Annotated in this window: 54 protein-coding genes and 3 pseudogenes (2 of these 57 running past the window's edge); 40 read left to right on the top strand and 17 right to left on the bottom strand. The window is 71.1% G+C overall.

Annotated features, from left to right (window positions below; translation table 11 throughout):
- A protein-coding gene (ftsH, locus tag ABT123_RS24820; protein ID WP_351318406.1) for an ATP-dependent zinc metalloprotease FtsH crosses the window boundary here: on the top strand, positions 1-1,398 show its 3' portion. 519 nt of this gene lie to the left of the window's left edge; only the last 1,398 of its 1,917 coding nucleotides appear in the window; the start codon falls outside the window, past its left edge; its stop codon occupies positions 1,396-1,398.
- Positions 1,399-1,420: 22 nt separating this feature from the next.
- Here ftsH and ABT123_RS24815 read toward each other — a convergent pair whose 3' ends face one another.
- Positions 1,421-2,095: a class I SAM-dependent methyltransferase gene (locus ABT123_RS24815; protein WP_351318404.1), complete on the bottom strand. Its 675-nt coding sequence runs from the start codon at positions 2,093-2,095 to the stop codon at positions 1,421-1,423.
- 141 nt (positions 2,096-2,236) lie between these two features.
- On the opposite strand from ABT123_RS24815, the gene proS reads away from it, so the two are divergent.
- The 18 genes and pseudogenes from proS (at position 2,237) to ABT123_RS24725 (ending at position 16,543) form a co-directional block, all read left to right on the top strand.
- Positions 2,237-3,649, top strand: coding sequence for a proline--tRNA ligase (gene proS / locus ABT123_RS24810; protein ID WP_351318402.1), 1,413 nt, complete (start codon positions 2,237-2,239; stop codon positions 3,647-3,649).
- A gap of 196 nt (positions 3,650-3,845) precedes the next feature.
- Positions 3,846-4,445 carry a hypothetical protein gene (locus tag ABT123_RS24805; protein WP_351318400.1) on the top strand — a complete coding sequence of 200 codons (600 nt, stop codon included), beginning with the start codon at positions 3,846-3,848 and terminating at the stop codon, positions 4,443-4,445.
- Positions 4,446-4,615: 170 nt separating this feature from the next.
- The gene (gene rpsP / locus ABT123_RS24800) at positions 4,616-5,053 is read left to right on the top strand and encodes a 30S ribosomal protein S16 (RefSeq protein ID WP_351318398.1); all 438 of its coding nucleotides are present in this window, start codon (positions 4,616-4,618) and stop codon (positions 5,051-5,053) included.
- A 2-nt stretch (positions 5,054-5,055) separates the two neighbouring features.
- Positions 5,056-5,295: an RNA-binding protein gene (locus ABT123_RS24795; protein ID WP_007266827.1), complete on the top strand. Its 240-nt coding sequence runs from the start codon at positions 5,056-5,058 to the stop codon at positions 5,293-5,295.
- Between the two features lie 84 nt (positions 5,296-5,379).
- Entirely contained in the window at positions 5,380-5,946 is a 567-nt protein-coding gene (gene rimM, locus ABT123_RS24790; protein WP_351318395.1) for a ribosome maturation factor RimM, read from the top strand.
- Positions 5,946-6,767, top strand: coding sequence for a tRNA (guanosine(37)-N1)-methyltransferase TrmD (trmD, locus tag ABT123_RS24785; protein WP_351318393.1), 822 nt, complete (start codon positions 5,946-5,948; stop codon positions 6,765-6,767). Before rimM ends, trmD begins: the two co-directional genes overlap by 1 nt.
- Positions 6,768-6,900: 133 nt before the next feature.
- Entirely contained in the window at positions 6,901-7,251 is a 351-nt protein-coding gene (gene rplS / locus ABT123_RS24780; RefSeq protein WP_351318391.1) for a 50S ribosomal protein L19, read from the top strand.
- 43 nt (positions 7,252-7,294) lie between these two features.
- Positions 7,295-8,047, top strand: a complete 753-nt coding sequence (gene lepB, locus ABT123_RS24775) for a signal peptidase I (RefSeq protein WP_351318389.1) — start codon at positions 7,295-7,297, stop codon at positions 8,045-8,047.
- Positions 8,040-9,034, top strand: a pseudogene (gene lepB, locus ABT123_RS24770) (signal peptidase I); the annotation flags it as partial. The gene lepB (ABT123_RS24775) and the pseudogene lepB (ABT123_RS24770), both read left to right, overlap by 8 nt.
- Positions 8,964-9,887: a signal peptidase I gene (gene lepB, locus ABT123_RS24765; protein ID WP_351318387.1), complete on the top strand. Its 924-nt coding sequence runs from the start codon at positions 8,964-8,966 to the stop codon at positions 9,885-9,887. The pseudogene lepB (ABT123_RS24770) and the gene lepB (ABT123_RS24765), both read left to right, overlap by 71 nt.
- Positions 9,888-9,933: 46 nt before the next feature.
- Complete coding sequence (gene lepB / locus ABT123_RS24760) at positions 9,934-10,704, top strand: signal peptidase I (protein WP_351318385.1); 771 nt, start codon at positions 9,934-9,936, stop codon at positions 10,702-10,704.
- Positions 10,694-11,212 (top strand): NUDIX hydrolase, encoded by a 519-nt coding sequence (locus tag ABT123_RS24755; RefSeq protein WP_351318383.1) that lies wholly within the window; start codon positions 10,694-10,696, stop codon positions 11,210-11,212. Before lepB (ABT123_RS24760) ends, ABT123_RS24755 begins: the two co-directional genes overlap by 11 nt.
- 55 nt (positions 11,213-11,267) lie before the next feature.
- Complete coding sequence (locus ABT123_RS24750) at positions 11,268-11,576, top strand: DUF2469 domain-containing protein (protein WP_005311352.1); 309 nt, start codon at positions 11,268-11,270, stop codon at positions 11,574-11,576.
- Positions 11,577-11,736: 160 nt separating this feature from the next.
- On the top strand, positions 11,737-12,093 hold the full coding sequence (locus ABT123_RS24745) for a YraN family protein (RefSeq protein ID WP_351318438.1): 357 nt from the start codon (positions 11,737-11,739) through the stop codon (positions 12,091-12,093).
- Entirely contained in the window at positions 12,093-13,709 is a 1,617-nt protein-coding gene (locus tag ABT123_RS24740) for a YifB family Mg chelatase-like AAA ATPase (protein ID WP_351318381.1), read from the top strand. Before ABT123_RS24745 ends, ABT123_RS24740 begins: the two co-directional genes overlap by 1 nt.
- Positions 13,706-14,887: a DNA-processing protein DprA gene (dprA, locus tag ABT123_RS24735; RefSeq protein WP_351318379.1), complete on the top strand. Its 1,182-nt coding sequence runs from the start codon at positions 13,706-13,708 to the stop codon at positions 14,885-14,887. Before ABT123_RS24740 ends, dprA begins: the two co-directional genes overlap by 4 nt.
- Before the next feature lie 209 nt (positions 14,888-15,096).
- The gene (gene whiG / locus ABT123_RS24730) at positions 15,097-15,933 is read left to right on the top strand and encodes an RNA polymerase sigma factor WhiG (RefSeq protein WP_351318377.1); all 837 of its coding nucleotides are present in this window, start codon (positions 15,097-15,099) and stop codon (positions 15,931-15,933) included.
- 70 nt (positions 15,934-16,003) lie between these two features.
- On the top strand, positions 16,004-16,543 hold the full coding sequence (locus ABT123_RS24725; RefSeq protein ID WP_351318436.1) for a TetR/AcrR family transcriptional regulator: 540 nt from the start codon (positions 16,004-16,006) through the stop codon (positions 16,541-16,543).
- A 141-nt stretch (positions 16,544-16,684) separates the two neighbouring features.
- Here the strand turns inward: ABT123_RS24725 and ABT123_RS24720 are convergent.
- Positions 16,685-17,032 (bottom strand): annotated as a pseudogene (locus ABT123_RS24720) (peptidoglycan DD-metalloendopeptidase family protein); the annotation flags it as partial.
- A 253-nt stretch (positions 17,033-17,285) separates the two neighbouring features.
- On the opposite strand from ABT123_RS24720, the gene rpsB reads away from it, so the two are divergent.
- The 9 genes from rpsB to ABT123_RS24675 all read left to right on the top strand — a co-directional run bounded on the left by rpsB (position 17,286) and on the right by ABT123_RS24675 (position 27,065).
- Entirely contained in the window at positions 17,286-18,167 is an 882-nt protein-coding gene (gene rpsB, locus ABT123_RS24715; RefSeq protein WP_351318375.1) for a 30S ribosomal protein S2, read from the top strand.
- 133 nt (positions 18,168-18,300) lie between these two features.
- A complete protein-coding gene (gene tsf / locus ABT123_RS24710; RefSeq protein ID WP_351318373.1) occupies positions 18,301-19,137 on the top strand; it encodes a translation elongation factor Ts in 837 nt (278 codons plus the stop codon).
- A 163-nt stretch (positions 19,138-19,300) separates the two neighbouring features.
- Positions 19,301-20,080 carry a UMP kinase gene (pyrH, locus tag ABT123_RS24705; protein ID WP_351318371.1) on the top strand — a complete coding sequence of 260 codons (780 nt, stop codon included), beginning with the start codon at positions 19,301-19,303 and terminating at the stop codon, positions 20,078-20,080.
- A gap of 66 nt (positions 20,081-20,146) precedes the next feature.
- Entirely contained in the window at positions 20,147-20,704 is a 558-nt protein-coding gene (frr, locus tag ABT123_RS24700; protein WP_351318434.1) for a ribosome recycling factor, read from the top strand.
- Entirely contained in the window at positions 20,704-21,684 is a 981-nt protein-coding gene (locus ABT123_RS24695) for a phosphatidate cytidylyltransferase (protein WP_351318369.1), read from the top strand. The genes frr and ABT123_RS24695 overlap by 1 nt, the downstream gene beginning before the upstream one ends.
- Positions 21,685-21,897: 213 nt before the next feature.
- Positions 21,898-23,013: a dual-specificity RNA methyltransferase RlmN gene (gene rlmN, locus ABT123_RS24690; protein ID WP_351318367.1), complete on the top strand. Its 1,116-nt coding sequence runs from the start codon at positions 21,898-21,900 to the stop codon at positions 23,011-23,013.
- A 217-nt stretch (positions 23,014-23,230) separates the two neighbouring features.
- The gene (locus ABT123_RS24685; protein ID WP_351318365.1) at positions 23,231-24,331 is read left to right on the top strand and encodes a thiamine ABC transporter substrate-binding protein; all 1,101 of its coding nucleotides are present in this window, start codon (positions 23,231-23,233) and stop codon (positions 24,329-24,331) included.
- A gap of 95 nt (positions 24,332-24,426) precedes the next feature.
- Positions 24,427-26,040 (top strand): ABC transporter permease, encoded by a 1,614-nt coding sequence (locus ABT123_RS24680; protein ID WP_351318432.1) that lies wholly within the window; start codon positions 24,427-24,429, stop codon positions 26,038-26,040.
- Positions 26,041-26,048: 8 nt separating this feature from the next.
- A complete protein-coding gene (locus tag ABT123_RS24675) occupies positions 26,049-27,065 on the top strand; it encodes an ABC transporter ATP-binding protein (protein ID WP_351318430.1) in 1,017 nt (338 codons plus the stop codon).
- A 19-nt stretch (positions 27,066-27,084) separates the two neighbouring features.
- Here ABT123_RS24675 and ABT123_RS24670 read toward each other — a convergent pair whose 3' ends face one another.
- The 6 genes from ABT123_RS24670 to ABT123_RS24645 all read right to left on the bottom strand — a co-directional run bounded on the left by ABT123_RS24670 (position 27,085) and on the right by ABT123_RS24645 (position 33,047).
- Positions 27,085-27,996, bottom strand: a complete 912-nt coding sequence (locus tag ABT123_RS24670; RefSeq protein WP_351318363.1) for a DMT family protein — start codon at positions 27,994-27,996, stop codon at positions 27,085-27,087.
- Between the two features lie 94 nt (positions 27,997-28,090).
- On the bottom strand, positions 28,091-29,182 hold the full coding sequence (locus tag ABT123_RS24665) for an LOG family protein (protein ID WP_351318361.1): 1,092 nt from the start codon (positions 29,180-29,182) through the stop codon (positions 28,091-28,093).
- Positions 29,183-29,208: 26 nt separating this feature from the next.
- Positions 29,209-30,279 carry a hypothetical protein gene (locus tag ABT123_RS24660; RefSeq protein ID WP_351318359.1) on the bottom strand — a complete coding sequence of 357 codons (1,071 nt, stop codon included), beginning with the start codon at positions 30,277-30,279 and terminating at the stop codon, positions 29,209-29,211.
- Entirely contained in the window at positions 30,261-31,007 is a 747-nt protein-coding gene (locus ABT123_RS24655) for an ABC transporter ATP-binding protein (protein ID WP_351318357.1), read from the bottom strand. The genes ABT123_RS24660 and ABT123_RS24655 overlap by 19 nt, the downstream gene beginning before the upstream one ends.
- A gap of 172 nt (positions 31,008-31,179) precedes the next feature.
- Positions 31,180-32,559, bottom strand: a complete 1,380-nt coding sequence (locus tag ABT123_RS24650) for an aspartate aminotransferase family protein (RefSeq protein ID WP_351318355.1) — start codon at positions 32,557-32,559, stop codon at positions 31,180-31,182.
- Positions 32,544-33,047, bottom strand: coding sequence for an Lrp/AsnC family transcriptional regulator (locus ABT123_RS24645; protein WP_351318353.1), 504 nt, complete (start codon positions 33,045-33,047; stop codon positions 32,544-32,546). Before ABT123_RS24645 ends, ABT123_RS24650 begins: the two co-directional genes overlap by 16 nt.
- 170 nt (positions 33,048-33,217) lie before the next feature.
- Between ABT123_RS24645 and ABT123_RS24640 the strand changes: the two genes are divergently transcribed.
- From ABT123_RS24640 to ABT123_RS24630, 3 genes are all read left to right on the top strand, one after another.
- Complete coding sequence (locus ABT123_RS24640; protein ID WP_351318351.1) at positions 33,218-34,657, top strand: gamma-aminobutyraldehyde dehydrogenase; 1,440 nt, start codon at positions 33,218-33,220, stop codon at positions 34,655-34,657.
- A gap of 96 nt (positions 34,658-34,753) precedes the next feature.
- Entirely contained in the window at positions 34,754-35,932 is a 1,179-nt protein-coding gene (locus ABT123_RS24635; RefSeq protein ID WP_351318349.1) for an ABC transporter substrate-binding protein, read from the top strand.
- Positions 35,933-36,001: 69 nt separating this feature from the next.
- On the top strand, positions 36,002-36,493 hold the full coding sequence (locus ABT123_RS24630; protein ID WP_351318347.1) for a hypothetical protein: 492 nt from the start codon (positions 36,002-36,004) through the stop codon (positions 36,491-36,493).
- Here the strand turns inward: ABT123_RS24630 and ABT123_RS24625 are convergent.
- The 5 genes from ABT123_RS24625 to ABT123_RS24605 all read right to left on the bottom strand — a co-directional run bounded on the left by ABT123_RS24625 (position 36,460) and on the right by ABT123_RS24605 (position 41,275).
- Entirely contained in the window at positions 36,460-37,674 is a 1,215-nt protein-coding gene (locus ABT123_RS24625) for a serine hydrolase domain-containing protein (RefSeq protein WP_351318345.1), read from the bottom strand. The genes ABT123_RS24630 and ABT123_RS24625 overlap by 34 nt on opposite strands.
- Positions 37,675-37,820: 146 nt before the next feature.
- Positions 37,821-38,501 (bottom strand): response regulator, encoded by a 681-nt coding sequence (locus tag ABT123_RS24620; RefSeq protein WP_351318343.1) that lies wholly within the window; start codon positions 38,499-38,501, stop codon positions 37,821-37,823.
- The gene (locus ABT123_RS24615) at positions 38,498-39,535 is read right to left on the bottom strand and encodes a sensor histidine kinase (RefSeq protein ID WP_351318341.1); all 1,038 of its coding nucleotides are present in this window, start codon (positions 39,533-39,535) and stop codon (positions 38,498-38,500) included. The genes ABT123_RS24620 and ABT123_RS24615 overlap by 4 nt, the downstream gene beginning before the upstream one ends.
- Positions 39,532-40,230, bottom strand: coding sequence for a glycerophosphodiester phosphodiesterase (locus ABT123_RS24610; RefSeq protein WP_502971033.1), 699 nt, complete (start codon positions 40,228-40,230; stop codon positions 39,532-39,534). Before ABT123_RS24610 ends, ABT123_RS24615 begins: the two co-directional genes overlap by 4 nt.
- Before the next feature lie 19 nt (positions 40,231-40,249).
- On the bottom strand, positions 40,250-41,275 hold the full coding sequence (locus tag ABT123_RS24605) for an adenosine deaminase (RefSeq protein WP_351318337.1): 1,026 nt from the start codon (positions 41,273-41,275) through the stop codon (positions 40,250-40,252).
- Between the two features lie 117 nt (positions 41,276-41,392).
- On the opposite strand from ABT123_RS24605, the gene ABT123_RS24600 reads away from it, so the two are divergent.
- Positions 41,393-42,025, top strand: a complete 633-nt coding sequence (locus tag ABT123_RS24600; protein ID WP_351318335.1) for a DUF4190 domain-containing protein — start codon at positions 41,393-41,395, stop codon at positions 42,023-42,025.
- Between the two features lie 69 nt (positions 42,026-42,094).
- Here the strand turns inward: ABT123_RS24600 and ABT123_RS24595 are convergent, their stop codons facing one another.
- Together ABT123_RS24595 and ybiA are read right to left on the bottom strand one after the other, a co-directional pair.
- The gene (locus ABT123_RS24595) at positions 42,095-43,687 is read right to left on the bottom strand and encodes a TROVE domain-containing protein (RefSeq protein ID WP_351318333.1); all 1,593 of its coding nucleotides are present in this window, start codon (positions 43,685-43,687) and stop codon (positions 42,095-42,097) included.
- Positions 43,688-44,070: 383 nt separating this feature from the next.
- On the bottom strand, positions 44,071-44,619 hold the full coding sequence (gene ybiA, locus ABT123_RS24590) for a riboflavin biosynthesis intermediates N-glycosidase (protein WP_351318331.1): 549 nt from the start codon (positions 44,617-44,619) through the stop codon (positions 44,071-44,073).
- 174 nt (positions 44,620-44,793) lie between these two features.
- Between ybiA and ABT123_RS24585 the strand changes: the two genes are divergently transcribed.
- From ABT123_RS24585 to ABT123_RS24555, 7 genes and pseudogenes are all read left to right on the top strand, one after another.
- Complete coding sequence (locus tag ABT123_RS24585; RefSeq protein WP_351318329.1) at positions 44,794-46,308, top strand: gamma-aminobutyraldehyde dehydrogenase; 1,515 nt, start codon at positions 44,794-44,796, stop codon at positions 46,306-46,308.
- A 50-nt stretch (positions 46,309-46,358) separates the two neighbouring features.
- Positions 46,359-47,609, top strand: coding sequence for a polyamine ABC transporter substrate-binding protein (locus tag ABT123_RS24580; protein WP_351318327.1), 1,251 nt, complete (start codon positions 46,359-46,361; stop codon positions 47,607-47,609).
- An 83-nt stretch (positions 47,610-47,692) separates the two neighbouring features.
- Positions 47,693-48,850 carry an ABC transporter ATP-binding protein gene (locus ABT123_RS24575; protein ID WP_351318325.1) on the top strand — a complete coding sequence of 386 codons (1,158 nt, stop codon included), beginning with the start codon at positions 47,693-47,695 and terminating at the stop codon, positions 48,848-48,850.
- Positions 48,847-49,776 carry an ABC transporter permease gene (locus ABT123_RS24570; RefSeq protein WP_351318323.1) on the top strand — a complete coding sequence of 310 codons (930 nt, stop codon included), beginning with the start codon at positions 48,847-48,849 and terminating at the stop codon, positions 49,774-49,776. The genes ABT123_RS24575 and ABT123_RS24570 overlap by 4 nt, the downstream gene beginning before the upstream one ends.
- The gene (locus ABT123_RS24565) at positions 49,776-50,582 is read left to right on the top strand and encodes an ABC transporter permease (RefSeq protein WP_351318321.1); all 807 of its coding nucleotides are present in this window, start codon (positions 49,776-49,778) and stop codon (positions 50,580-50,582) included. The genes ABT123_RS24570 and ABT123_RS24565 overlap by 1 nt, the downstream gene beginning before the upstream one ends.
- A gap of 62 nt (positions 50,583-50,644) precedes the next feature.
- Positions 50,645-52,060, top strand: a complete 1,416-nt coding sequence (locus tag ABT123_RS24560) for an NAD(P)/FAD-dependent oxidoreductase (protein ID WP_351318319.1) — start codon at positions 50,645-50,647, stop codon at positions 52,058-52,060.
- A gap of 8 nt (positions 52,061-52,068) precedes the next feature.
- A pseudogene (locus ABT123_RS24555) lies at positions 52,069-52,257 on the top strand (hypothetical protein); the annotation flags it as partial.
- Here ABT123_RS24555 and ABT123_RS24550 read toward each other — a convergent pair.
- Positions 52,214-52,747 carry a phosphatase PAP2 family protein gene (locus tag ABT123_RS24550; RefSeq protein ID WP_351318317.1) on the bottom strand — a complete coding sequence of 178 codons (534 nt, stop codon included), beginning with the start codon at positions 52,745-52,747 and terminating at the stop codon, positions 52,214-52,216. The pseudogene ABT123_RS24555 and the gene ABT123_RS24550 sit on opposite strands and share 44 nt — an antisense overlap.
- A 435-nt stretch (positions 52,748-53,182) precedes the next feature.
- Entirely contained in the window at positions 53,183-54,517 is a 1,335-nt protein-coding gene (gabT, locus tag ABT123_RS24545; protein WP_351318315.1) for a 4-aminobutyrate--2-oxoglutarate transaminase, read from the bottom strand.
- 233 nt (positions 54,518-54,750) lie between these two features.
- Here gabT and ABT123_RS24540 point away from each other — a divergent pair, with 233 nt between their 5' ends.
- Positions 54,751-56,937, top strand: the 5' portion of a protein-coding gene (locus ABT123_RS24540; RefSeq protein WP_502971032.1) for an ATP-binding protein. It continues 36 nt past the right edge of the window; 2,187 of the gene's 2,223 nt are visible here — the first part of the coding sequence; its start codon is at positions 54,751-54,753; its stop codon lies off the right edge, out of view.

Genomic DNA, 56,937 nt, shown 5'->3' with positions numbered 1-56,937 from the left:
GGAGCCGGCGGGTTCGGCCGGAAGGCCCCGCCCAAGCCGGTGGAGCTGGAAGGCGGCAAACGGACCACCTTCGACGACGTGGCGGGCATCGACGAGGTCGAGGAGGAGCTCAGCGAGGTCGTCGACTTCCTGAAGAACCCGCAGGCCTACCGGAGGATGGGCGCCCGGATGCCCGGCGGCGTCCTGCTCGCCGGTCCGCCCGGCACCGGCAAGACCCTGCTGGCCCGGGCGGTGGCCGGCGAGGCGGGGGTGCCGTTCTTCTCCGCCTCCGCCTCCGAGTTCATCGAGATGATCGTCGGCGTCGGCGCCTCACGGGTCCGCGAACTGTTCACCGAGGCCCGCAAGGTCGCCCCCGCGATCATCTTCATCGACGAGATCGACACCATCGGACGGGCCCGCGGGGGCGGCGGGGGCCTGGGCGGCCACGACGAACGCGAACAGACGCTCAACCAGATCCTGACCGAGATGGACGGGTTCTCCGGCTCGGAGGGCGTGGTCGTACTCGCCGCCACCAACCGCGCCAGCGTTCTCGACCCCGCACTGACCCGGCCCGGCCGGTTCGACCGTACGGTGGCCGTCTCCCCGCCCGACCGGGCCGGCCGGGAGGCCATCCTGCGCATCCACACCCGGGACATCCCGCTCGACCCGGCGGTGGACCTGGCCCAGGTGGCCCGCACCACCCCCGGCATGACCGGAGCCGAGCTCGCCAACCTCGCCAACGAGGCGGCGCTGCTGGCGGTCAAGCGCGAGCAGACCGCGGTCACCCGGGGCGACCTCTCCGACGCCCTGGAGAAGGTCCAGCTGGGGGCGAAACGGCCGCTGGTGATGCCCGAGGAGGAACGCCGCCGCACCGCCTACCACGAGAGCGGCCACGCCCTGCTGGGCATGCTCCACCCCGGCGCCGACCCCGTCCGGAAGATCACCATCGTGCCGCGCGGCCGGGCCCTCGGCGTCACCCTCTCCACCCCCGACGCCGACCGCTACGCCTACACCGAGGAGTACCTGCGCGGCCGGATCACCGGCGCGCTCGGCGGCATGGCCGCCGAGCACGTGGTCTACAACGTCATCACCACCGGTGCCGAGAACGACCTCGAACAGGTGACGAACCTGGCCCGCGGCATGGTCGGCCGCTGGGGCATGAGCGACCGGGTCGGCCGGCTCACCGCGATCCCGGCCGACGCCGAGGCGCCGTACGGCCTGACCGCCGCACCCGCCACCCTGGACGCGGTGGACCACGAGATGCGGCGGATCGTGGACGAGTGCTACGAGAACGCCTGCCGCCTGCTGCGCGAGCACCGGGAGCAGCTCGACGCGCTCGCCGAGGCCCTCCTCGCCAACGAGACCCTGGAGGAGGACGCGGCGTACGCGGCGGCGGGCATCACCCGCCCGGCCAAGTGACCCGTCACCGTCACCGTCGCCGTCACGGCATCCGGGCGACGACGTACCGGAAGATGTTCGGCAGCCACACCGTGCCGTCGGGCCGCTCGTACGGGTGCAGCTCCTCGGTCAGCTCCTTCTCGGCCTGACCGGGGTCCGACAGGTCGTACAGACCCGTCGACAGCAGTCCCCGCACCGCGCTGCCCAGGTCCGCGTAGCCGAACGGGCAGAACACCCGCCCCGAGCCCTCCGGTCTCAGTCCGGCCCGTTCCACCAGCCCGTCCAGGTCTGCCGGGCCCGCCGGGTCCGGCATCGCCGGCACCGTGCAGCGCTCCGGCGGACCCCAGCCCGCCAGCACCACGGCCCCGCCCCGGCGGACCCGCGGCAGGGCCGCGGCCAGCGCCGCCGGCGCGGGGGAGAAGGCGGTCAGCAGGTCGTACGGCCGTGCCGACGGCTCCGGGGGCCCGGCCAGCACCTCCAGCACCCGCTCGCGGGCCAGCGCCCGCAGGGCCGGCCGGGGCTCCACCCCGGTCACCCGGGCACCCCGGCCGGCCGCCAGCAGCAGGCTGAGCCCGGCCCCGCAGTCGAGGCCCAGCACCCGGTCCCCGGGCCCGACCTCCAGCCGGGCGTACACCGCTTCGTACAGCGGTACCAGCATCCGTTCCTGGATCTCCGCCCAGTCGCGGGCGACGTTCACGGCCGTCGGCGTAGGTGTCATCGAAAGAGCGCTCCTGATTCCTCTCGCCCCCTTGCCCCCGTTGCCAGGGAACTCCCGATTCGCCCCGGCGTCCAGAGGAACGCACGCCCCGATTCCGCCCCGATTCACGCTCGGCACGCGCGGCGCCGTACCATTCGCGCCATGGCAAAGGCTCCCGTTCTCACCCCCCAGGCGGAGGATTTCCCCCGCTGGTACCAGGATCTGATCAACAAGGCCGAGCTGGCCGACAACGGCCCAGTGCGCGGCACGATGGTCATCCGACCGTACGGCTACGGGCTCTGGGAGCGGATGCAGCAGGAGATGGACGCGCGCATCAAGGACGCGGGCGCCCAGAACGCGTACTTCCCGCTGTTCATCCCGCAGTCGTACCTGACGAGGGAAGCCGAGCACGTCGAGGGCTTCGCCCCCGAGCTCGCGGTCGTCACGCACGGCGGCGGCAAGGAGCTGGAAGAGCCGGTCGTGGTCCGGCCCACCTCCGAGACGATCATCAACGACTACTTCTCCAAGTGGGTCCAGAGCTACCGCGACCTGCCCCTGCTGATCAACCAGTGGGCGAACGTGGTCCGCTGGGAGATGCGCCCCCGGGTGTTCCTCCGTACGAGCGAGTTCCTGTGGCAGGAGGGCCACACGGCGCACGCCACCTACGAGGACGCCCGCGACTACGCCGCCCGGATCCACCGGGACGTCTACGGCGACTTCATGACCAACGTCCTCGGCATCGACGTGGTCCTGGGCCGCAAGACCGCCAAGGAGCGCTTCGCCGGCGCCATCAACACCCTCACCCTCGAGGGCATGATGGGCGACGGCAAGGCCCTGCAGATGGGCACCAGCCACGAGCTGGGCACCAACTTCGCCAAGGCCTTCAACACCCAGTACCTGTCGAAGGAGGGGCAGCAGGAGCTGGTCTGGCAGACCTCCTGGGGCGTCTCCACCCGCATGGTCGGCGGTCTGATCATGTCCCACGGCGACGACAACGGCCTCCGGGTCCCGCCGCGGCTCGCCCACGTCCAGGTCGTCGTCATGGCGATCAAGGGCGACGAGGCCGTCGCCAAGGTCCGCGAGCTGGGCGACCGGCTCAAGGCCGCGGGCATCCGCGTGCAGGTCGACGACCGGGTGGACACCCCGTTCGGCCGCCGCGCCGTGGACTGGGAGCTCAAGGGCGTACCGGTGCGCATCGAGATCGGCCCCCGCGACCTGGAGGCCGGCACCGCGATGCTGGCCCGCCGGATCCCCGGCGGCAAGACCCCGGTGCGGATCGACTCCCTTGTCGACCTGCTGCCCAAGGTGCTGGACGAGGACCAGGCGCAGCTGCTGCGCGAGTCCCGCGAGCGCCGCGAGTCCCGTACCTCGGACGTCTCGACCATCGGGGAGGCCGCCGAGGCCGCCGTCGCCGGTGGCTGGGCGCGGATCCCGTGGGCGGACCTGGGCCCGGAGGGCGAGGCCAAGCTGGCCGAGCAGGCCGTGTCCGTGCGCTGCCTGATCGCCGAGGACGGCTCGGTGCCGGAGGCGGACGACGCCCCGGGCACGGTGGCCATCGTGGCGCGCTCGTACTGATGTGACCTGAGGCAATCTCAGTTGTGCCAGGTGTGCCCCGGACGTAGTCCGGGGCACACCTGTACGTACCGACTCCTCCGGAGTTCTGCGCACCCGTCCTCCTCGGGACGCATGAGACTGAACTGACTGGTACGTGCAAAAAATTTGGAATGGCCCGGAATCGGAACACCGGGGCACCCCGGCTCGTTGTCACGACGTGAGCACGACACCACCTGTTCTCGCCGCAGAGCTGGCGCAGGCGTGGGCCGATATTCAGCGGTACCACCCCGAGCTGCCCGACCTTGCCGCCCCCGAGTCCCTGATCGGAGAGTCCTCGTCCGCCTGCGGCGCCGAGCTCTCCTTCGAGCGCCTGCTGCACGAGGCAGTCCACGGCATCGCTGCCGCCCGCGGCGTCCGGGACACGTCGCGGGCCGGCCGCTACCACAACCGCCGGTTCCTCGCGATCGCCGAGGAGATGGGCCTGGACCACTCCGACGAGCCGCACGCCAGCAGCGGCTTCTCGCTGGTCTCGCTCAACCCCGAGGCCAAGAAGCGCTACCGGCCCACCATGGAGCGGCTGCAGCGCGCTCTCAAAGCACACACCGTGGCCACCGCCGCCGACACCAAGCGCAGCTTCCGCGGACCGGCCGCCCGGCACGGCTCCTCGGGCGGCGGCGTCCGGGTCAAAGCGGTGTGCGACTGCGGGCGCAATGTGCGGGTGGTGCCCTCGGTGCTCGCCCAGGCCCCGATCGTGTGCGGCGGCTGCGGCAAGCCGTTCCGCATCCCGGAGGCCGCCATCGCGGCTGCCGCCTCCTGAGCCGGGCGGTCCGAGCGCCGCAGGCGTATGGCACAATGACTAGCTGTACTCGACAGTCGCACAGGACCCCTCTCTCCTCCGGCTGACGCGTCCATCGGGCACCCGAGTACCGCAACCCCACGTGGCATCTCATGTGCCCAACCACGTCAAGTTCAGGAGACACCACTCCAGTGGCAGTCAAGATCAAGCTCAAGCGCCTCGGCAAGATTCGCCAGCCGCACTACCGCATCGTCGTCGCCGACGCCCGCACCCGCCGGGACGGTCGCGCGATCGAAGAGATCGGTATCTACCACCCGACGTACAACCCGTCGCGCATCGAGGTCAACGCCGAGCGCGCGCAGTACTGGCTGTCCGTCGGCGCCCAGCCGACCGAGGCCGTGCTCGCGATCCTGAAGCTCACCGGTGACTGGCAGGCGCACAAGGGCCTCCCGGCCCCCGCGCCGCTGCTGCAGCCGGCGACGAAGGAAGACAAGCGTCGCTCCTTCGACGAGTTCGCCAAGGCTCTGGAGGGTGGCGACGCCAAGGGCGAGGCCATCACCCAGAAGGCGAAGAAGGCCGACAAGAAGGCGGACGAGGCTGAGGCCGCCGCCGAGTCGACCGAGGCCTGAGCATGCTCGAGGAGGCTCTTGAGCACCTCGTAAAGGGCATTGTCGACAACCCCGACGACGTGCAGGTCGCCTCGCGCAACCTGCGCCGCGGGCAGGTGCTCGAGGTCCGGGTGCACCCCGATGACCTCGGCAAGGTGATCGGCCGCAACGGCCGCACCGCACGTGCCCTGCGGACCGTCGTGGGCGCCATCGGCGGCCGGGGGATCCGCGTCGACCTCGTCGACGTGGACCAGGTCCGCTGAGCAGTTGAATCACCGGCACGGGCCGGGGAGGGCACACGTGCCCACCCCGGCCCGTCGTCGTCTGAACAGGAGAGGCAACAGACAGTGGAGCTGGTAGTCGCGCGGATCGGCCGCGCCCACGGCATCAAGGGTGAGGTCACCGTCGAGGTGCGCACGGACGAGCCGGAACTGCGGCTCAGCCCCGGCGCCGTGCTGCGCACCGAACCGGCTTCGGCGGGCCCGCTGACCATCGAGACGGGCCGGGTGCACAGTGGCCGGCTGATGCTGCGCTTCGCCGGCATCAAGGACCGCACCGCCGCGGAGGCGCTCCGCAACACCCTCCTCATCGCCGACGTGGACCCGGCGGAGCTGCCCGAGGAGGAGGACGAGTACTACGACCACCAGCTGATGGACCTGGACGTGGTGCTCGAGGACGGCACCGAGATCGGCCGGATCACCGAGATCTCCCACCTGCCCTCGCAGGACCTCTTCATCGTCGAGCGCCCCGACGGCACGGAGGTGATGATCCCCTTCGTCGAGGAGATCGTCGCCGAGATCGACCTGGAGGAGCAGCGCTGCGTCATCACCCCGCCGCCCGGGCTGATCGACGACCGCGCCGAGATCGTCTCCACCCGGGACGCCGAGGCCGCGAGCTCCGAGGGCGACGCCTGATGCGTCTCGACGTCGTCACGATCTTCCCCGAGTACCTGGCTCCGCTGAACGTCTCCCTGGTCGGCAAGGCCGCCGCCCGCGGCCGGCTCGACGTACACGTCCACGACCTGCGGGACTGGACGTACGACCGGCACAACACGGTCGACGACACCCCGTACGGCGGCGGCCCCGGCATGGTCATGAAGACCGAGCCGTGGGGCGACTGCCTGGACGACGCCCTGGCCGCCGGGTACGAGGCCGGGGCCCACGGCCCGGTCATGGTGGTCCCCACCCCCAGCGGCCGGCCGTTCACCCAGGAACTCGCCGTCGAGCTCTCCGAGAAGCCCTGGCTGATCTTCGCCCCGGCCCGGTACGAGGGCATCGACCGCCGGGTCATGGACGAGTACGCCACCCGTATGCCGGTCTACGAGGTCTCCATCGGGGACTACGTGCTGGCGGGCGGCGAGGCCGCCGTCCTGGTGATCACCGAGGCGGTGGCCCGGCTGCTCCCCGGCGTGCTCGGGAACGCCGAATCCCACCGGGACGACTCCTTCGCCCCCGGCGAGATGGCCAACCTGCTGGAAGGCCCGGTGTACACCAAGCCTCCGGAGTGGCGCGGGCGCGGGATCCCGGAGGTGCTGCTCAGCGGGCACCACGGGAAGATCGCGCGCTGGCGCCGGGACCAGGCCTTCGCCCGCACCGCGCAGCACCGGCCCGACCTGATCGAGCGCACCGAGGCCGCCGCCTTCGACAAGAAGGACCGCGAGACCCTGAGCATCCTGGGCTGGCAGCCGACCCCGGACGGCCGATTTTGGCGCAGGCCCGAGGCCGTGGAAGAATAGGCGGCTGCTGTACGCCCACGTGCGCCCCTGCCACAGGGGGACCGTCGCCCGCCGGGTGGCACAGCTCCCGAATTCTCTCCGATAAACCCGCTCGGCGGCCTGTGGCGTCGTGCGAAGAAAGCAGACGAAGAACATGTCTTCTCTTCTCGATGGCGTCAACGCCGCCTCCCTGCGCTCCGACGTCCCGGCTTTCCGCCCGGGTGACACCGTCAACGTGCACGTCCGCGTGATCGAGGGCAACCGCTCCCGTATCCAGCAGTTCAAGGGCGTCGTCATCCGCCGCCAGGGCTCCGGCATCTCCGAGACCTTCACCGTCCGCAAGGTCTCCTTCTCCGTCGGCGTGGAGCGCACCTTCCCGGTCAACTCCCCGATCTTCGAGAAGATCGAGCTCGTCACCCGCGGTGACGTGCGTCGCGCGAAGCTGTACTACCTCCGTGAGCTCCGTGGCAAGGCCGCGAAGATCAAGGAGAAGCGCGACAACTGAACTCGTCTCCGGGTCCCGGGGGCGGCCGGATAGGCTCCCTCCGATGGACACCGAAGCACGACTCACGCAACGCGACCACTCTTCCCCCGGTGAGGGGGCGGAGGGGTCGCGTTGTGCGTTGTCCGACCGCCCGGCCCGGCGGCTGCCCCGGCTGCCGCGACTGACGTGGGGCCGGGCGGGTCTGGCCGGCCTCGCGGGCGCGGTCGGGCTGCTGCTGTTCAGCAACTTCGTCCTGCAGCCCTTCCTCATTCCGAGCCGGTCGATGGAACCCACCCTCAAGGTCGGGGACCGGGTGCTGGTCAACAAGCTGGCGTACCGTTTCGGCGGACAGCCGCAGCGCGGCGACGTCGTGGTCTTCGACGGCACCGGATCCTTCGTACGGGAACGCCCCGCGGGCAACCCGGTCGGCGAGGCCCTGCACGGGGCCGCCGCCGCACTCGGCCTGGCCGAACCCGCCGACACGGACTTCGTGAAGCGGGTCGTGGGAGTGGGCGGCGACGACGTGGTGTGCTGCGACGACCGGGGACGGATCAAGGTGAACGGGGAGCCCCAGGCAGAGCCGTACTTGTACCCCGGGGACGCGGCCTCGAAGGTGCCGTTCAGAATCGTCGTCCCATTGGGCACCCTCTGGGTGATGGGTGACCACCGCTCCCAGTCCCGGGACTCCCGGGACCACCTCGGGGAGCCTGGCGGCGGGATGGTGCCGGTGGACAAGGTGATCGGGCGGGCCGACTTCATCGGCTGGCCGCTCTCGCGCTGGGGCAGATCCGGCGGACCCGGTGGTACGCATGGGTAGCCGCGGGCGGCCCCGCGCCGAGCGGGACCAGGAGCTGGCAGCCCTGGGCGGGCGGGCCGAACGGCGCCGGCTGGCGCGCAAGGTCCGGCGCCGGCGGCGCACCCGCCGGGTCGGCGAGCTGCCGCTGCTGGTGATCGTGGCGCTGTGCATCGCGCTGCTCCTCAAGACCTTCCTCGTCCAGGCCTTCTCCATCCCCTCCGGCTCCATGGAGCAGACCATCCGGATCGGCGACCGGGTGCTCGTCGACAAGCTGACCCCGTGGTTCGGCGCCAAGGCCGAGCGCGGGGACGTGGTGGTCTTCAAGGACCCCGGCGGCTGGCTGCACGGCGAGAGCGCCCGACCGCCGAAGGACCCGGTCGGCGTCAAACAGGTCAAGCAGGTGCTGACCTTCATCGGGCTGCTGCCCTCCGCCGACGAGCAGGACCTGATCAAGCGGGTCATCGGGGTGGGCGGCGACACCGTCAAGTGCTGTGACGCCAAGGGGCGGGTCAGCGTCAACGGCTACGCACTGGACGAGCCGTACGTGAAGCACGGCAACACACCCTCCGATATCCGGTTCGACGTGCGGGTGCCGGAGGGCCGGCTATTCGTCATGGGCGACCACCGCGCCAATTCGGCCGACTCCCGCTACCACCTCGAAGAAGCCTTCCAGGGCACCATCGACGAGAAGGGCGTGGTGGGACGCGCCTTCGTGATCGCCTGGCCCACCGACCACTGGCGCAGCCTGGACCGGCCCTCGGTGTTCGCCTCGGTGCCCGATCCCGCGCGGCGAGGGCGCCGTCGTCACAGGCCGGTCGCATAGTGTGTCCTCCGTCTCCCGAGCCTTAGGGAACTCCCGCTCGTTAGGGGAGTGGAGGGCTTGCGTCTGTTCCGGCGCGGGCGGGTGTTTTCGAGTTGAGGAGTGGATGTGGGGGATGTGGCAGTAGGCGCACGATCCGGACGCGACGAGCCCGAGGAGCGGCCGGACCGGCTCGAGCGGCCGGAGGATGCCGTCGACGGTGGTGCGGGGAACCCCGAACACACCGACGGCACCGACGACACGGTCGACGGCGATGGCGCCCCACCCCCGCAGCGTTCTTTCTGGAAGGAACTGCCGCTGCTCATCGGCATCGCCCTGCTGCTGGCGCTGCTGATCAAGACCTTCCTCGTGCAGGCGTTCTCCATCCCGTCCGACTCGATGCAGGACACCCTGCAGCGCGGTGACCGGGTGCTGGTCGACAAGCTGACCCCGTGGTTCGGCTCCGAGCCCGAGCGCGGCGAGGTCGTGGTCTTCCACGACCCGGCGCAGTGGCTGGCGGGCGAGCCCACCCCCGATCCCAATGTCTTCCAGAAGGTCCTCAGCTTCATCGGCCTGATGCCGTCCGCGGAGGAGAAGGACCTGATCAAGCGGGTCATCGCGGTCGGCGGGGACACCGTGGAGTGCCAGAAGGGCGGCCCGGTCAAGGTCAATGGGAAGGCGCTGCAGGAGGAGAGCTACATCTACCCCGGCAACACCCCCTGCGACGACAAGCCGTTCGGCCCGCTCAAGGTCCCGGCCGATCACATCTGGGTGATGGGCGACCACCGGCAGAACTCCTACGACTCCCGGTGGCACCAGGACGACGTGACCAAGGGCTTCGTGCCCAACGACAAGGTCGTCGGGCGGGCCGTGGTGGTGGCCTGGCCGGTCACCCGCTGGTCCACCCTGCCGATCCCGGACACCTTCGACCAGCCGGGCATCGGCAACCAGGCCGCGGCGGCGGCAGTCGGGCTCGCCCCGGCCGCGGCGGGCCTGGCCGGAGCGGTGCCGGTCGTCCTGTGGCGCAGGCGGAGGCTGACCGCCGGGCATACTGCCAGGTAGATTGCCGCCCAGGTCGACGATCTCCGGAGTGTGGGGGGGCGCTGGGATGGGCGGATCAGAACGAGTGACAGGTGGCCGCGGCCGCCTCGGCAACGTGTTGTCGGGGCTGGCCGTGGCCATCGGCTTTGCACTGTTCCTGGGCGGATTCGTATGGTGTGCGCTGGTCTACCGGCCGTACACGATCCCCACCGATTCGATGATGCCGACGGTGCAGCCGGGGGACCGGGTGCTGGCGGAGCGAATAAACGGCGGCGAGGTGCGCCGCGGCGACGTGGTGATTTTTACTGATTCCGTGTGGAGCAACGCGCCCATGGTGAAGCGGGTCGTCGGCATCGGCGGCGACACCGTGCGCTGCTGCGCCCAGGGCGGCCGGCTGACGGTGAACGGCAAGGAGCTGGACGAGCCGTACATCGACGACATCAAGGCCGACGGATCCGGCAAGGACTCCGGAATGGCCTCGGAGACGCCGTTCGAGGTGAAGGTCCCCGACGGCAAGCTCTTCCTGCTGGGCGACCGGCGGGCCGCCTCCCTGGACTCCCGGGCCCACCTGCAGGAAGCCGGCCAGGGCACGGTGGACCGCAGCGCGGTCACCGCCCGGGTGGACGCCCGAGCCTGGCCCTCGGCCGAGATGCTGGAGCGCCCGCGTACGTACGCCGGACTGCCCGGCGGAGTGTCCGCGCCGGGGCCGCTGCGGATCCAGCTGACGGCAGTGGTGGCGGGCGCCGTACTGGTGGTGGCCGGGGCGGCGTACGGGCCGCTCGCGAGGCGGTTCGGGCGGGCGGGGCGGTCTGGGCGGGAAGCGTCCCGTGCCGGCTGAGACGCCACCGGACGGGACGTCGGCGGGCCGGCCGCGCAAGGTCTCGCGGGTGATCCTGCTGGACCCGGCGGACCGGATCCTGCTGCTGCACGGCTTCGAGCCGGGCGATCCGGCGGACACCTGGTGGTTCACCCCGGGCGGCGGCGTGGAGGGCACCGAGACCCGGGAGCAGGCCGCCCTGCGTGAACTCGCGGAGGAGACGGGGATCACACGAGTGGATCTGGGGCCGGTGCTCTGGCACCGGTACTGCTCGTTCCCCTTCGACGGGCGCCGCTGGGAGCAGGACGAGTGGTACTTCCTGGCCCGTACCGACCGGACGGAGATCACCCAGGCCGGCCTCACCGAGCTGGAACGACGCAGTGTCGCCGGAGCCAGGTGGTGGACCTCCGAGGAACTTCTCTCGGCCCGTGAGACGGTGTACCCGACCAGACTCGCCGAGCTGTTCCGCACACTGCTCGACGACGGTCCTCCGGTTGTGCCGGTGGTCCTGGCCCCGGAAATCGTTTAGGGGCCCCCAGGGCTGGCGCACAATAGGGGGACGCACGGCTGAAGGGGAACATGCCATGAGCGCCGAGGACCTCGAGAAGTACGAGACCGAGATGGAGCTGAAGCTCTATCGCGAGTACCGCGACGTCGTCGGGCTGTTCAAGTACGTGATCGAGACGGAACGCCGTTTCTACCTCACCAACGACTACGAGATGCAGGTGCACTCGGTCCAGGGCGAGGTGTTCTTCGAGGTCTCGATGGCAGACGCCTGGGTCTGGGACATGTACCGGCCGGCCCGCTTCGTAAAGCAGGTACGGGTGCTGACCTTCAAGGACGTGAACATCGAGGAGCTCAACAAGAGCGACCTCGAGCTGCCGGGCAGCTGATTCCTCACTCGTGTGGGTGACGGGGTTGTCCACAACGCCCCGCTCATCCACCAAGATCCACTGAGTGGGCGGGGGTGCGGGACCGTCGGTACCGGAGGTGGTACCGATGGGATCACGACGGAACGCACGGCACAGCACACAGCAGAGCCCGCGGCAGAACATGGCCCTGGCCCTGGGCCGGTACGGCGAGGACCTGGCCGCGCGGCGGCTGGCCGAGGCCGGGATGACGGTGATCGCGCGGAACTGGCGGTCCGGCCGGAGCGGAGAGATCGACATCCTCGCCCGGGACGGGGACGCGCTGGTGGTCTGCGAGGTCAAGACCCGCCGGGCGGGTCCCTTCGAGCATCCGATGGCGGCGCTCCGGCCCGGCAAGGCCGACCGGCTGCGGCGGCTGGCCGAGTGCTGGCTCGCGGACCACGGGGGACCACCCCCGGGCGGGGTCCGCATCGACCTGGTCGGGGTCCTGCTCCCGCGCCGTGGCGCACCCGTGGTGGAACACGCCAGGGGGGTGGCGTGATGGGCTTCGCGCGGACCTGCTCGGTGGCCCTGACCGGGGTCGAAGGCGTGCTGGTCGAGGTCCAGGCCGACCTGGAACCGGGCCTGGCGGCGTTCACCCTGGTCGGCCTGCCCGACAAGACCCTGTTCGAGAGCCGGGACCGGGTCCGGGCGGCGGTGGTGAACTCGGGCGCCGACTGGCCGCAGAAGAAGCTGACGGTGGGCCTGAGCCCGGCGTCCGTGCCGAAGTCGGGGGCCGGGTTCGATCTGGCTGTTGCCGTAGTGATCCTGGCCGCCGCGGAGCGGATCGACCCCACGGCCATCGCCGACCTGGTCCTCATCGGCGAGCTCGGCCTGGACGGCCGTGCCCGCCCGGTCCGGGGCATCCTCCCGGCGGTCCTCGCCGCGGCAGAGGCTGGCTACCGCCAGGTCGTCGTCCCGGAGCAATGCGCCGGCGAGGCGGCGCTGGTCCCGGACGCCTCGGTGCTCGGAATCCGCAGCCTGCGCCAGCTGATCGCGATCCTCAACGACACCGAGGTCCCGGAGGAACCCCCGGCCGCTACGGGGCGGCCCGACCCAATGCTGGCGGGCCTGGTGATTCCGGGTACCACCGGCGCCGCGGGCATCGGGCTGACAGCGCGGACGGACATTCCGGACCTGGGCGACGTGGCGGGACAGCGGGCCGCCCGGCGGGCCCTGGAAGTGGCCGCCGCCGGGGGACACCACGTGCTTTTCACCGGACCACCCGGGGCGGGTAAAACCATGCTGGCGGAACGGCTCCCGGGGATCATGCCGGAGCTCACCCGGCAGGAGTCCCTGGAGGTCACAGCCGTCCATTCGGTCGCGGGGGTCCTGCCGCCGGGCGAACCACTGGTGCGGACCGTGCCCTACTGCGCGCCACACCACTCGGCGACCATGCAGTCCCTCGTCGGCGGCGGGAACGGGCTGCCCCGGCCCGGGGCCGTCTCGCTCGCGCACCGGGGGGTGCTCTTCCTGGACGAGGCGCCGGAGTTCAGTACCAAGGCACTGGACGCCCTGCGCCAGCCGCTGGAGTCCGGGCAGGTGGTCGTGGCCCGGGCGGCCGGTGTGGTGCGGCTGCCCGCCCGGTTTCTGATGGTGCTCGCCGCGAACCCCTGCCCCTGCGGCCGGCACACCCTGCACGGGATCGGCTGCGACTGCCCGCCCTCGGTGATCCGGCGCTATCAGGCGCGGCTGTCCGGGCCACTGCTCGACCGGGTCGACCTCCGGGTCGAGGTGCAGCCGGTCACCCGGGCCGATCTGCTCGGCCAGGGCGGGCGGGGCGAGTCCAGCGCGGTCGTGGCCGGGCGGGTGGCCGAGGCCAGGGCCCGGGCCGCGGCCCGACTGGCGGGCACGCCCTGGACCGTCAACAGCGAGGTCCCCGGGCACGAGCTGCGCACCCGCTGGCAGCCGGCCCCCGGAGCGCTTGCCCAGGCCGAGCGGGACCTGGAGCGGGGCCTGCTCACCGCGCGCGGGCTGGACCGGGTGCTGCGGGTCGCCTGGACGGTCGCCGACCTGGGCGGCAAAGGCTCCCCGGACGCCCTGGACGTGGCCGTCGCCCTGGAACTCCGTACCGGCATCGCCCGCGGCGTGCCCCTCGGCACCGGCGCCGCGTCATGAGCGCCGACCGCCAGGAGCTGCTGGCGCGCGCCGCGCTGACCCGGGTGCTGGAACCCGGCGAGGAGCTCGGCGGGCGGTGGCTGCGGCAGTGGGGGGCCGTGCGGCTGATACGGATGCTCACCGGGGACGGGGCAGCCGCCGCCGGGGCTGAGGTGCCGGAGGGTGCCGGGGCCGAGCGCCTGGCCGGGTACCGGAAGCGGGCGGTCGCCGCCGACCCGGAGCGGGACCTGGCGCAGATCGCCGAGGCCGGCGGGCGGTTCGTGGTGCCCGGCTCCGCGGAATGGCCCGGCCAGCTCGACGACCTCGGGGACGCCCGGCCGGTCGGGCTGTGGCTGTGCGGCAGTCCGCACCTGCGGATATGGGCGCTGCGTTCGGTGGCCGTGGTCGGCGCCCGCGCCTGCACCCCGTACGGGGCCCACATGGCGCAGACGCTGGCCGCCGGACTCGCCGAGCGCGGCTGGGTGGTGGTCTCCGGCGCGGCGTACGGGATCGACGGCGCCGCCCACCGTGGGGCCCTGGCCGCCGGCGGAGCCACCGCCGCGGTGCTGGCCTGCGGGGTCGACGTCCCGTACCCGCGGGGGCATGCCGGGCTGATCGGCCGCATCGGCCGGCAGGGGCTGCTCATCGGGGAGCTGCCGCCCGGCAGCCACCCCACGCCCAGCCGGTTCGTTCTGCGCAACCGGGTCATCGCCGGCCTCACCCGGGGCACGGTCGTGGTCGAGGCCGCCTACCGCAGCGGCTCGCTGGTCACCGCCCGGCGGGCCCGGGAGCTCGGCCGGTTCGTGATGGGCGTCCCCGGCCCGGCCACCAGCGGACTCTCCGCCGGTGTGCACGAACTGCTGCGCGGCGAGGCCGAGCTGGTCACCGATGCGGCCGAGGTCGTCGAACTGGTGGGCGGCATGGGGGAGCTGGCGCCGGTGCGGCGCGGGCCGGTGCTGCCCCGCGACCTGCTCGACCCGGCAGCCGCCCGGGTCCTGGAGGCGCTGCCGGCCGGCCGGACGGCAGCCGCGGCCGAGCTGGCCCTCGCCGCAGGCACCGGCACCGATGAAGTCATCGGCAGACTGTACGAACTTCACTCTCTGGGGTTCGTCGAACGGCAAGGCGACGGCTGGAAGTTGACGGCACGGACGGATGGCGCAGCCACCCAAACCGGAGTCACCCGGCGAGGCGGTCGTTGACCTGGGGCGTTCCGGTGAAAGAGTGAAGCCGATGAGAGACGCGGTCTTCCGGGTGGCAGCCGCCGGGACTGTGCGCGAGGCGCCGGTCCCGGGTCGCCCGCGCGGTGCAGGGAGCCTTTGCGCCCCCACGCGATCCCGTACTCTTCGCGCACCGCGACACTTCAGTCACGCTACGCTCACAAGGAATCCGGCCCCGACAAAGGCGAAGCATGCCCCAGCACACCTCAGGGTCTGACCGCGCCGCGGCACCCCCCGCTGCCCGCAGCAGCGTGCGGTCCACCGCGCCCTCGTCCCTGGACGCGCTGTGGCGCTCGTACAAGGACTCGGGGGACGAGAGACTGCGGGAGCAGCTGATCCTGCACTACTCGCCGCTGGTGAAGTACGTGGCCGGCCGGGTCAGCGTCGGTCTGCCGCCCAACGTCGAGCAGGCGGACTTCGTCTCCTCCGGGGTGTTCGGACTGATCGACGCCATCGAGAAGTTCGACATCGACCGGTCCATCAAGTTCGAGACCTACGCCATCACCCGGATCCGCGGCGCGATGATCGACGAACTGCGCGCCCTGGACTGGATCCCGCGGTCCGTGCGCCAGAAGGCCCGCGCCGTGGAGCGGGCCTACGCCACCCTGGAAGCCCAGCTGAGGCGTACCCCGACCGAGGCCGAGGTGGCCGCGGAGATGGGCGTCGGGGTGGAGGAACTCCACTCGGTCTTCAGCCAGTTGTGGCTGGCCAACGTGGTCGCCCTGGAAGACCTGCTGCACGTCGGCGGCGAGGGCGGCGACCGGCTCTCCCTGATGGACACCCTGGAGGACACCGCCGCCGACAATCCGGTGGAGGTGGCCGAGGACCGGGAACTGCGCCGGCTGCTGGCCCGGGCCATCAACACCCTGCCGGAACGCGAGAAGACCGTGGTCACCCTCTACTACTACGAGGGGCTCACGCTGGCCGAGATCGGCCATGTGCTGGGCGTCACCGAGAGCCGGGTCAGCCAGATCCACACCAAGTCGGTGCTGCAGCTGCGGGCCAAGCTGGCGGATGTCGGCCGCTGACCTTGCGCGACCTCCGTACAGTGGTGCTGTGCCCAGGATTCGAGCGGCCTCGGTGGCCGAGCACCGGACGATGCAGCGCGGCGCCCTGCTGGATGCCGCGCGATCCCTGCTGTCGGAGGGCGGGACGGAAGCGCTGACCTTCCCCGCCCTCGCCGAGCGGACCGGCCTCGCCCGGTCTTCGGTCTACGAATACTTCCGCTCCCGGGCGGCCGTGGTCGAAGAGCTCTGCGCCGTGGACTTCCCGGTGTGGGCGGCGGAGATCGAAGCCGCCATGCAGGCGGCCCCCACGCCCGAGGCCAAGATCGAGGCCTATGTGCGGCAGCAGCTGTCCCTGGTCGGGGACCGGCGGCACCGCGCGGTGGTGGCGATCTCCGCGAGCGAGCTGGACGCCGGCGCGCGGGAGAAGATCCGCGCGGCCCACGGCGGGTTGGTGGCGATGATCGTCGAGGCCCTGGGAGCCCTGGGCCACGCACAGCCCCGGCTCGCGGCGATGCTGCTGCAGGGCGTGGTCGACGCCGCCGTGCGCAGGATCGAGCTGGGCGCCGCCGAGAGCCCTGCCGAGGTCACCGAGGCCGCCGTCGCGATGGCCCTGCGGGGCGTCCGGGGCTGATCCCCCGGCCCCGGCACCGGCCTCTGACTCGGCCCCGGCGAACGGCAGCAGCCGCGGGGCCCAGCGGGGGAGCAGCCCCAGCGGGTTCAGATAGGTCTCACCGGCCAGCAGTCCCCAGTGCAGACAGGACGCGGGGCAGTGGCTGCCCGCGGTCAGCACGGCCACCGGCTGGCCGGCCCGCACTTCCTCGCCCACCGCGACCAGCGGCCGGACCGGCTCGTACGTGGTGCGCAGCCCACCCGGGAGGGTGAGGGAGAGCACCCCGCGGCCCGCCACCTGTCCGGCGTAATGCACCCGCCCCGGACCCACCGCCCGCACCCCGGCCCCCACCGGGGCCGCCAGGTCCACCCCGCGGTGCCCGGCCGCGTACGGCGTGGGCGGCGGATCCCACCAGCGCACCACGTCCAGCGGCGCGGGCAGCGGGCGCACGTACGACGGCGCGGGAGCCGGGAGCAGGGTCAGTAACAGGGCGAGCAGCAGTCCGGTCATGCACGCCAGGGTCCCGCGGGAACCGGCCGCCGTGTCCGGGCCTGTGGACAGCCGGGCCGCTGTGGACAGGGACGTCACCCGGCACGGCACCGGGTCCCGTACACTTCTTGTGGCGATCCGGGTCACCGGGTCGACTTCGCACGCCCCAGCACCGGCCGGAAACGGCACAGGTGACAGCGTCTCTCGGTCCCCTCCCGGGGGCAGGACGCGGCGGGGCGTCAGGATGCAACCGAGAATTCAAGGAGATACGGCCATGGCCGTCGTCACGATGCGGGAGCTGCTGGAAAGCGGCGTCCACTTCGGTCACCAGACCCGTCGCTGGAACCCGAAGATGAAGCGCTTCATCTTCACCGAGCGCAACGGCATCTACATCATCGACCTGCTCCAGTCGCTGTCGTACATCGACCGCGCCTACGAGTTCGTCAAGGAGACCGTCGCGCACGGCGGCTCCATCATGTTCGTCGGCACCAAGAAGCAGGCGCAGGAGGCGATCGCCGAGCAGGCGACCCGCGTCGGCATGCCCTACGTCAACCAGCGCTGGCTGGGCGGCATGCTCACCAACTTCTCCACCGTCTACAAGCGCCTTCAGCGTCTGAAGGAGCTTGAGGCGATCGACTTCGAGGATGTGGCCGCCTCTGGCCTCACCAAGAAGGAGCTCCTGGTCCTCTCCCGCGAGAAGGCCAAGCTGGAGAAGACCCTCGGTGGTATCCGCGAGATGTCGAAGGTTCCCAGCGCCGTCTGGATCGTCGACACCAAGAAGGAGCACATCGCCGTCGGTGAGGCGCGCAAGCTCCACATCCCGGTCGTCGCGATCCTCGACACCAACTGCGACCCCGACGAGGTCGACTACAAGATCCCGGGCAACGACGACGCGATCCGCTCCGTCACCCTGCTCACCCGCGTGATCGCCGACGCCGTCGCCGAGGGCCTCATCGCCCGCTCCGGCGCTGCGACCGGTGACTCGAAGCCGGGCGACAAGGCCGCCGCCGAGCCGCTCGCCGAGTGGGAGCGCGACCTGCTCGAGGGCGAGAAGAAGGCCGACGACGCCGAGGCTCCGGCCGAGGTTGCCGCTGAGGCCCCCGCCGCCGAGGCCGTCGAGGCCGAGGCTCCGGCCGCCGAGGCCGAGCAGGCCTGACCCACTGAGAGCGCCCTGAGTTCACTCCCAGGGCACTCACAGCACGGACGATGACGACGGGGGACGGTGCCAAAAGCACCGCCCCCCGCCGTTCACCCGTAGATCTACGACTTCGAGAGAGAATCACAGACTCATGGCGAACTACACCGCCGCTGACGTCAAGAAGCTCCGCGAGCTCACCGGCGTCGGCATGATGGACTGCAAGAAGGCGCTCGAGGAGGCCGACGGCGACGTCGAGAAGGCCCAGGAAGCGCTGCGCATCAAGGGTCAGAAGGGCGTCGCCAAGCGCGAGGGCCGTTCTGCCGAGAACGGTGCCGTCGTCTCCCTCATCGCCGACGACAACACCTCCGGTGTCCTGGTCGAGCTGAAGTGCGAGACGGACTTCGTCGCCAAGGGCCAGAAGTTCCAGGACGTCGCCGCCACGCTCGCCGAGCACGTCGCCAAGACCTCCCCGGCCGACCTCGAGGCGCTGCTCGCCTCCGAGATCGAGGCCGGCAAGACCGTGCAGGCGTTCGTCGACGAGGCCAACGCCCTCCTCGGCGAGAAGATCGTCCTGGACCGCTTCGCGCAGTACACCGACGGTTACGTCTCCGCGTACATGCACCGCACCATGCCCGACCTGCCCCCGCAGATCGGTGTTCTCGTCGAGTTCGACAAGGAGAACGCCGAGCTCGCCAAGGGCATCGCGCAGCACATCGCCGCCTTCGCGCCGAAGTACCTCACCCGTGAGGATGTCCCGGCCGAGGTCGTCGAGTCCGAGCGTCGCGTCGCCGAGGAGACCACCCGCGCCGAGGGCAAGCCCGAGGCCGCGCTCCCGAAGATCGTCGAGGGCCGCGTGAACGCGTTCTTCAAGGACGCCACCCTGCTGGGCCAGCCGTACGCGCTGGACCAGAAGAAGTCCGTCCAGCAGCTCCTGGACGAGGCCGGTGTCACCCTGAAGCGCTTCACCCGCATCAAGGTCGGCATCTGAGTCCGTCCGTACCGCGACGGACACCGGACCCCGGTAGGGTCTGAGGCAGTCGTCCGCGCTCGCGCAGGACGACCGCAGATCTGACGAGGAGGCCATTGCCGCAGAGGGAACCGCAAGGACCCAACGGCAATGGCCTTCTTCGTATGTGCACGAGGAGATCTCCATGAATCAGGGCGTGGACCCCCACACCGCTTCCGACGACAAGAGCGACCACGACAAGAAGGGCCGCCGCTTCATGCTGAAGCTGTCGGGCGAGGCCTTCTCCGGCGGCGGCGGGCTCGGTGTCGATCCCGACGTCGTCCACGCCATCGCGCGCGAGATCGCCGCGGTGGTCCGCGACGGCGCGGAGATCGCGATCGTCATCGGCGGCGGCAACTTCTTCCGCGGCGCCGAGCTGCAGCAGCGCGGCATGGACCGGGCCCGCTCCGACTACATGGGCATGCTCGGCACCGTTATGAACTGCCTCGCCCTCCAGGACTTCCTGGAGAAGGAAGGCATCGACTCCCGCGTCCAGACCGCCATCACCATGGGCCAGGTCGCGGAGCCGTACATCCCGCTGCGGGCCGTACGGCACCTGGAGAAGGGCCGCGTCGTGATCTTCGGCGCCGGCATGGGCATGCCCTACTTCTCCACCGACACCACCGCCGCTCAGCGTGCGCTGGAAATCGACGCCGAGGCCCTGCTCATGGGCAAGAACGGCGTGGACGGGGTCTACGACTCCGACCCGAAGACCAACCCGGACGCCGTCAAGTTCGACGCGCTCGAGTACGGCGAGGTGCTCTCCCGCGACCTCAAGGTCGCCGACGCCACCGCGATCACGCTGTGCCGTGACAACAAGCTGCCGATCCTCGTGTTCGAGCTCCTGACCGAGGGCAATATCGCCCGCGCCGTCAAGGGTGAGAAGATCGGGACGCTCGTGAGCGACCAGGGCACCCGGGCCTGAGCGCTCTGCCGGCCGGCAGCCGGCCGCCCGCCTGAACCATCCATATCTGACATGCAGGAGCACGTGGTGATCGAAGAAATCCTCCTCGAGGCCGAGGAGAAGATGGAGAAGGCCGTCGTGGTCGCCAAAGAGGACTTCGCCGCGATCCGCACCGGCCGTGCGCACCCGGCGATGTTCAACAAGATCGTGGCGGACTACTACGGTGCCATCACCCCCATCAACCAGCTCGCCTCGTTCTCGGTGCCCGAGCCGCGCATGGCCATCGTGACCCCGTTCGACAAGAGCGCGCTGCGCAACATCGAGCAGGCCATCCGCGACTCCGACCTGGGTGTCAACCCCAGCAACGACGGCAACATCATCCGGGTGACCTTCCCGGAGCTGACGCAGGACCGCCGCAAGGAATACATCAAGGTCGCGCGCACCAAGGCCGAGGACTCCAAGGTCTCCATCCGTTCCGTCCGCCGCAAGGCGAAGGACTCCCTCGACAAGCTCGTCAAGGACAAGGAGTCCGGCGAGGACGAGGTGCGCCGCGCGGAGAAGGAGCTCGACGACACCACCGCGAAGTACGTCGCACAGGTGGACGAGCTGCTCAAGCACAAGGAAGCCGAGCTCCTCGAGGTCTGATGAACGACTCTCCCTGGGAGGCGGAGCCGGTTCCGGCAGGTCCCGCATATGATCGGGGGGCCGTCCTTCCGGACGGCCCCCCGTTCCGCGCCGACATGCCGCCGCAGGAGCCCATGGCCACGCCACCCCCACAGGCCCCGCAGGAGCCCCCGCCGCCGCCCAAGAAGCGCGCCGGGCGCGACCTGCGTGCCGCCATAGGGGTCGGTGTCGGCCTCGGAGCGGTCATCTTCGCCTCGCTGCTGATCGTCAAGGCGGTCTTCGTCGGCGTCGTCGTCGTCGCCGTGGTCGTCGGCCTCTGGGAGCTGACCACCCGGCTGCAGGAACGCAAGGGCATCAAGGCACCGCTGGTCCCGCTCGCCGTCGGCGGCGCCGCCATGGTCATCGCCGGGTACGTCCGGGGCGCCGAGGGCGCCTGGATCGCCATGGCGCTGACCTCGCTGGCGGTGCTGGTGTGGCGGATGACAGAACCGCCCGAGGACTACCTCAAGGACGTCACGGCCGGCGTCTTCGCGGCGTTCTACGTGCCCTTCCTGGCCACCTTCGTCGCCATGCTCCTCGCAGCCGACGACGGCGCGCAGCGGGTGATCACCTTCCTGGTACTCACCGTGGTCAGCGACACCGGGGCCTACGCGGTCGGCTGGCGCTTCGGCAAGCACAAGCTCGCCCCGCGGATCAGCCCCGGCAAGACCCGCGAGGGCCTGTTCGGCGCGATCGCCTTCGCCATGGTGGCGGGCGCGCTGTGCATGCAGTTCCTGATCGACGGCGGAAGCTGGTGGCAGGGCCTGGTCCTGGGCCTGCTGGTCGCGGTCAGCGCCACCCTGGGCGACCTGGGCGAGTCGATGATCAAGCGGGACCTGGGCATCAAGGACATGGGCACGCTCCTGCCCGGCCATGGCGGCATCATGGACCGGCTGGACTCGCTCCTGCCGACCGCCCCGGTGGTCTGGCTGCTGCTCGCGGTCTTCGTCGGCACCGGCTGAGCCGCACGGCACCGGCTGATCCGGCGCGCGCGGCACGGCCGCGCGGCGGACGCGTATCCTGAAAGGCGCGCCACTTTCGAGTGGCGCGCCTTTTCCGTTCCGAACCTTCGGGGACGGACCCCCGTGAGGTCTCCTGGCTCCGGTCGAGCCACCAGTCCGCTCCGCCCCCGGCGGAGACGCGCCCAGGCCTCGTCGTACTGAGGAGAACATCTCATGGCCCCCCGTCCCGTTCCCGGTGAGCTCACCTTCGTCGCACCCCGCGGGGCGAAGAAGCCCCCGCGGCACCTGGCCGACCTCACCCCCGCCGAGCGGCGCGAGGCGGTCGCCGCGATCGGGGAGAAGCCGTTCCGCGCCAAGCAGCTCTCCCAGCACTACTTCGCCCGGTACGCGCACGACCCGGCGGAGTGGACCGACATCCCGGCCGCGTCCCGCGAGAAGCTCCGCGAGGAGCTGCTCCCCGACCTGATGTCCGTGATCCGGCACATCTCCTGCGACGACGACACCACCCGCAAGACCCTGTGGAAGCTCCACGACGGCACCCTGGTGGAGTCCGTCCTGATGCGCTACCCGGACCGGGTCACCATGTGCATCTCCTCGCAGGCCGGCTGCGGCATGAACTGCCCGTTCTGTGCCACCGGCCAGGCCGGCCTGGACCGCAACCTGTCCACCGCGGAGATCGTCCACCAGATCGTCGACGGCATGCGCGCCCTGCGCGACGGCGAGGTTCCCGGCGGCCCGGCCCGCCTCTCCAACATCGTCTTCATGGGCATGGGCGAGCCGCTCGCCAACTACAAGCGGGTGGTCGGCGCCATCCGCCGGCTCACCGACCCCGAGCCCGACGGCCTCGGCCTCTCCCAGCGCGGCATCACCGTCTCCACCGTCGGCCTGGTCCCGGCCATGCTCCGGTTCGCCGACGAGGGCTTCAAGTGCCGTCTCGCCGTCTCGCTGCACGCGCCCGACGACGAGCTGCGCGACACCCTGGTGCCGGTGAACACCCGCTGGAAGGTCCGCGAGGTGCTGGACGCGGCCTGGGAGTACGCCGAGAAGTCCGGCCGCCGCATCTCCATCGAGTACGCCCTGATCCGCGACATCAACGACCAGGCCTGGCGTGGCGACCTGCTGGGCCGGCTGCTCAAGGGCAAGCGCGTACACGTCAACCTGATTCCGCTGAACCCGACCCCGGGCTCCAAGTGGACCGCCTCCCGCCCCGAGGACGAGCGCGCCTTTGTCCAGGCCATCGCCAACCACGGGGTGCCGGTGACCGTTCGTGACACCCGTGGCCAGGAGATCGACGGTGCCTGCGGCCAGCTCGCCGCGAGCGAGCGGTAGGCTGCCCCCGTACATCTGCATATTCCGACAGGGGAGCGCCACAGCGCTGAGAGTGCGGTCCGTCAACCGCAGACCCTCAGAACCTCGCCCAGGTCATTCTGGGTAGGAAGTTCGGTCACCACCTCAAGCTGTTGCGCCCTGCCCCGGGCCTCCCGCTCCTTGCGAGCGCCCGGGGCAGGGCCGCGTCTTCTCCTGGTCACTCCAGGAGGAATGTTCCGTGAGCACCACCAAGAAGATCGCGGGCACCGCGCTCGCCGTCGCGCTCGGCGTCGGCACGCTGGCCGCCTGTGGCAACGGCGACACCAAGGACAAGGGCGCCGCCGCGAGCGGTGAGCCGAAGTCGAAGACCGTCACCCTCGTCGGCCACGACTCCTTCAACGCCTCCGACGCGATCCTGAAGGAGTTCGAGAAGCAGACCGGCTACACGGTCAAGGTGGTCAAGAGCGGGGACGCGGGTGCCGCCCTCAACCAGGAGATCCTCACCAAGGGCAAGCCCCGCGGCGACGTCTTCTTCGGCGTCGACAACACCCTGCTGTCCCGCGCCCTCGACAACGGGATCTTCACCCCGTACGAGGCCAAGGGCCTGGCCGGGGTCGGTGCGGCCTACCAGCTCGACAAGGAGCACCGGGTCACCCCGATCGACACCGCCGACATCTGCATCAACTACGACAAGAAATACTTCGCGGACAAGAAGCTCGCCCCGCCGCAGACGCTGGACGACCTGATCAAGCCCGAGTACAAGAACCTCCTGGTCGCGGAGAACGCCGCGACCTCCTCCCCGGGCCTCGGCTTCCTGCTCGCCACCGTCGGCAAGTACGGCGAGCAGGGCTGGGAGGACTACTGGAGCAAGCTCAAGGCCAACGGGGTAGAGGTCGTTGACGGCTGGGAGCAGGCCTACAACGAGCGGTTCTCCGGCTCCGCGGGCGGCAAGAAGGCCAAGGGGGACCGGCCGCTGGTCGTCTCCTACGCCTCCAGCCCGCCGGTCGAGGTGCTGTACGCCGAGCCGCAGCCGGCCGAGGCCCCGACGGGCGTCGCCACCGGCACCTGCTTCCGCCAGGTCGAGTTCGCGGGCCTGCTCAAGGGCGCCAAGAACGAAGCGGGCGGCAAGGCCCTGCTGGACTTCCTGATCACCAAGGGGTTCCAGGAGGACATGCCGCTGAACATGTTCGTGAACCCGGTGGTCAAGGACGCGAAGCTGCCGGAGATCTTCACCAAGCACGGCGTGGTCATCGAGAAGCCGGAGACGGTCGCTCCGGACACGATCGCCAAGAACCGTGAGCAGTGGGTCAAGTCGTGGACCTCGCTCGTCGTGAAGTAGACAGCGAGAAGCGCGAGAACCGCGTGAGCCGCGAGGGCCGCGTGAGTCACCGGCAGCAGCTCCGGCGCAACGGCACGGCCGTCAGGCTCGCCCTGATGGCCGTGCCCCTCGCGTTCTTCGCGCTGTTCTTCGGCTGGCCCGTCGCCTCCATCGTGGGCCGCGGGCTCAAGACCGACAGCGGCTGGCAGTTCGGGCAGATCGCCGAGGTGCTCAGCCGGCCCGACATCGCGGGCGTGCTCTGGTTCACCACCTGGCAGGCCTGTGCCTCCACCGCGCTCACCCTGCTGCTCGCGCTCCCCGCCGCGTACGTGTTCGCGCGCTTCGAGTTCCCCGGGAAGCAGCTGCTGCGCGCGGTGGTCACCGTGCCCTTTGTGCTGCCCACCGTGGTCGTCGGCACCGCCTTCCTGGCCCTGGTCGGGCGGGGCGGGCTGACCGACGAGCTGTGGGGGGTGCGGCTGGACACCACCGTCTGGGCGATCCTGCTGGCGCACGTCTTCTTCAACTACGCCGTGGTCGTCCGCACCGTCGGCGGGCTGTGGGCCCAGCTGGACCCGCGCCAGGAGGAGGCCGCCCGGGTGCTCGGGGCCGGCCGGTTCGCGGCCTGGCGGCGGGTGACCCTGCCCGCGCTCGCCCCGGCCGTGGGGGCCGCCGCGCTGATGGTGTTCCTGTTCACCTTCAGCTCCTTCGGCGTCGTACAGATCCTCGGCGGGCCGTCGTACGCCACCCTGGAGGTGGAGGTCTACCGGCAGACCGCGCAGCTGCTGGACCTCTCGACGGCGGCCGTGCTGACCCTGGTGCAGTTCGCCGCGATCGGCATGATCCTCGGCATCCACGCCTGGACCGTACGCCGCCGGGAGACCGCGCTGCGGCTGGTCGACCCCTCCGGTACGGCGCACCGGCCGCGCGGGCTCGCCCAGCGGGCGCTGCTCGGCGGGGTGCTGCTGACGATCGCGCTGCTGATCGTGCTGCCGCTGGGGGTCCTGGTGGAACGCTCCTTCGATGTGCCCGGCGGATACGGCCTCGGCTTCTACCGGGCCCTGCAGGACGCCGGCGCCACCGGGACCTTCCTGGTGCCCCCGCTGGACGCGATCTGGAACTCCCTCCAGTACGCGCTGGCCGCCACCGCCATCGCGCTGCTGATCGGCGGACTCGCCGCCGCCGCGCTCACCCGGCGGGCCGGGCCGTTCCTACGGGGCTTCGACGCGCTGCTGATGCTGCCGCTGGGCGTGTCCGCGGTCACCGTCGGCTTCGGCTTCCTGATCACCCTGGACGAGCCGCCGCTGGACCTGCGGACCTCGTGGATCCTGGTGCCGCTGGCCCAGGCCCTGGTCGGCGTCCCCTTCGTCGTACGGACCATGCTGCCGGTGCTGCGGGCGGTGGACGCGCGGCTGCGGGAGGCCGCGGCGGTGCTCGGCGCCTCGCCCTGGCGGGCCTGGCGGGAGGTGGACCTGCCGCTGGTGCGGCGGGCCCTGCTGATCGCCGCCGGGTTCGCCTTCGCCGTCTCGCTCGGCGAATTCGGGGCGACCGTCTTCATCGCCCGGCCCGACAACCCGACCCTGCCGGTGGCCGTGGCCCGGCTGCTCGGACGGGCGGGCGAGCTCAACTACGGCCAGGCGATGGCGCTGAGCACCATCCTGATGCTGGTGTGCGCGGCGTCCCTGCTCCTGCTGGAGCGGCTGCGGTCCGACAAGACCTCCGGAGAATTCTGATGCGCGGAATGCTGGAACTCGACGATGTTTCGGTCCGCTTCGGCGAGCGCGCCGTGGTCGACGCCGTGCACCTCGAGGTGGCCGAGCACGAGATCGTGTGTGTGCTCGGGCCGAGCGGCAGCGGCAAGTCCACCCTGCTGCGGGTGGTGGCCGGGCTGCAGCCGGTCTCCGCGGGCCGGGTCCGGCTCGCCGGGGCCGACCAGTTGGGGGTCCCGGTGCACCGGCGCGGGGTGGGCCTGATGTTCCAGGACCACCAGCTCTTCCCGCACCGGGACGTGGGCGGGAACGTCGCGTTCGGCCTGCGCATGCAGGGCACCGCGCGCAGCGCCCGCGAGGCCAGGGTCACCGAACTCCTGGACCTGGTCGGCCTGCCGGGCGCGGAACGGCGGGCGGTGGCCTCGCTGTCCGGAGGCGAACAGCAGCGGGTCGCGCTGGCCCGGGCGCTGGCGCCATCGCCCCGGCTGCTGATGCTGGACGAGCCGCTGGGCCAGCTGGACCGGGGGCTGCGGGAGCGGCTGGTGGTCGAACTGCGCTCGCTGTTCTCCCGGCTGGGCACCACCGTGCTGGCCGTCACCCACGACCAGGGCGAGGCCTTCGCCCTGGCCGACCGGGTGGTGGTGATGCGGGACGGCCGGATCGCGCAGGCCGGTTCCCCGCTGGAGGTCTGGCAGCGGCCTGCCTCCGAGTTCGTGGCCCGGTTCCTGGGCTTCGAGAACGTGGTCCCGGCCCGGGTGTCGGACGGGTCGGCGGACACTCCGTGGGGCCGGATCCCGGTGCCGGCCGGTGCGGCGGAGGGGGAGTGCCGGCTGCTGGTGCGGCCGGCGGGCGTGCGGCTGGGGGCGGTGGGGCTGCGCTGCACGGTGGAGTCCCGGACGTTCCGGGGCACCCATGTGGCGGTGACGCTGCGGCCGGAGTCCGGGCCGGAGCTGGAGGCGGAGTGCGAGCTGGCGGAGGCGCCGGAGGTGGGCGCGGCCGTCTCGGTGACCTTCGCCCCCTCGGACCTGGTCTTCCTCCCCGCGCCCTAGCCTCCGCTCCGATCGGCGGCTAGCCCACCGGGACCCGGGCCGGTTCGGGAGCCGGGGCCGGGTCCGGGGCGGGGTCGTGCTTGCCGAACCAGGCGACGGCCACCGCGCCCGTCACCGCCAGGGTGAAGCCCAGGACGGCCAGCCAGGCGAAGCCGGGCCGGGAGGCGTCGCCCAGCCAGAGGACGCCGATCGCGCCCGGGAGGACCGTCTCGCCGACCACCAGCGCGGCCGTCGCCCCGTTCACCGAGCCGATCTGCAGGGCCACCGTGTGCAGGTACATGCCGCCGGAGCCGGCGATCAGGATCGCGTACAGGGCCGGGTCGGCCAGCAGCGCGCCCAGGTCGAAGGGGTCGACCCCGTCGAGGATGCGGACGCCCACGCCCAGCGCACCGAAGCCCAGCCCGGAGAGCAGACCGGCGAGGATCGCGGCCCGCGCGCCGAGGAAGCGGACGGCGACCGTCCCGCCCACAATGATCAGCACGGTGACGGCCAGCAGCCACCAGTGGGTGGACCGCGGGCTGTGCCCGCTGCCCTCGTGGCCCGCGGCGGTGGCCAGCAGCACCAGCGCGGTGCAGACCACCCCGATGGAGGTCCACTCCTTGCGGGTCAGCCGGATCCCCAGCATCTTCACGCTCAGCACCGCCGTGATCACCAGGTTCGCGCTGATCACCGTCTGGGACAGGAACAGCGGCAGCAGCCGGGCCGCCAGCGCGCCCAGTCCGAAGCCCACGAAGTCCAGGATGGTCCCGACAATGAACTCCCAGGTCATCGCCGCCTTCGCGGTGGACGACAGGTTCGGTCCGCCGTGCGCGGTCACCCCCGCATCGGCCGGGTTCTCGCGGGCGGCCCGGCGGGAGCCCACGGCTTGCAGCACGGACCCCGTGCCGTAGCAGATGGACGCCGCAATGGCGGTGAGCAGGCCTATGAGCACTGAGCGCTCCGTTCACGTCTGGCAGGTTCTGCGGTAGCTAAACCACGTACCACTGCCAGACGTGCGAAAGGCCCCCGAAGTTGCCTGAGGCGGGTCAACTCATTGCGGCGAGCGCATCCGGCACCTCGGTCACCGACTCCACCAGCGCGATCCGCGACTCCATCGCACGGCCCGCGGCGAGCGCCTGCAGCAACGGCCAGGCGGGCAGCCGCTCGGTCCAGTGCGCCCGGTTGACCAGGACCATCGGGGTCGGCTCGCCGCGCGAGGAGTAGTAGTTGGGCGTGGCGTTGTCGAAGATCTCCTGCACCGTGCCGGCCGCGCCCGGCAGGAACACCACCCCCGCGTTCGAACGGGCCAGCAGCCCGTCCTCCCGGGTGGCGTTCGCGAAGTACTTGGCGATGTGGCCGGCGAACGCGTTCGGCGGCTCGTGCCCGTAGAACCAGGTGGGGATGCCCACCGAGTCCCCGCCGGCCGGCCAGCGCTCCCGTACCGCGAAGGCCGCCTGCGCCCACTCCGACACGGACGGTACGAACGAGGGAGCCTTGGCCAGTAGTTCCAGTGCCCCGGTGAGGGCTCCGTCCGGAGCCGGGGCGAGGTAGGCCCCGAGGTTCGCGGCCTCCATGGCGCCCGGCCCGCCGCCGGTGGCCACCGTCAGCCCGGTCCGGGCCAGGGCCCGGCCGAGCTCGGCCGCCCCCCGGTAGTCGGCGGCGCCGCGGGCCATGGCGTGGCCGCCCATCACGCCCACCACCCGGGCGCCCGCAAGGCGCTCGTCGAGGGCGTCGGAGATGGCGTCGTCGTGGATGGCCCGCAGCATCGACGCGAAGACGTCCCCGTCGGCCTTGGTCTCCTGGAACCAGGAGTACGCGCGGGCGTCCGCGGTGGACTCGTAGCCCGAGCGGAGCCCGGTGAACAGCTCCTCCGGGGTGTAGAGCAGCCCGCGGTACGGGTCGAAGGGCAGGTCCGGCACCGGCGGGAAGACCAGTGCCCCGTCCGCCCGGACCTTCGCCGCCGCGTCCGGCTCCATCGGGCAGCCCAGGAACACCGCCGAGGAGGTGTCGGCGGACAGCAGTGCGAAGGTACGTTCCAGCAGGTTGACCGACTGGATCCGGTACCCGCTCAGGGAGCCGCGGGCGACCACCTGGTCGAACTCGGTGAGCGTCTCGATCTCGATGTCTGCATGTGCCACCCGGCCCACCCTACGGTGAACCCCGTTCAGCGGGTCAGCGCGGCAGCCGTCAGCTGCGCCACACCCCAGCTGAGCGGCACACACACGGCCAGCAGGGTGGTGGCCCGCAGGGTCGCGGCGGTGCGCAGCACCCGGCCCGGGGTGCCGAGGCCGCGCAGGGTCTGCCGGGTCTCCGCCCGGGCCTGCCGGGCCTCGACGGCCGTGGTCAGCAGGGTGGCCGCGACGCAGGCGACCACCAGGGCGACGGCCGGGCCGGTGAGCGGGCCGAGCGAGACCGGGAGGCCGCCGCGGTCGCGCAGGGCCAGCACGGTGAACCCGCCGACGGCCACCGCACAGAGCAGGCCGAGCGGGCCGCCGACCCGGCAGGCCTCCTCCTGGAGCCCGCGGCCGGCGAGCAGCCGCAGGGCACCGGGGCGGGCCGACTGGACCAGTGCCCCGCAGGCGTAGGTGAGCGCGGGCCCGGCCAGGGCCAGTCCGAGGGCGGTCAGCGACCAGCCGGCGAGCACGCCCGCCGTGCCCCGGCCGGCGTACGCCTCGACGGCGAGACCGCAGGCGGTCAGCGCGACCCCCCAGGGCAGGCTCGCGTGCACAGGACGCGGTGCGCGCGGTCGCGCCAGTGCGACGGCGGCCGAACCGGTCAGCGGCACCACGGCCAGCAGGGTGAGCGAGGCCGCCACCGGCAGCGGCAGCTCCGCGTGCAACAGCCCGGCCCCGGCCCCGTCGAAGGGCAGCCCGGTGACATCGCCGCGCAGATGGAGGAAGACGGCGAGGGCGAGGACACTGCCCAGGGTGCAGGCCACGGCGGTGGAGACCGCCGCGACCAGAGTGAGCCGTACGGGTCCCAGCCCGGCCGCGGACAGCCCCTCCAGGGGCCGGGTCGCCGGGTCGGTCCGGGCCACCGCGACGGCGAGCCGCACGGTGACGGCGAGCGGCACCAGGGCCCACAGCAGCCGGGGGAACGATCCGGCAGGGTGTGCGGTGGCCTCCGCGAGGACGGCCAGCAGCAGGAAGCCGGTGCCGGCCGAGGCGGCGGCGACCAGCAGTCTGCGCAGCTGGACCAGCGGGCGGGAGCCGCGGGCTAGGCGGAGAGCGAGCACTCGGCGCGGCCCTCCGGGGTGTCGGAGCCGGGCGGGCCGGCGGCTGTGGTGGTTCCGGCGGTGCGGCCGTCGAGGAGTTCGAGGCTGCGGTCGGCGGCGGCCACGGTCTCCGGGTCCTGGGTGGCGATCAGCACGGTGATGGAGTGGGACCGGGCGGCGGTGGTCAGGGTGCGGAGCAGCCGGGCGCGTTCGGCCCGGTGCAGCGGTGCGGTCGGCTCGTCCGCGAAGATCACCTGGGGTTCGTGGACCAGGGCCCGGGCCAGGGCCGTGCGCTGGGACTCGGCCCGGGTCAGGGCCCGGGGCCGCTTGCGGGCGAAGGCGCCGATGTCGAGCCGGTCCAGCCATTCGAGGGCGGTGCGCTTGGCGGTGCGGTGCGGGGTGCCGGAGATCAGCAGCGGCAGGGCGGCGTTCTCCCACACGGTCAGCTCGGGCAGCAGCAGGGGTTCCGGCCCGATCCAGCCGAACCGGTCCCGGCGCAGCCGCTCCCGGGCCAGCGGGCCCATGGTGTGCACGGGCACGCTGTTGAACCACACCTCGCCCTGGTCGGGCACCAACTGCCCGGACAGGCAGCGGAGCAGGGTGGTCTTTCCGCTGCCCCGCGGGCCGGTGACGGCGAGGATCTCGCCCTCGCGGACACCGGCGGAAACACCGATGAGGCCCGGCGAGCCGCTGTGGGAGTAGTGCAGGGAACGTGCCCAGAGCACATCATTGTCCGGTGGAGCCACCATGGCGTACACCTCCGTCCGGGGGAACGAAGCGGAGCCCGTTCGGTCACTCGCGCCGTACAGAGATGTAAAGAGATGAACGTCTTGACTGCCGACAGCACACGGCCCGGACCCCCTCGTTCTCACTCGAACGGAGGATCCGGGCCGTGTGCGGGCGCCGGGAGCGGCGTGCTGACTAGAGCTTGGTCCACGCCTCGGTGAGCACCGAGCGCAGGATGCCTTCGATCTCGTCGAAGGTGCCCTGGTCGGCGATCAGCGGCGGGGCCAGCTGGATGACCGGGTCGCCACGGTCGTCGGCCCGGCAGTACAGGCCGTTCTCGAAGAGCGCCTTGGAGAGGAAGCCGTAGAGCACGCGCTCGGTCTCCTCGTCCGTGAAGGACTCCTTGGTGACCTTGTCCTTGACGAGCTCGATGCCGTAGAAGAAGCCGTTGCCGCGGACGTCGCCGACGATCGGCAGGTCGTGCAGCTTCTTCAGCGTGTTGAAGAAGTTGCCCTCCTGGTCCAGCACGTGCTGGTTCAGGCCTTCCTTGTCGAAGATGTCGAGGTTGGCGATCGCGACCGCCGAGGACACCGGGTGGCCACCGAAGGTGTAGCCGTGCAGGAAGGTGTTGTCGCCCTTGTAGAACGGCTCGGCGATGCGGTCCGAGACGATGCAGGCACCGATCGGGGAGTAGCCCGAGGTCATGCCCTTGGCGCAGGTGATCATGTCGGGCACGTAGCCGAACTTGTCACAGGCGAACATCGTGCCGAGGCGGCCGAAGGCGCAGATCGTCTCGTCCGAGACGAGCAGCACGTCGTACTGGTCGCAGATCTCGCGGACCCGCTGGAAGTACCCGGGCGGCGGCGGGAAGCAGCCGCCGGCGTTCTGCACCGGCTCCAGGAAGACGGCCGCGACGGTGTCGGGGCCCTCGAAGAGGATCTGCTGCTCGATCTGGTCGGCGGCCCAGCGGCCGAAGGCCTCCGGGTCGTCACCGTGGATCGGGGCGCGGTAGATGTTGGTGTTCGGCACCTTGTGGGCACCGGGGACCAGCGGCTCGAAGGGGGCCTTCAGGGCCGGCAGGCCGGTGATGGACAGGGCGCCCTGCGGGGTGCCGTGGTAGGCGACCGCACGCGAGATGACCTTGTACTTGGTGTGCTTGCCCTGCAGCTTGAAGTACTGCTTGGCGAGCTTCCAGGCGGTCTCGACGGCCTCGCCGCCACCGGTGGTGAAGAAGACCTTGTTCAGGTCGCCGGGGGCGTAGTCCGCCAGGCGCTCCGCGAGCTCCACAGCCTTGGGGTGCGCGTACGACCAGACGGGGAAGAACGCGAGTTCCTGGGCCTGCTTGTAGGCGACCTCGGCGAGCTCCTTGCGGCCGTGGCCGGCGTTGACCACGAACAGTCCGGCGAGACCGTCCAGGTAGCGCTTGCCCTTGTCGTCGTAGATGTAGGTGCCCTCGCCCCGCACGATGGTGGGGACGGGGGAGTTCTCGTACGAGGACATGCGGGTGAAGTGCATCCACAGGTGGTCGTACGCGGTCTTGGACAGGTCCTGGGTCACGGTTATCGGGTTCCCCACATGTAGGTCTGCTTCTTCAGCTTCAGATAAACGAAGCTTTCGGTAGATCGCACGCCGGGGAGCGTGCGGATCTTCTTGTTGATCGTTTCCAGCAGGTGGTCGTCGTCCTCGCAGACGATCTCCACCATCAGGTCGAACGAGCCGGCGGTCATCACCACGTACTCGCACTCGGCCATGGCGGTCAGCGCGTCGGCAACCGGGTCGAGGTCGCCCTCGACATTGATGCCGACCATCGCCTGGCGCCGCAGCCCCACGGTGAGCGGGTCGGTGACGGCGACGATCTGCATGACGCCCTGGTCGAGCAGCTTCTGTACGCGCTGGCGTACGGCTGCCTCGGAGAGGCCCACGGCCTTGCCGATCGCTGCGTAGGGACGGCGACCGTCCTCCTGCAGTTGCTCGATGATCGCCAGGGACACAGCATCGACCGAAGGGGACGGTTGTCTGTTCCTGGAATCTGCGCTTCGACTGACCACGGCCTCACTGTGCACGAGGAGTCGTCTGTTCCGCAACCGGTAATCGATGAAATCCGTTGTCTTGAGTCCCGAACTTCACTGATTTCGTAGTTGGCCCCGCCTGGCTCTGTCGAAAGCGTCACCAAAGAGGCTAGGCTGGGGTAGTTGTCTCAATCATTGGACATGTGATCAGGAGTGTGGGTGTAGTGACCACCGAACTGCGTCGTCTGCGCAACTACATCGGCGGAGAGTTCAAGGACGCCGCCGACGGGCGGACCACCGAGGTGGTCAACCCCGCCACCGGCGAGGTGTACGCGACCGCCCCGCTGTCCGGCCAGGCCGATGTCGACGCCGCCATGGCCGCCGCTGCCGCGGCCTTCCCGGGCTGGCGCGACACCACCCCCGCCGAGCGCCAGAAGGCCCTGCTGAAGATCGCGGACGCCTTCGAGGCCCGCGCCGAGGAGCTCGTCGCCGCCGAGTCCGAGAACACGGGCAAGCCGCTGGGCCTCACGGCCAGCGAGGAACTGCCGCCCATGGTCGACCAGATCCGCTTCTTCGCGGGCGCGGCGCGCATGCTCGAAGGCCGCTCGGCCGGCGAGTACATGGACGGGATGACCTCGATCATCCGCCGCGAGCCGGTCGGCGTCTGCGCCCAGGTCGCGCCGTGGAACTACCCGATGATGATGGCCGTGTGGAAGTTCGCCCCGGCCATCGCCGCGGGCAACACCGTGGTGCTCAAGCCCTCGGACACCACCCCGGCCTCCACCGTGCTGATGGCCGAGATCATCGACTCGGTCCTGCCCAAGGGCGTCTTCAACGTCATCTGCGGCGACCGCGAGACCGGCAAGGCGATGGTCGAGCACTCCGTACCGGCGATGGCCTCCATCACCGGCTCGGTGCGGGCCGGCATGCAGGTCGCCGAGAGCGCCTCCAAGGACGTCAAGCGCGTCCACCTGGAGCTCGGCGGCAAGGCCCCCGTGGTGGTCTTCGAGGACGCCGACGTGGCCAAGGCCGTCGAGGACATCGCGGTGGCCGGCTACTTCAACGCCGGCCAGGACTGCACCGCCGCCACGCGCGTGCTGGTGCACGAGTCCATCCACGACGAGTTCGTGGCGGCGCTGGCCAAGGCCGCGGCCGACACCAAGACCGGCCAGCCGGACGACGAGGACGTGCTGTACGGCCCGCTGAACAACCCGAACCAGCTCAAGCAGGTCGCGGGCTTCATCGAGCGGCTCCCCGCCCACGCCAAGGTCGAGGCGGGCGGCCACCAGGTCGGCGAGAAGGGCTACTTCTACGCCCCCACCGTGGTCTCCGGCCTCAAGCAGGACGACGAGATCATCCAGAACGAGGTCTTCGGCCCGGTCATCACCGTGCAGTCCTTCACGGACGAGGCCCAGGCCCTGAGTTACGCGAACGACGTCGAGTACGCCCTCGCCTCCTCGGTGTGGACCAAGGACCACGGCCGCGCGATGCGGATGTCCAAGAACCTCGACTTCGGCTGCGTGTGGATCAACACCCACATCCCGCTGGTCGCCGAGATGCCGCACGGCGGCTACAAGAAGTCCGGCTACGGCAAGGACCTCTCCGCCTACGGCTTCGAGGACTACACGCGCATCAAGCACGTCATGACCTCGCTCGACGGCTGATCGATCATCGCCTCGGTCATCACCGGGTGCTGACGGGGCGGGCAGTAGACAGAATGTCTATTGCCCGCCCCTTTGCGTTCACGGAAGTCTTGCCCCATGCCTGAACTCGCCTTCTCCCGCCGCACCGTGCTGGGCGGCCTCGGTGCCGCGGGCCTGTCGGCAGCCCTCACCGGCTGTGGCGTCCCCGCCGCGTACATCCCGGAAGACCGGCGCGGCGGCCCGGACCGCTCCGGTGCGGACAAGAGCGTGGCCTTCGCCAACTGGCCGCTCTACATCGACACCGACGAAGAGGACGAGACGAAGCGGCCGACCCTGGCCGCCTTCTCCGAGCGGACCGGGATCTCCGTCCGCTACTCGGAGGAGATCAACGACAACGACGAGTTCTTCGGCAAGGTCAGCCCGGCCCTGATGAACCGCCAGGAGACCGGCCACGACCTGGTGGTGGTCAGCGACTGGATGGCGGCCCGCTTCGTCCACCTGGGCTGGGCCCAGAAGATGGACCGCTCCGCCCAGGCCAATGTGACCGGGCACCTGGACCCGCAGCTGCGCTCGCCCGCCTTCGACGAGGGCCGGCTGCACACCGTCCCCTGGCAGTCCGGGATCACCGGCATCGCCTACAACCGCAAGGCGCTCGGCCGCGAGATCAAGTCCACCAAGGACCTGTGGCACCCGGACCTGGCCGGCAAGGTCACGCTGTTCTCCGGACTGGACGAGTCCTTCGCCCTGCTGATGCAGGGCAACGGGGTGGACGTCACGCGGTGGACCGAGTCGGACTTCCACCGGATGTGCGACCAGGTGGAGGCGCTGGTGAAGAAGAAGCACATCCGGCGCTTCACCGGCAACGACTACACCTCCGACCTCAGCAAGGGCGATGTGCTCGCCTGTCAGGCGTACTCGGGCGATGCCATCCAGCTCCAGGCGGACAACCCCGACATCGAGTTCGTCGTCCCGGAGGAGGGGGCCGAGCTCTGGGCGGAGAGCCTGCTCATCCCCAACCTGGCCCGGCACAAGGCCAATGCGGAAGCGCTGATCGACCACTACTACGACCCGGAGGTCGCGGCCGAGCTCGCCGCCTCGGTCAACTACGTGTGCCCGGTCCCGGCCGCCCGCGAGGTCCTGGCCGGCTCCGACGACGAGGAGACCGCCGGACTGGCCGAGAACCCGCTGATCTTCCCCGACGGGGACATGCGCAAGCGGCTCGCGGTGGCCCGCGACATCTCGGCGGCCGAACGCCGGCCCTTCGCCAAGCGCTGGAACGGGATCGTCGGCCTCTGAGCCTCTGAATATTGAACGCGTTCGAGAACAGACTTGAACGCGTTCAGAAGATCGGCGTAGGGTGCTGCCATGAGCGAGAGCAGCGCCCTACTCCGGCGTATCCGTGCCTGGCTGGTCCTCTTCCTGGTCTGCCTGGTCCTCAGCGGAATCACCGCGTTCCCCCTGGTCACCGAGCTCCACCTGCTCAACTCCCTGGTGGACAACGACTGGGTCCGGCGGGTGACCGAGGGACTCGACCGGGCCGATGCCGACTACCCGTTCCTGCTCTACGGCACCGACTGGCTGGCCTTCGCGCACCTGGTCATCGCGGTCTTCTTCTACGGGGTGTACCGGGACCCGGTCCGCAACATCTGGATCGTCGAAGCCGGCATGATCGCCTGCGCCGGGGTGATCCCCCTGGCTCTGATCTGCGGGCCGATCCGAGGCATCCCCTTCTGGTGGAGCGTCATCGACATGTCCTTCGGGGTGTTCGGGGTGGTTCCGCTGCTGGTGCTGCGCCGCATGATCAAGCGCCTGGAGGCGCTCCCTCAGCGCGCGAACGCGGCCTTGGCTATCCCATAGGTGACCGGGTTGGGCTGCTCGGACTTGGCGTTCTTCGAGGTGACCGAGTAGACGACGATCCGCGAACCGTCCCGGACCCCGCCGATCCCCGTGCTGTAGCCCGGCCGGCCGCCCGTCTTCCCCCACAGCACCGGCCCGCCCTCGAACGCCATCCGCTCCAGGCCCGCCGTCCGCTGCGCGTCCTTCCCGCTGACGAAGTCCTTCACCAAGGGCACGGTGAACATCTCCTCCAACTGGGGGCGGGGCACCACCCTCCCGGCGAACAGCGCCCGCGTGAACCGCTCCAGATCCGCCGTGGTCGATATCAGGTCGCCCGCCGCCCAGCGGTCGGACTGGTTCCACACCGTCACATCCCGCAGCTCGACCGAACCGTCCGGTCGCGGCACCGCCTCGTACCCCCGGTGGTGCGGGCCCGGGATCCGGACCTGGCCCCGGCCCGGCAACGAGGTGTGCCGCAGCCCCAGCGGCTCGAATATGCGCCGCGCGACCGCCGTCTCGTACGCCGTCCCCGTCAGCCTCTCGATCAGCACACCCAACACGGTGTAGTTGATGTTCGTGTAGTGCTGGGCTGAGCCTGGCTCGAACTCCCGCTCCTTACCGACCGCGTCGGCTATCTGCGCCCGCGGATCGACCACATCGAACCGGTGCTCCCACTGGCTCGCGAAGGCATCGCCCGGCCCGTCGGCGGACGGCAGCCCGCTCGTGTAGTTCAGCAGCTGACGGACCGTTACCTTCTCGTACGCCGCCGGGATCGTCTCCGGCAGGTAGTGCCGCACCGGCCGGTCCAGCTCCACCCGGCCCTCGGCCGCCAACTGCAGCACCACCGCAGCCGTGAACGTCTTGGTCACCGAGCCCACCCGGAACCGGGCCTGCTCCACCGCCCTCCGCTCCGTCCGCACCTCGGCGACACCCGAACTGCCCCGCCAGCTGCCCGCCGAACCGCTCACCCGGACCAGCGCGGACGTGGCGTACGGGTGGTCCGCACCCAGCCCGGCGATCGCCTCCCGGAGCTTCGCTGCGTTCGGCGGGGTGGTGACGACCGGCCGAGGGACCGGCCCCCGGTCCACCGCCGTCCGGTCCGCCGCCGGCCGGTCCGGTGCCGCCTCGGCGGCAACCGCCGGCCCGGCCGCGATACCCAGCACCAGCGCGGCGGCGATCAGCGCGCGCGTACGAGCGTTCATGATCTGTGCTCCCCCTGTGAAGTCCCCGGGCCCGACTGCCCGATGACCTCAATGCTCCAGGTCACAGCCCCGTTGCGGATCACCACCAAGAGCCATCTTCACCGGTACGACAACTCACCGGAGCGAGCGAGGCAACACGCCGCACCTCACTCTCCGGAGGGAGTCCCGGCCGCGATCAGCCCCGTCTCGTACGCGCAGATCACGGCCTGGATCCTGTCCCGCAGCCCCAGCTTGGCCAGCAGGTTCCCCACATGCGTCTTCACGGTGTGCTCGCTCACCGTCAGCGCCGCCGCGATCTCCGCGTTCGACAGCCCCCGCGCGATGTGCAGCAGCGTCTCCCGCTCCCGCCCGGTCAGTACGGCCAGCCGCTCCGTGTCCCGCACCCCCACCGCGCCCGGCCGCGCCGTCACCGCCGTGTACTCCTCGATCACCCGCCGGGCCACCAACGGTGCCAGCAGCGAATCCCCGGCCGCCACCACCCGCACCGCGTGCACCAGATCGTCCCGCCGCACGTCCTTCAGCAGGAATCCGCTGGCCCCCGCGTGCAGCGCCTCGTACACGTACTCGTCTGCGTCGAAGGTGGTCAGCATGACCGTCCGGCAGGCACTCTCCGCCGCGATCGTCCGGCAGGCCTCGATCCCGTCGAGCACCGGCATCCGGATGTCCAGCAGAGCCACGTCCGGAGCCAGCGACCGCACTGCCGCCACCGCGGCGGCCCCGTCACCCACCTCGGCCACCACCTCGATGTCCTCCTGCACGTCCAGGATCATCGCGAAGCCGCTGCGCACCAGCTCCTGGTCGTCGGCCACCACCACACGGATCGTCAACCCGCCACCCCCTGCGCGGAGTCCAGCCGCACCGCCACCCGCCCCGCAGCCGCGTGCTTGACCACGTTGGTGACCGCTTCCTGCACCACCCGGTACACCGTCGCCTCCACCGGCCCCGGCAGCGCGCGCACCAGGCCCGACCGCTCGTACGCCACCTCCAGCCCGCCCTGCCGCACCCGGTCCAGCAGGGCGGGCAGCCCGTCCACCGCAGGCTGCGGAGTGCGGGGCGCAGCGTCCTCGGTGCGCAGCACGCCCAGCATGGCCCTCAGCTGGGCCATCGCCTCCCGCCCGGTCCCGGCGATCGCCTCGAACGCGGCCTCCGCCCGCTCCGGAGCCCGCCGCACCGCCACCGGCCCGGCCTCCGCCTGTACGACCATGATGCTGACGGCATGCGACAGGATGTCGTGCATCTCCCGGGCGATCCGCGCCCGCTCCCGTGCCGCCGCCTGCTCGGCCTCGATCCGGTTGGCCCGCTCCAGCTGGGCCGCCCGGTCCTCGATGGCCGTCAGATAGGCCTGCCGGGTGTGCTGGAGCCGGCCCAGCGTGTAGGCGGCGGCGAAGACGAAGAGCGAGAACAACAGCTCCATCGCCGTACGGGTGTTGAGGGCCACCGACACCAGGATCACCGCGGCGGTGACGCCACCGAAGGCCAGCCGGACCCGCCCCGGGCAGCTCAGGGCGACCGTGTAGAAGGCCACCAGCCCGGCGTACGGCAGTGGCTGCCCGGGTCCGTCGACGGTGAAGCGGTAGACCCCGCCGGCCGCGATCACCCCGACGGCGACCAGCACCGGCGCCCGCCGCCGCCACACCAGCGGCAGCGAGGAGAGCGAGGTCAGACCGTATGCCAGCCAGGTGGCCTTCGACTGGTCCGGCTCCCGGGGGACCACGAACGGAATGGTCACCGCCACCTGGACGAGCAGCGCCAGCAGGACGTCGGCCGCCCACGGGTCCGCCCCGCGCAGACGCCCGGCGAGCGACCGAACCCGCCCCCGGACGGCCGCCCGTACGGCCTTCGATATGCCCGTCCCGGTCACCGGCCGTACGCGGACCGGACCGCTGCCAGCGCGGCCACCCGGTTGGTGGTGATCGAGTCCACCCCGGCCTCGATCAGCTTCCGCATGGTCCACCGGGTGTCCGCCGTCCAGGCCGACACCAGCAGCCCGTCCCGGTGCAGTGCCTCCGTCAGCCCCCGGCTGACCAGCCCGAAGCGGTAGTTCAGCCAGCGCGGTGCCACCGCGTCGATCAGCACCCGGCGCGGCGGTTTCAGCGTGGTCCAGGTCAGCGCGATCTCCGCGCCCGGATCGGCGGCCCGTACCGCCAGCATGGTCCGGGAGCCCGCGCAATAGTACGTACGCTCCCGGGCCCCGCACTCGCGCACCTGGCCCACGACCGTGCGCACCGTCTCCTCCGTCGCCCCCGGCAGGTCGATCATGACCCGGCCGGCCCCGGTGACGGCCAGGGCCTCGCGCAGGGTCGGCACCCGGCCGTCCGTGAGCTCGCGCAGCTGCGCCGCGGTCATCGAGCCCAGCAGCACGTCCGCACGCCACAGCCGCTTCAGCGACTCGTCGTGCAGCAGGACCGGCACCCCGTCGCGGGTGGCCCGTACGTCGATCTCGACCGCGTCCGCTCCGCGCGCGAACGCGGAGCGGAGCGAATCGAGGGTGTTCTCGCGGATTCGGTAGGGATCACCGCGGTGGCCGACAGCAGTCAGGGTGCGCATGATCCCCATTCTCCTCAGCGGTCGGTCGTCAGCGGGCGAGCCAGGCGGCCGTGTACGCGTCGATCTCCGCCGCCAGTTTCGCCTTGCCGGCCGGGTCGAGGAAAGAGGCCTCGACGGCGTTCTTCGCGAGCTCGGCGAGACCGCGCTCGTCCAGCTCCAGCAGCCGGGCGGCGACCGCGTACTCGTTGTTCAGGTCGGAGCCGAACATCGGCGGGTCGTCGCTGTTGATGGTGACCAGCACGCCGGCCGCCACCATCTCCTTGATCGGGTGCTGGTCCAGGTCGGCGACGGCGCGGGTGGCGATGTTGGAGGTCGGGCAGACCTCCAGCGCGATCCGGTGGTCGGCCAGGTACTTCAGCAGGTCCGGGTCCTGGGTGGCGCTGGTGCCGTGGCCGATGCGCTCGGCGCCCAGGTCGTTGATGGCGTCCCAGATGGACTGCGGGCCGGTGGTCTCGCCGGAGTGCGGGACGCTGTGCAGACCGGCCGCGCGGGCCTGGTCGAAGTACGGCTTGAACTGCGGGCGCGGCACACCGATCTCGGGTCCGCCCAGGCCGAAGGAGACCAGGCCCTCGGGGCGCAGGTCGACCGCGAGCCGGGCGGTCTCGGCGGCGGCCTCCAGGCCGGCCTCGCCCGGGATGTCGAAGCACCAGCGGAGGATGACGCCCAGTTCGGCCTCGGCGGCCCGGCGGGCGTCCTCGATGGCCGCCATGAAGGCCTTCTCCTCGATGCCGCGGCGGGTGGAGGAGTAAGGGGTGATGGTCAGTTCCGCGTAGCGGATGTTCTGCCGCGCCATGTCGCGGGCCACCTCGAAGGTCAGCAGCCGGACGTCCTCCGGGGTGCGGACCAGGTCCACCACCGACAGGTACACCTCGATGAAGTGCCCGAAGTCGGTGAAGGTGAAGTAGTCGGCGAGCGCCTCGGGATCGGTGGGCACCTTGGAGTCGGGGTGCCGGGCGGCCAGTTCGGCCACGATGCGGGGGGAGGCGGAGCCGACGTGGTGGACGTGGAGCTCGGCCTTCGGCAGCCCTGCGATGAAGGGGTGCAGATCGGTCATGAGGGGCAGGCCTTTCGGGAGCCGGGTGCGACGGGTCGGGCAGGGGTTCATCGTAGGCAGGCCCGGGGAACTGTCGGTGGCAGCCCGTAGCATGACCGTACGAGAGGGGGGCGCCAGATGACCGACCAGAGCCCCGAGCCTGCCGATCCGTGGGCACTGCCGGACCGGCCGGCGGTGGACCGGGGCGGGCAGCAGAGCACGCCGGGGGTACCGGGTGCGCAGGGTGGCCGGCCGCCCTCCGTGCACGACCAGCCGACCATCACGGGCATGCCCGGCGCGGGCGTTCCGCAGCCGCAGCAGCCCCAGCCGCAGCAGCCGCAGGTGCACCAGACCCCGCCGGCCACGCCGGCGTACGGGTACCCCGCACAACCGGCCTATGGGTACGGCTACCCGGCCGGGTACCCGTCGTATGTCCCGATGCGCAACGGCTTCGGCGTCACCGCCCTGGTGCTCGGAATCATCTCGGCGGTGATGTTCTGCACCAGCTTCATCGCCGTGGCGATCGGCATCACCGCCGTGGTCTTCGGCATCCTCGGCCGCGGCCGGGTCACCCGGGGAGAGGCCGACAACGGCGGGGTGGCGCTGGCCGGCATCATCCTGGGCGCGGTGGGGATCGTGGTGGGCGCCCTGCTGGCGGTGGTGCTGATCGTCGACATCGTCAACAGGGCCGACACCGGCACCGACCGCGACAGCGGCGGCTCCGAGTACGACGCGCCCTACTCGAACTCCCAGGTGCTCCACCGCGGCTGACCCGGACACCCCGCGGGGGCGTCCGGGTCGTGAGCCGGATCCATCAACCGGATCCATCAACCGGATCCGTCAGCCGGCCCACGGCCAGTCGGCGGACCGGCCGCTCTCGATCAGCGACACCATCCGGAACGCGGCGTCGGTGAGCCCGCCGAAGGTGTGCCGGTTCGCGGAGCCGGAAGGCCCGTGGCCCACCCGGTAGCCGGCCAGGTTCCAGGTGTACACCGGCACCGTGTCCGGCACCTGCGCCGACGGGTCGCCGCCGTATCCATAGGCGGCGGCCTGCTCGTCGGTGACGATCAGCACCCGGTCGTGGTCCCGGTAGTGCTCCTTCACGGCGCGGGCCGTATCGGTGCCACCGAGGTTCCCGAACCGCTCCAGCACCTTCAGTACGGATTCGCCCCGGGTGTACGGGATCACACCACTGCTCGTGCCGAACTGCACCAGGTCGGCGCTCTCGGCCCGCAGCGCCAGCGCCGCGCCGAAGACGGCCGCCGCGTCCGCCCGGTTGAGCTCGGAGCGCGCCGACAGCCGGCACCACATCGACCCGGACCGGTCGACGAGGACCAGCGTCCGGCCGGGCAGCGCCGGTACGTTGGCCAGCGCATGCCCGAGGGCCCGTTCCAGCGGGTACGCCCAGCGCAGCGAGGGAGCGTGCTGGTAGGCGGCCAGGTAGCGGAAGGGGAGCTGCCGGGACCGGGCGACGACCTCCGGGTCGGAGATCTTCGCGGCGACCTGAGCCGCGACCGCGTCCGAGACCCCGGCCTGGTCGAAGTTGCGCAGGTTGCGCAGCAGCGCCATCGCGCCCATGGACGGGATGACCGCCTCCCAGGCAGCTGCGTCCATCGGCCCCTGCAGCCAGCCGGCGAGGGCCTCCCAGGTCATGCCCGCCGCCGCGAGGCGCTCCGCACCGTCCGGGGCGAGGACCACACCGCGCCGCTCGGAGACCGGCAGCTCCATCAGTGCCCGGTGGGCGGCGAGGATGCGGTTGCCGGCCGGGATCTCCGCGTTCTCCGGGTTGTGCCGGCGGTCGAGGGCGTGCCGGAACAGCTCGCCCTGCCAGGGCTTGGCCGGGTCGGGGGAGGCGTGCACGAGGTTGAGGACGTCACCGAAGCGGTAGCTCTTGGAGTCGGTGTCGTACTTCAGCAGGGAGGTGGCGGAGTAGAGCCGGCGCACGGCGTCGGCGATGCCGCGCTTGACGGGCTTGGGCACATTGCGCCCGTGCGTGGCCGTCCAGTAGGCCAGCAGCTCGGCGGGCTCGTCCGCGCGCTGCAGCACGGAGTCCACGACCTGGCGGTTCGAAGGCCCGTCGGTGGCGCCCGCGTCGAGCCGCGCCTTGACGTACTCGGCGGCGCCGACGAGCGAGGCGGTGCGCATGTTCGCGTCCCCGCGGAGCCAGCGCAGCAGACCGGCGGTCCATGCCGGGTCCTCGACCGCGAGCCGCCGCACGAGCGCGGCGAAGCGGTCGTCGCGGTCGGTCCCGCTCTCGTAGAAGGTCCGCTGCGTCACGAAGTTGGCGACGGCGAGCAGGAACAGCTCGGAGCGCGGGTCGCGTTCGTAGCCGGCGCCGCCCTGGTGGGTGCGGGCACGGCCGGTCGAGCGTACGGGCGAGGTGGGCGCGGCCGGAGCCTTGGACTTGGACGCGCGCAGGTTGAAGCGAGCCATGGTGAATCCCCCCGAATTCAAAGGAAAGCGGGGGAGGCGTGACGTGAGGGATGCCCGAGATCAAGGATCGGCGGCGGCGGACTTGTGCCCGGTGAGCTTCCGCGCTGCTCCACCGGCCCGTTCCCTTGCGGGTGACGGGCCGGGTGGGATTCGAACCCACGACCTCCGGGTTTGGAGAAGTAGCCGCCGCCTTCGCACCGGGCATCCCCCACGCGTGCCTCCCGAGATCTAGGTGGCTGCGGCCTGGGATTCTTTGCAAAAGAAGGAGCCGCTGCCTGCGCACCGGGAGGTGCGTGACGTAGGTGTCCAGGGACCGAAGCCGGTGACGCCTGGACAAGGATCACGTTAGGCGGCGGGCCGGGGCGCCGCCACGGAATTACCGGTCAGCCCTGGAGCAGCCGCTCGCGGGCCTCCATCAGGGCGAAGCCCAGCAGGTTCAGGCCACGCCAGCGGGCCGGGTCCAGGGCGCGGGCGTCGTCCGCCGGGAGGCCGATGCCCCAGATCCGGTCCAGCGGGCTCGCCTCCACCAGGACCCGCCGCCCCGTGCCCAGCAGATAGCCGAGCAGCTCGGGGGAGGAGCCGAACTTGTGGATGCTGCCCACCACCACGATCTGGTACCGCTCGCGCTCCCAGACCGCATTGTCGAAGCCGCGCACCAGCCGGCCCGTCTTCTTCGCCTCCGCCGGGGTCCGGGCGGACACGGCCGCCCGTTCCGCTTCGGCGTCCCCGAACAGGCGCGCCTTCTCGGCCATCATCCAGTGCTCGGCGGTTGCGTACTCAACATCACGGACGGTGAACGGAGACGGCCACCACTGGCTCAGGCAGCTCGGTCCGAGCGAGCCGTCGGGCCGCGGGCGGTGTCCCCAGAACGGCAGGTACTTGACCCGTTCACCCCGGTTGACCTGCTCGATCAGTTGGTTCATCTGCTCCATGCACGGCAGTCTGGCAGCCGCCACGGACACTTCGTACGGGATTTGCGGCCTGTCTCGACACATGGTCGACCGATTCCGTCGCGTAATCAAAAGGCAACAACGGAATCCCTTGGCTGGGGCGAAGGCCTCTGTCAGGATCGGCACTCAATTCGGGCTGGAGCTACGGAGAGCGCGATGGGCAACCGCTTCCAGATCAAAGAGCGCTTCGCAGAGGGCGCACAGTACATCGATGGGCGGCTTCGGTCCGGCACCTCGGGGCAGTCACACACCGTCGTCGACCCGGCCACCGGCGACGACATCCTCACCTACGAGCTCGCGAGCACGGCCGACGTCGACGAGGCCGTCGCCGCCGCCAAGCGGGCCTTCCCGGGCTGGTCGGGCAGCACCCCCGGCGAGCGTTCCGACGCACTGCACCGGCTGGCCGCGGTCCTCACCGCCCAGGCCGAGGACTTCGCGTACGCCGAGTCCCTCCAGTGCGGCAAGCCGGTGAAGCTCACCTCCGAGTTCGACGTACCGGGCACGATCGACAACACCGCCTTCTTCGCGGGCGCCGCCCGCCACCTCCAGGGCCAGGCCGCCGCCGAGTACTCCGGTGACCACACCTCCTACGTACGCCGCGAGGCGATCGGTGTCGTCGGCTCCATCGCTCCCTGGAACTATCCGCTCCAGATGGCCGCCTGGAAGATCCTCCCGGCCATCGCCGCGGGCAACACCATCGTCCTCAAGCCCGCCGAGCTCACCCCGCTGACCTCCCTGATGTTCGCCCAGGCGGCCCAGGAGGCGGGCCTCCCCGACGGCGTGATCAACATCGTCACCGGGGCGGGCCGGGTGGCGGGGGAGCACCTGGTCGGGCATCCGGACGTGGTCATGACCTCCTTCACGGGGTCCACCGCCGTCGGCAAGCGGGTCGCCGAGATCGCCACCGCCACCGTCAAGCGGCTCCACCTGGAGCTCGGCGGCAAGGCCCCCTTCGTGGTCTTCGACGACGCCGATCTCGAGGCCGCCGCGCACGGCGCCGTCGCCGGCTCCCTGATCAACACCGGTCAGGACTGCACCGCCGCCACCCGCGCCTATGTCCAGCGCCCCCTCCACGACGCCTTGGTGGCCCGGGTGGCCGAGCTGATGGAGACCGTCCGGCTCGGCGATCCCTTCGCCCCCACCACCGACCTCGGCCCGCTGGTCTCCCACGCCCAGCGCGACCGCGTCGCCGGCTTCGTCGAGCGGGCCCGGGACTACGCCACCGTCGTCACCGGCGGCGAGATCCCGCAGGACGAGCTCGCCGAGGGCGCCTACTACCGGCCGACGCTGATCAGCGGCGCCGCCCAGGACAGCGAGATCGTCCAGTCCGAGATCTTCGGCCCGGTCCTCGTCGTGCTGCCCTTCGACACCGACGACGAAGGCCTCGCACTGGCCAACGACACCCCGTACGGACTCGCCGCCTCCGCCTGGACCCGGGACGTCTACCGGGCCGGCCGGGCCACCCGCGAGATCAAGGCGGGCTGCGTCTGGGTCAACGACCACATTCCGATCATCAGCGAGATGCCCCACGGCGGCTACAAGGCCAGTGGTTTCGGCAAGGACATGTCCGCCTACTCCTTCGAGGAGTACACGCAGGTCAAGCATGTGATGTACGACAACACCGGGGTGCCGGCCAAGGACTGGCACCGCACGATCTTCGGGGACCGATAGCAGCGCTCCGCACGACCGGCGGACACACGACACCCGAAAGGGCATTGCGCATGGAGCACCACGAGCCCGACCGCCTCTCGGCGGCGCAACTCGCCGCAATGCGGCGCAGCCTCACCAGCGGGCGCGGCGCGCTGACCCGCCGCTCGCTGCTGCGGGCCTCCGGCGTCGGCGCGCTCACACTGGGCGGCCTGGCCGGTCTGACCGGCTGCGGGATCCCGCCCGCCAAGCGGGCGGACACGGCCGCGGTCCCCTCCGACGACCACTCGGACCGGGAGAAGGAGATCAACTTCTCCAACTGGACCGAGTACATGGACATCGCCGAGGACGAGAAGACCCGTCCGACCCTCGCCGAGTTCGGCAAGCGCACCGGCATCAAGGTCAAGTACACCGAGGACATCAACGACAACGTCGAGTTCTTCGGCAAGATCAGGCCGCAGCTCGCGGCCGGCCAGGACACCGGGCGCGACCTGATCGTGGTCACCGACTGGCTGGCCGCCCGCATGATCCGGCTCGGCTGGGCGCAGAAGCTCGACGCCGCCCGCCTGCCGCACGCCTTCGCGAACCTGTCCCCGCAGTTCCGCAACCCCGACTGGGACCCGGGCCGGGTCCACAGCTACCCCTGGACCGGCATCTCCACCGTCATCGCCTACAACACCAAGGCCACCGGCGGGCGGAAGGTCGACTCCGTCACCCAGCTCCTCGACGACCCCTCCCTCAAGGGCCGGGTCGGCTTCCTCACCGAGATGCGCGACACCGTCGGCATGACCCTGCTCGACCAGGGCAAGGACCCGGCGGACTTCACCACGGCCGACTACGACGCCGCCATCGGACGCCTCCAGAAGGGCGTGGACAAGAAGCAGATCCGCCGCTTCACCGGCAACGACTACACCTCCGACCTGGACAAGGGCGACCTGGCCGCCTGCCTCGCCTGGGCCGGCGACGTGATCCAGCTGCAGGCCGACAACCCCGACATCCAGTACGCCATCCCGGCCGCCGGCTACATCACCTCCAGCGACAACCTCCTGGTCCCCGCCAAGGCCCGGCACAAGGCCAACGCCGAGAAGCTCATCGACTACTACTACGAGCTCCCGGTCGCCGCCCAGCTGGCCGCGTACATCAGCTACGTCTGCCCGGTCGAGGGCGTCAAGGACGAGCTCGCGAAGATCGACCAGGCCCTCGCCGACAACACCCTGATCGTCCCGGACAAGGCGATGACCGCCAAGTCCCACGCCTTCCGCTCCCTCAGCTCGGAGGAAGAGACGGCGTACGAGGAGAAGTTCGCCAAGCTCATCGGCGCCTAGGTCCTGCCGCCCGGCGGTCCGGCCCCCCGCCGGTCTCCGCCGGCCCCCGACCCCCTTGACACCCCCAACCCCGGGATCCATCCATGACCGACAAGAACGCCGGCGGCGACGTCCGCCTCAGCGGGATCAGCAAGCACTACGGCTCCTTCACCGCCGTCCACCCGCTCGATCTGACCATCCCCCAGGGCTCCTTCTTCGCCCTGCTCGGCGCCTCCGGCTGCGGCAAGACCACCACCCTGCGCATGATCGCCGGCCTGGAGGAGCCCTCCACCGGCACGGTCAGCCTGGGCGACCGCGAGGTCACCCACCTCCCGCCGTACAAGCGCCCGGTGAACACGGTCTTCCAGAGCTACGCGCTCTTCCCGCACATGGACATCTTCGAGAACATCGCGTTCGGCCTGCGCCGCCGCGGCATCAAGTCGGTCGGGAAGCAGGTCGACGAGATGATCGACCTCGTCCAGCTCGGCGAGCACGCCCGCAAGAAGCCGCACCAGCTCTCCGGTGGCCAGCAGCAGCGCGTGGCCGTGGCCCGCGCGCTCATCAACCACCCCCAGGTGCTCCTCCTCGACGAGCCGCTCGGCGCCCTCGACCTCAAGCTGCGCCGCCAGATGCAGCTGGAGCTCAAGCGCATCCAGACCGAGGTCGGCATCACCTTCGTGCACGTCACCCACGACCAGGAGGAGGCCATGACCATGGCCGACACGGTCGCGGTGATGAACGGCGGCCTGGTGGAGCAGCTGGGCGCGCCCGCCGAGCTCTACGAGAACCCGCGCACCACCTTCGTCGCCAACTTCCTCGGCACCTCCAACCTCATCCAGGCCGCCGTCGAGTCCGCCGGGAGCTCCTCCGAGGACGTGGTCGTCTCGGCCGCCGGTACGAAGCTCCGGCTGCCCGCCGAGCGATGTTCCACCACCCCCCGCGCCGGCGGGCAGCTGCTGGTCGGCGTGCGCCCGGAGAAGATATCCCTGGTCCCGGCGGACGAGGAGCACACCGTCGCCGACGGCCGCAACAAGATCGCCGGCCGGATCGTCGACTCCTCCTTCATCGGCGTCTCCACCCAGTTCGTCATCGACAGCCCGGTCTGCGCCGAGCTGGAGGTGTACGTGCAGAACATCGAGCGGGACGCCCGCCTGGTGCCCGGCGCCGAGGTGATCCTGCACTGGAACCCGGCCCACACCTTCGGCCTGGACGCCGCCCAGGACATCGACGCCGGCATCGAGACGGTCGAGGAGGGCGCGTGACCGTCACCGAAGCGCCGCCCCAGGCGCCCGCCCCCGCCGGACCCCCGGTCCACAAGCCCTCCGTACGCAAGCGGCTGGTCCCGTACTGGCTGCTGCTGCCCGGCATCCTGTGGCTGCTGGTCTTCTTCGTCCTCCCGATGGTCTACCAGGCCTCGACCTCCGTGCAGACGGGCTCGCTGGAGGAGGGCTTCCAGGTCACCTGGCACTTCCAGACCTACTGGGACGCCTTCACCGAGTACTACCCGCAGTTCCTGCGCTCTCTGCTGTACGCCGGCACCGCGACCGTGCTGTGCCTGCTGCTCGGCTACCCGCTGGCCTACCTGATCGCCTTCAAGGCGGGCCGCTGGCGCAACCTGCTGCTGATCCTGGTCATCGCGCCGTTCTTCACCAGCTTCCTGATCCGCACCCTGGCCTGGAAGACGATCCTCGCCGACGGCGGCCCGGTGGTCGGCGCCCTGAACAGCCTGCACGTCCTGGACGTCACCAGCTGGCTCGGCATGACCGAGGGCGACCGGGTGCTGGCCACCCCGCTCGCGGTGGTCTGCGGTCTGACGTACAACTTCCTGCCGTTCATGATCCTGCCGCTGTACACCTCGCTGGAGCGCATCGACACCCGGCTCCACGAGGCGGCCGGCGACCTGTACGCACGGCCCGCCACGACCTTCCGGAAGGTCACCTTCCCGCTGTCCATGCCCGGTGTGGTCTCCGGAACCCTGCTGACCTTCATCCCGGCGAGCGGCGACTACGTCAACGCCGAACTGCTCGGCTCCACGGACACCCGGATGATCGGCAACGTCATCCAGTCGCAGTACCTGCGGATCCTCGACTACCCGACAGCAGCCGCGCTGTCCTTCATCCTCATGGCCATCGTGCTGATCATGGTCACCATCTACATCCGCCGAGCGGGGACGGAGGACCTGGTCTGATGCGCACTCCCGTCGCCTGGCTGCGCCGCAATCTCGTCGTCATCGCGGGGCTGTGCACGCTCGCGTACCTCATCCTGCCGAACCTCGTCGTGACGGTGTTCTCCTTCAACAACCCCGCCGGCCGGTTCAACTACTCCTGGCAGGAGTTCTCGCTCGACGCCTGGAAGGATCCCTGCGGGGTCGCCGACCTGTGCGGTTCCCTCGGGCTCTCGCTGCAGATCGCCCTCTGGGCGACCATCGGCGCGACCGCCCTCGGCACGGCCATCGCCTTCGCCCTGGTCCGGTACCGCTTCCGGGCCCGGGGCGCGGTCAACTCGCTGATCTTCCTGCCGATGGCGATGCCGGAGATCGTGATGGCGGCCTCGCTGCTCGCGCTCTTCCTCAACATGGGCATCGAGCTGGGCTTCTGGACCATCCTGATCGCCCACATCATGTTCTGCCTCAGCTTTGTCGTCGCCGCGGTCAAGGCGCGCGTGCTGTCGATGGACCCGCGGCTGGAGGAGGCCGCCCGCGATCTCTACGCGGGACCCGTGCAGACCTTCCTGCGGGTCACCCTGCCGATCGCGGCCCCCGGCATTGCCGCCGGTGCGCTGCTCTCCTTCGCGCTCTCCTTCGACGATTTCATCATCACCAACTTCAACTCGGGCAACACCGTCACCTTCCCCATGTTCGTGTGGGGCTCGGCCCAGCGCGGTACGCCCGTGCAGATCAACGTCATCGGTACGGCGATGTTCGTCATCGCGGTGCTGGTGGTCCTCGCCGGTCAGATGATCGGCAACCGCCGCAAAAAGGCACAAACCAAGTAATCTCGTACTTTCGTGATTGCGTAGTTCCGTAGTTCCGTAGTTCCCGTAGGGAGTTGGAAGCCATGGCCCCAGTCGCCATGCGAAGTGTCACACGATCCCTTTCCGATGCACTGCCGGTCTCGTACTGGCTGGACGACCCCGGCAAGCCCCCCGCTCAGCCCGCCCTCACCAGCGACGAGCACTGCGATCTCCTGGTGATCGGCGGCGGCTACAGCGGCCTGTGGACGGCGCTGCTCGCCAAGGAGCGGGACCCCGCCCGGGACGTTGTCCTGATCGAGAGCAAGGAGGCGGGCTGGGCCGCCTCCGGCCGGAACGGCGGCTTCTGCGCCGCCTCGCTCACCCACGGCTTCGCCAACGGGCTGGCCCGCTGGCCGAACGAACTCGCCAAGCTGGAGGAGCTGGGCGCCCGCAACCTCGACGGAATCGAGGCGGCGGTCGCCCGCTACGGCATCGACTGCGACTTCGAGCGCACCGGCGAGATCGATGTGGCCACCGAACCCCACCAGGTCGACGAGCTGCGCGAGATGCAGGAGGAGGCCGAGCGGCTCGGCTTCGGCGGCGCCGTCTTCCTCGACCGGGACGCGGTGCGCGCCGAGGTCGACTCGCCCACCTTCCTCGCCGGACTGTGGGACCGCGACGGGGTGGCCATGCTCAACCCGGCCAAGCTCGCCTGGGGCCTGAAGCAGGCCTGTCTCGGCCTCGGGGTGCGGATCTACGAGAACACCCGCGGGCTGAAGATGTCCGCCTCGGGCGCAGGGCTGGCCGTACGGACCCCGTACGGCCGGGTCTTCGCCCGCCGCGTCGCGCTCGGCACCAACATCTTCCCGTCCCTGGTCAAGCGCATCCGCCCGTACACCGTCCCGGTGTACGACTACGCGCTGATGACCGAGCCGCTGTCGGCCGACCAGCTGAAGGCCATCGGCTGGCAGAACCGGCAGGGCCTGGGGGACAGCGCCAACCAGTTCCACTACTTCCGCATCACCCCGGACCACCGCATCCTGTGGGGCGGCTACGACGCCATCTACCCCTACAAGGGGAAGCTCGACTCGGAGTACGACCACCGGCCCGAGACCTACCTGAAGCTGGCCCAGCACTTCTTCACCTGCTTCCCGCAGCTGGACGGCCTCCGCTTCAGCCACGCCTGGGGCGGGGCCATCGACACCTGCTCGCGCTTCTCCGCCTTCTTCGGCACCGCGCACGGGGGCAAGGTGGCCTACGCGGCCGGCTACACCGGGCTCGGGGTGGGGGCGACCCGCTTCGGCGCGGACGTGATGCTGGACCTGCTGGACGGGGCCCGGACCGAGCGCACCGAGCTGGAGATGGTCCGGTCGAAGCCGATGCCGTTCCCGCCGGAGCCGATCGCCTGGACCGGCATCGCGCTCACCAAGTGGTCCCTGGCCCGCGCGGACGCCCGCGGCGGTCGCCGGAACCTGTGGCTGAAGACCATGGACCGGCTGGGCCTGGGCTTCGACAGCTGAGGCATGTCATCGCGAGTGCGGAGGTCCGCGCCGCGCTGGACTGCCTGACGAAGAAACAGAACTGCGGCAGCTACCAGACCCACGGAACCTGGCCCGCCCTGCGCGGCCTGATGACCTGGTCGATCAACTGGGACCGGTTCGGCTCCTGGGAGTTCAGCCGGAACTTCGACGGATACTTCGCGGACGCAGCCGGCTGACGGCCACGCCCCACAGCAGGGGTACGCACAGCAGCAGGCTGGCCAGGACGTCCAGGGGCCAGTGGAAGCCGCGCAGGATCAGCCCGGTGGCCGTCGCTCCCGTCAGTACAAGGGCGGCGGCTACCGGCCACGGGCGGCGGGTGAAGGGCGAGAGCAGCAGGGCCGCACAGCCGTAGGCGACCATCGCGGTGGCCGTGTGGCCCGAGGGGAAATAGCCGGCGGCCCAGGGCTCCAGCGGGCCCGGGCGGGCGGTCCACTCCTTCAGCGGGATGACCAGGGCCGGCACCAGCGCCATGGCCGCCCCGGCGGCAAGCACGGCACGGCGCAGACCACGCAGGAAGGCGTACGCCATGGCGAGCAGCAGCACCGGCAGGGCGACGGGAATGTTGCCCAGGTCCGCCAGCGGTTCGGTGACGGAATCGGGGACCGAGCGCACCAGCGCCCGGCTCAGCCGCTCGTCCGGTGCGAGCAGGGGACCGGCGGCCAGCACCTGCCAGGTGATCAGGGCCAGTCCGAGCAGCGCGAGAACGCAGAAAGTGGCCGGCCGTCCCGGAACAGGGGGGATGGTTCCGGGACGGCCGCCCGGACCGGACCGGCGCGCGCCCCGGGGGGTTTGGGGCGGGCGGCCGTCCGATCGGTGAGGAGTGATGTGCGCGAACGCAGGTCCAGTACGGCGCTGGGGAAGCCCGGTACCGGGATCGCCCGTGGTCTCCCGCGGGCGGGGTGTCTCACTCATCTGCAGAAACCGTACGGCAGCGGAAAGGGGACCGACAGCAGGAACGCGCTCCCGCCATCGGCCCCCCACACCTTCTTCACAGTGCCCGCCCGTTACCGCTGGTATCGATCGAGCACCGTCTCGGACGTTCGCTCAGACGGTCGCCCAGAGCGTTGCTCAGAGGCCGCTCAGAGGTCGCTCCGAGGTTGCTCAGAGGCCCGCGAACGCGGACTCGATGATGTCCAGGCCCTCGTTCAGCAGGTCCTCGCCGATGACGATCGGCGGGAGGAAGCGCAGCACGTTGCCGTAGGTGCCACAGGTGAGGACGAGCAGGCCCTCGGCGTGGCAGGCCTTGGCGAGCGCGCCGGCCGCCTCCGGGAACGGGGTCTTGGAGACCGGGTCCTTGACCAGCTCGATCGCGATCATGGCGCCGCGACCGCGGATGTCGCCGATGATCTCGTACTTCTCCTGCATGGCCGTCAGGCGGGCCTTCATGAGGGACTCGATCTTCTTCGCCGCGGCGTTGAGGTCGAGCTCCTTCATGGTCTCGATGGAGCCCAGCGCACCGGCGCAGGCCACCGGGTTGCCGCCGTAGGTGCCGCCCAGGCCACCCGCGTGCGCGGCGTCCATGATCTCGGCGCGGCCGGTCACGGCGGCGAGCGGCAGACCGCCCGCGATGCCCTTGGCGGTGGTGATCAGGTCCGGGACGATGCCCTCGTCCTCGCACGCGAACCACTGGCCGGTGCGGCAGAAGCCGGACTGGATCTCGTCGGCCACGAACACGATGCCGTTGTCGTTGGCGAACTTCACGATGGCCGGCAGGAAGCCCTTGGCCGGCTCGATGAAGCCGCCCTCGCCGAGGACCGGCTCGATGATGATCGCGGCGACGTTGTCGGCGCCGATCTGCTTGGTGATCTGGTCGATCGCCTGGGCGGCGGCCTCGGGGCCGCAGTTCTCGGCGCCGGTGGGCCAGCGGTAGCCGTAGGCGACCGGGACGCGGTAGACCTCGGGGGCGAACGGGCCGAAGCCGTTCTTGTACGGCATGTTCTTCGAGGTCAGCGCCATCGTCAGGTTGGTACGGCCGTGGTAGCCGTGGTCGAAGACGACGACGGCCTGGCGCTTGGTGTACGAACGGGCGATCTTGACGGCGTTCTCGACGGCCTCGGCGCCGGAGTTGAACAGCGCGGACTTCTTGGCGTGGTCGCCCGGGGTCAGCTCGGCGAGCGCCTCGCAGACCTCGACGTAGCCCTCGTACGGCGTGACCATGAAGCAGGTGTGGGTGAAGTCGGCGAGCTGCGCGGAGGCGCGGCGCACCACGGCCTCGGCGGAGGCGCCGACCGAGGTCACGGCGATGCCGGAGCCGAAGTCGATCAGACGGTTGCCGTCGACGTCCTCGATGATGCCGCCGCCCGCGCGCGCGGTGAAGACGGGCAGCACGGAGCCCACGCCGCCGGCCACCGTCTCAAGGCGGCGGGCCTGCAGTTCCTGCGACTTGGGGCCGGGGATCGCGGTGACGAGCTTGCGCTCCTGCGGGACAGCGGTCATAGGGGGCTCCTGGGGGGTGTTTTCGGACGCACTTGTGTCTTTGTCCGCAGGCTAGGCCCGGCGGCGGGGGCACGGCATGCTCCGTTCGGTAGTGATGTCCGCGTGTCCTTGTCCGTGACGGCCATACGGAGTGTCTTGTGGACCGGGCCCGGCGGCGGTAGCGCCTCGGCAGCAGGGCACTACATTGAGCGATGCGCTTGGCGCCAGGGTGGACGGGCAGGGGGCAGGGGTTCATGGAGAACGAGGGCACGCAGAGCAGCGGCACCGGGGGCGGGGGCGCCCACGGCGCCGCCGCGCGGGCACAGCACGTCCCGCGGCCGGCGGGCCCGCCGCTTACGCCGCCGCCGATGCCCGCCGCACCGCCGCCGGGCCCGGCCGGCCCCTCGGGCCCGTCGCCGTCGCCGTCCCCGACTCCGGCTTCCGCCGGAGCCACGCCCCCGCCGACGCCCGCCCACGCCCCAGCCGCCGCCGGCCCCGGCCTGGCCGACTGGCTGCGCACCCCGCGCCGCTCCGACGGCCCGGGCGTCTGGGCGTACGGCCACGTCCCGCGGGCGGCCGAGGAACCCGAGATCACCCCCACCCGCCAGCTGGTCAGCGGGGCGCTTATCTCCCTGCTCGCCGCCGTGCTGCTGTGGTCCCTGCTGTGGAACGGCTATCTGGGCGGCTTCTGGCTCTGGCCCCTGTACGCCTTCACCCCCGACGCCTGGAACCACGACACGTTCTCGGTGGTCACCTCCTACCTCTGGTACGCCATCGTCATCGCCGTCCTCGCCGTCACCTTCGGCCGGCTGGGCCGCTGGCCGGAGCTCGGCCGTCGGATCCTGGCCGGCCCGGCCACGCGGCCGGTCCGCGCCGAGGGGCCGGACGGTCCCGCTCCCGGCAGCCCCGAGGACCCGGCCGGCTGGCCGCAGCTGCGCGAGGCCGGGCTGGCCGACTCCGCCGAGCGGTTGCGGGGGGAGGCCGGGGCCGGGCGGATGAATGATGTGGATGCCGCGCGGATTCGGCGGGCCTGGAAGACCGTTCTGGTGGACCCCGGCCGACGGGCCGCCTTCGCCGATGCCGTCCGGGACAAGGGCGCCGGCGCCTGCGCCCACCCCTCCGGAGCCCGGGACCTGCCGGTCCGGGCCGCCCGGCACGACCTGCTCGCCCGCCAGGTCAGGATCGGCACGGTGGCGGACGGCGAGCGCAACCCCTACCCGCGCCGCGGCACCGGACTCGCCCTCGACCCTGCCGTGCTCGGCACCTCCCTGCTGGCCGTCGGCCCCTCCGGCGGCGGCAAGACCAGCCGCCTGGTCCGGCCGGTCGTGGAATCCCTCGCCCTCCAGGCACTCGCCGGACAGGCCGCCGTCATCGCGGTCGGCGCGGCCGGGACCCCGCTCGGCCCCGACGAGGCGTACGACGTGGTCATCCGCATCGGCGACCCGGCCACCGTCTACGACCTCGACCTGTACGGCGGCGCCACCGACCCCGACGAGGCCGCGAGCCTGCTCGCCGAAGCCCTGGCCGGGGACGTGCCCGGGATGGACGTACGCCGGGCCGCAACCGCCCTCGCCCAGCTGCTCGGCCCGTTCCGGACCGCCCGAGGCCGCTTCCCCGGCGTCCCCGAGCTCCGCGAGCTCCTCGACCGGGTGCCGGCCGCCCTGGACTCGGTCCGCCGGGAGCTGGAGGCGGCAGGGCAGCACTCCATGCTCCGCGAGCTGGACGCCCGCGAGCGGCAGAGCGGATCCCACGGCGACCCCGGCCCGGTCCTCGCCGACCGGATCGCCCTCCTGGACCGCCCCGCCTTCGCCGGATTCTTCGACACCACCGGGCAGCAGGGCCGGCCGTTCTCGCTGCGCTCCCTCGAACACCCGCTGAGGGTCCGTATCGACCTGCCCGAACGCGGGCACGCCGACGCCTCCCGGATGCTGGCCCGGCTGCTACTGGCGCAGTTCACCGCCGGCGCCACCGCCCGTACCGACCGCTCGCTGTTCGCCTGCCTCGCCCTCGACGACGCCGCGCACACCCTCACCCCGCACACCGTGCGCGGCATCCAGCGCCTGCGCTCCGCCAACGCCGGCGTCCTGCTGGCCCTGCGCACCATGGACGAAGTGCCGGAGGAACTGCGGACGCCGCTGCTCGGCGCGGTCGGCTGCCGGATGGCCTTCTCCGGGGTCACCACCTGGGACGGGCAGCGGTTCTCCCAGGCCTGGGGCACCGAGTGGGTGGAGGCCCGGGACGTCACCAGCCGCACCGTCTTCGCCGACCAGCCGCTCACCCGGGCGATCCACGCCTTCCGCAAGCTGGTCACCGGCAAGGCCGTGACCACGGACGCGGTGACCGTCCGGCAGGTGGAGCGGGCCCGCTGGTCCGCCTCCGACCTCGCGCACGCCGTGCCGCCCGGGCACGCGGTGCTCTCGCTGACCTCGGTGCGGGGGGAG

The organism is Streptomyces sp. NPDC002054 (assembly GCF_040296685.1).
Classification (GTDB): Bacteria; Actinomycetota; Actinomycetes; order Streptomycetales; family Streptomycetaceae; genus Streptomyces.
This window is presented reverse-complemented; position numbering and strand designations above follow the sequence as displayed.

Coding starts and splice junctions, on each gene's coding strand:
- ABT123_RS24815 (WP_351318404.1), bottom strand. CDS start 2,095: ATGACACCTACGCCGACGGCCGTGAACGTCGCCCGCGACTGGGCGGAG.
- proS (WP_351318402.1), top strand. CDS start 2,237: ATGGCAAAGGCTCCCGTTCTCACCCCCCAGGCGGAGGATTTCCCCCGC.
- ABT123_RS24795 (WP_007266827.1), top strand. CDS start 5,056: ATGCTCGAGGAGGCTCTTGAGCACCTCGTAAAGGGCATTGTCGACAAC.
- trmD (WP_351318393.1), top strand. CDS start 5,946: ATGCGTCTCGACGTCGTCACGATCTTCCCCGAGTACCTGGCTCCGCTG.
- rplS (WP_351318391.1), top strand. CDS start 6,901: ATGTCTTCTCTTCTCGATGGCGTCAACGCCGCCTCCCTGCGCTCCGAC.
- lepB (WP_351318389.1), top strand. CDS start 7,295: ATGGACACCGAAGCACGACTCACGCAACGCGACCACTCTTCCCCCGGT.
- lepB (WP_351318385.1), top strand. CDS start 9,934: ATGGGCGGATCAGAACGAGTGACAGGTGGCCGCGGCCGCCTCGGCAAC.
- ABT123_RS24750 (WP_005311352.1), top strand. CDS start 11,268: ATGAGCGCCGAGGACCTCGAGAAGTACGAGACCGAGATGGAGCTGAAG.
- ABT123_RS24745 (WP_351318438.1), top strand. CDS start 11,737: ATGGCCCTGGCCCTGGGCCGGTACGGCGAGGACCTGGCCGCGCGGCGG.
- ABT123_RS24740 (WP_351318381.1), top strand. CDS start 12,093: ATGGGCTTCGCGCGGACCTGCTCGGTGGCCCTGACCGGGGTCGAAGGC.
- dprA (WP_351318379.1), top strand. CDS start 13,706: ATGAGCGCCGACCGCCAGGAGCTGCTGGCGCGCGCCGCGCTGACCCGG.
- whiG (WP_351318377.1), top strand. CDS start 15,097: ATGCCCCAGCACACCTCAGGGTCTGACCGCGCCGCGGCACCCCCCGCT.
- ABT123_RS24725 (WP_351318436.1), top strand. CDS start 16,004: ATGCAGCGCGGCGCCCTGCTGGATGCCGCGCGATCCCTGCTGTCGGAG.
- rpsB (WP_351318375.1), top strand. CDS start 17,286: ATGGCCGTCGTCACGATGCGGGAGCTGCTGGAAAGCGGCGTCCACTTC.
- tsf (WP_351318373.1), top strand. CDS start 18,301: ATGGCGAACTACACCGCCGCTGACGTCAAGAAGCTCCGCGAGCTCACC.
- pyrH (WP_351318371.1), top strand. CDS start 19,301: ATGAATCAGGGCGTGGACCCCCACACCGCTTCCGACGACAAGAGCGAC.
- ABT123_RS24695 (WP_351318369.1), top strand. CDS start 20,704: ATGAACGACTCTCCCTGGGAGGCGGAGCCGGTTCCGGCAGGTCCCGCA.
- rlmN (WP_351318367.1), top strand. CDS start 21,898: ATGGCCCCCCGTCCCGTTCCCGGTGAGCTCACCTTCGTCGCACCCCGC.
- ABT123_RS24680 (WP_351318432.1), top strand. CDS start 24,427: ATGGCCGTGCCCCTCGCGTTCTTCGCGCTGTTCTTCGGCTGGCCCGTC.
- ABT123_RS24675 (WP_351318430.1), top strand. CDS start 26,049: ATGCTGGAACTCGACGATGTTTCGGTCCGCTTCGGCGAGCGCGCCGTG.
- ABT123_RS24655 (WP_351318357.1), bottom strand. CDS start 31,007: ATGGTGGCTCCACCGGACAATGATGTGCTCTGGGCACGTTCCCTGCAC.
- ABT123_RS24635 (WP_351318349.1), top strand. CDS start 34,754: ATGCCTGAACTCGCCTTCTCCCGCCGCACCGTGCTGGGCGGCCTCGGT.
- ABT123_RS24630 (WP_351318347.1), top strand. CDS start 36,002: ATGAGCGAGAGCAGCGCCCTACTCCGGCGTATCCGTGCCTGGCTGGTC.
- ABT123_RS24625 (WP_351318345.1), bottom strand. CDS start 37,674: ATGAACGCTCGTACGCGCGCGCTGATCGCCGCCGCGCTGGTGCTGGGT.
- ABT123_RS24610 (WP_502971033.1), bottom strand. CDS start 40,230: ATGGGGATCATGCGCACCCTGACTGCTGTCGGCCACCGCGGTGATCCC.
- ABT123_RS24605 (WP_351318337.1), bottom strand. CDS start 41,275: ATGACCGATCTGCACCCCTTCATCGCAGGGCTGCCGAAGGCCGAGCTC.
- ABT123_RS24600 (WP_351318335.1), top strand. CDS start 41,393: ATGACCGACCAGAGCCCCGAGCCTGCCGATCCGTGGGCACTGCCGGAC.
- ABT123_RS24595 (WP_351318333.1), bottom strand. CDS start 43,687: ATGGCTCGCTTCAACCTGCGCGCGTCCAAGTCCAAGGCTCCGGCCGCG.
- ybiA (WP_351318331.1), bottom strand. CDS start 44,619: ATGGAGCAGATGAACCAACTGATCGAGCAGGTCAACCGGGGTGAACGG.
- ABT123_RS24585 (WP_351318329.1), top strand. CDS start 44,794: ATGGGCAACCGCTTCCAGATCAAAGAGCGCTTCGCAGAGGGCGCACAG.
- ABT123_RS24580 (WP_351318327.1), top strand. CDS start 46,359: ATGGAGCACCACGAGCCCGACCGCCTCTCGGCGGCGCAACTCGCCGCA.
- ABT123_RS24575 (WP_351318325.1), top strand. CDS start 47,693: ATGACCGACAAGAACGCCGGCGGCGACGTCCGCCTCAGCGGGATCAGC.
- ABT123_RS24565 (WP_351318321.1), top strand. CDS start 49,776: ATGCGCACTCCCGTCGCCTGGCTGCGCCGCAATCTCGTCGTCATCGCG.
- ABT123_RS24560 (WP_351318319.1), top strand. CDS start 50,645: ATGGCCCCAGTCGCCATGCGAAGTGTCACACGATCCCTTTCCGATGCA.
- gabT (WP_351318315.1), bottom strand. CDS start 54,517: ATGACCGCTGTCCCGCAGGAGCGCAAGCTCGTCACCGCGATCCCCGGC.